This window comes from Collinsella aerofaciens (assembly GCF_032584215.1).
In the GTDB taxonomy this organism is placed as follows: Bacteria; Actinomycetota; Coriobacteriia; order Coriobacteriales; family Coriobacteriaceae; genus Collinsella.
Window position 1 is genome coordinate 1 of record NZ_JAWHPN010000022.1, and the last position, 40,734, is coordinate 40,734.

Genomic DNA, 40,734 nt, shown 5'->3' on the forward strand with positions numbered 1-40,734 from the left:
ATTCTTGACGGCCTGAACAATCGTCAATATCGGTCGGAGGGGTGGCTTTGTAAAGCCGTTTGTCTCCACCCGCGTAGCGGGTGGTTTAAAGCTGGCCGCTGCGCGGCCAGCAGACTAAAGTCTTGAAAAAAGCGGTCGGCGCGCAGTGCGCCGACCGCCGATATATGGGGTCTGATATTTTTTACCAGCTAGGGCCTCTTACTCGTCTAGGAGATCTTCTGGCATGTCGTTGCCGTCGCCTAGATCGACAGGGGTTTCTTCGGGGGCGGAGCCGTTTTCTGCGGCTTCGCCTTCGGGCTTCTCCTTGGCGGCTGTCATGCGGGCTACGGCGCAGATGCGGTCGTTGTCGTCGACGGTCATCATCTTGACGCCCTGGGTGGCGCGGCCAGTCTGGCTGATCTCGTCGGTCTTGACGCGAATGACCGTCGCGCCCTCCGTCACGATGAACAGCTCGTGCTGCGGGCCCACCGTCTTCATGGCCGCAAGGTTACCCTTACGCTCGGTCATCTGGATGGTGTAGACACCCTGGCCGCCGCGATTCTGCTCCGGGTAGTCCGCAACCGGCGTGCGCTTGCCATAGCCACGCTCGGTAATGACGAACAGATCGCCGTTGCCGTTAGTGACTTCCATGCCCAGAACGCTCACGCCGTCCTTCATGCCGATACCACGAACGCCGCTGGTATCGCGGCCGGTGGCGCGCACCTGCTCCTCGGAGAACATGATCGCCTTGCCCGCGGTGGTGGCCAGGATAATCTTGTCGCCCTCGCGCACGCGGCGCACGTTCAGCAGCGCGTCATCGTCACGCAGGTTGATAGCGATCAGGCCATCGCGACGGCTGCGGTCATATGCGCTCATCACGGTCTTCTTGACCATGCCACTCTTAGTGGCAAACATCAGGTACTCGTCGGCCGGGAACTCGCGGCAGCTGATGACGCTCGCGATCTTCTCGCCCTCCTCGAAGGGCAGCAGGTTGACGATCGCGGTACCGCGCGCCTGGCGCGTACCCACCGGCAGCTCGTGCACCTTCAGGCGATAGACCTTGCCCTTGCTCGAGAAGAACAGCACATACTCGTGCGTGGACGCGATGAACATCTCGTCGATAACGTCGTCCTCTTTGAGGTTGACGCCCGACACGCCCTTGCCACCGCGCTTCTGGGCACGGTAGGCAGCCACCGGGATGCGCTTGACATAGCCGGTGTGGGTGATGGTCACGACCATGTCCTCGTCGGCGATGAGGTCCTCGACATCCAGGTCCTTCTCAACCTGGCTGATCTCGGTGCGGCGCTTGTCGCCAAACTTCTTGGAAATCTCGCGCATCTCTTCCTTGATGACGCCCAGGATCTTCTCCTCATGCGCCAGCAGGTCCTCGTAGTAGGCGATGGCGCGGCGCAGGCCGTCCAACTCTTCTTGGATCTTGTCGCGCTCCAGACCGGTCAGGCGGCGCAGCTTCATCTCGAGGATGGCCGTGGTCTGCTCGGGCGTAAAGCCAAAGCGCTCGATCAGGCGGCTGCTGGCCTCGGAGTCGGTCTGCGAGGAGCGGATGATGCTAATGACCTCGTCGATATGGTCAAGGGCCATCAGGTAGCCCTCGAGGATATGGGCACGCGCCTGGGCCTTCTTAAGGTCGAAGCGGGTGCGGCGGGTGACGACGTCGACCTGGTGATCGATGTAGTGCTGCAGCATCTCGCGCAGGCTCAGGCATTTGGGAACGCCGTTGACGAGCGCCAGGTTGTTGGCGCCAAAGGTCGTCTGCAGCGAGGTGTACTTATACAGGTTGTTGAGCACGACCTGCGGAATGACGCCCTTCTTGAGCTCGATGACCAGACGGATACCCTTCTGGTTGGACTCATCGCGCATATCCGAGATGCCCTCGATGCGTTTGTCGTTGACGAGCTGGGCGATCTTCTCCTGCAGGGTGCCCTTGTTGACCATGTAGGGAATCTCGGTAAAGACCAGGCGGCTGCGGCCGGTCTTGGTGGACTCCACATGTTCCTTGGCACGCACGGTAATGGAGCCGCGGCCGGTCTCGTAGCTCTGCTTAATGCCGGCGCTGCCCATGATGATGGCGCCGGTGGGGAAGTCCGGACCGGGCATGATCTGCATGAGCTCGTCGACGGTGGCGTCGGGGTTGTCGATCAGGTAGCAAGTGGCCTCGATCGCCTCGGTGAGGTTATGCGGAGCGATGTTGGTGGCCATGCCGACGGCGATGCCCTGGCTGCCGTTGACCAGCAGGTTGGGGAAGCGCGCAGGCAGCGCCACGGGCTCGGCGAGCGATTCGTCGTAGTTGGGCTGCCAGTCGACGGTATCCTTCTGCAGGTCGCGCAGCAGTTCCATGGCGGGCTTTGCCAGGCGGCTCTCGGTGTAACGCATGGCCGCCGCGCCGTCGCCGTCGATGTTGCCGAAGTTGCCGTGACCGTCGATGAGCGGCGTGCGCATGGAGAACCACTGCGCCAGGCGGACCATGGCCTCATAGACCGCGGAGTCACCGTGCGGGTGGTACTTACCGATAACTTCGCCGACCGTCCAGGCCGACTTCTTGTGCGGTCGGTTGGGGTAGATGCCGCTCTCGTTCATCGCGTACAGGATGCGGCGGTGCACCGGCTTTAAGCCGTCGCGCACGTCCGGCAGGGCGCGCGCCGTGATGACCGACATCGAATACTCGATGAACGACTGCTTCATCTCGCGGCCAAACTCCGAAATCTGGAGCTGGCCGCCGTTGATATCCTCGCCGGCCGAGGCGCCGCGATCGACTTCGCCAAAGCTCTCCTCGAGCTCGGCGTCGTCGTCTTCTTCCTCATCATCATCGGCATCGGGGTTATAGGCGTCCGGATCGCCGTCCTCGCCCTGCTCAGCACGGGCAAGCAGGCGCTTCAGATCATCGGGCATACCGGCATCGCCGGCCTCGTCCATACCCTCGTTATTGTTGATATCGTCTGCCACGTTACCTCCTCTTAAGCGTCAAGGAATCGTGCATCATGTGCATGCTTCTCGATGTACTCGCGGCGATAGCCGACCTCGGAACCCATCAGCTCGCGCACGGCGCGGTCCGCCACCACGGCGTCCTCGATCGACACGCGCTGCAGAATGCGGGTCTTGGGGTCCATCGTCGTCGAGGCAAGCTGCTTGGGGTCCATCTCGCCCAGGCCCTTGTAGCGCTGGACGGTATAGCCCTTGCGCTTTTTGGTAATCTTGCCGTCCTTGGCCTTGCCGTCCTCGTCGTTATCGTCGGGGTTCAGGCCCAGACTCTGGATGGTGTCGCGCAGGATCTCGTCTTCGGGCTGGCGGCCGTTGGGATACACGTAGTGGATCTTGTTGCGCACCTTAATGCCAAAGATGGGCGGGCAGGCAACATAGACGTAGCCGGCATCGATCAGCGGACGCATGTACTTGTAGAAGAACGTCAGCAGCAGGATGCGGATATGCGCACCGTCGACGTCTGCATCGGTCATGATGATGATCTTGTGGTAGCGCGCCTTGGTGATATCGAAGTCGCCGCCGTCGCCGGCACTCGTCGTGACGCCGCAGCCGATCGCGGTAATCAGCGACTGAATGGTGTCACTCGAGAACGCGCGATGGTCACCAACGCGTTCGACGTTCAAAATCTTGCCGCGCAGGGGCAGAATCGCCTGGATGTCTCGGCGGCGGCCGTCCTTGGCCGAACCGCCTGCCGAGTCGCCCTCTACGATGAAGAGCTCGGTCAGCTCGGCATCGCGCACCGAGCAGTCAGCGAGCTTACCGGGCAGGGACGCCGTCTCGAGCAGGCTCTTGCGGCGGGTCGCCTCGCGCGCCTTGCGGGCGGCATTGCGCGCCTTGCAGGCCTGCTGCGCCTTCTTGACGATCTCGCGAGCGGGCTTAGGGTGCTCCTCGAGGTAATCGGCAAGGCCGTCGGTCACGATCTTGAGCGTCAGCGCGCGCATATAGGAGCTGCCGAGCTTGGCCTTGGTCTGGCCCTCAAACTGCGGATCGGGCAGCTTGACCGAGATAACGGCCGAAAGGCCCTCGCGCACATCGTCGCCGGTCAGGTTGGCGTCTTTTTCCTTGAGCAGGTTCTGCTTGCGCGCGTAATCGTTGATCACGCGGGTGAGCGCGGTGCGGAAGCCTTCAAGGTGCATGCCGCCTTCGGGGGTGTAGATGTCGTTGGCAAACGACATGACGTTCTCGCCGTAGCCGCTATTCCACTGCAGGGAAACCTCGACCTCGCCCATCTTGGCCACAGGCGCGTCCGGGTCCGATTTGCCCTCGATGTAGATGGGCTCCTTAAAGGCCTCGGGGACGTCCTTGCCCTCGTTGAGGAACTTGACGAAGTCGATGATGCCGCCCTCGTAGCAAAACTCCTCCACGTGGGGAGTCGCTTCGCGCTCGTCGGTCAGCACGATTTTGAGGTTCTTATTGAGGAACGCCGTCTCCTGCAGACGGTTATGCAGCGTATCGAAATCGTAGATGCAGGTCTCGAAGATCTCATCGTCGGGCCAGAAGGTGACGGTGGTGCCCGTCGAATCCGAGGTGCCCACGACCTCCATCTTCTTGACGGTCTTGCCGCGCGAGAACTCCATCTCGTAGGTGTTGCCATCGCGACGAACCTGAACGACCACGCGCTTGGACAGTGCGTTGACGACGGAGATGCCCACGCCGTGCAGGCCGCCCGAGACCTTATAGGCCGAGTTATCGAACTTACCGCCGGCGTGCAAGATCGTCATGACGACCTCGAGCGTCGGGATCTTTTTAACAGGGTGCTCGTCGACGGGGATGCCGCGCCCGTTGTCGACGACCGTGATGGAGTTGTCGGCGTGGACCGTCACCTGGATCTCGGTGCAGAAACCGGCCATGGCCTCGTCGACGGAGTTGTCAACGATCTCCCACACCAGGTGATGCAGACCGCTGGCGCTCGTCGAGCCGATATACATGCCCGGGCGCTTACGAACGGCCTCGAGACCTTCGAGAATCTTAATCTCGCCGCCATCGTAATCGTTTTCGTTTGCCACACGTCCTCCTTCAGTCAAGAAAATGTGTACAGCCTTACTAGTTTATCGTAAAAAAATACCCTCGGGAACGAGGGTATTTGGCTCTACAAGGCCACCAGATGCGATTTAAGGCTCTTTTTTGCTTTGCACGCCCTTGGCCCACTCGGCACTGGCTCTCATGGCATTCTCGAGGGCCTCGCGCAGTTTTTGGTCTTCGATGGGCGCCACTTGGCGCTCAATCTCGGTGCGCTCGGCCTCACTTAGGTCGGCGTGCGGGGCCGGCGGGCGCTCGGTCGTCGCCGGGCGCAGGCGCTCCTTGGCGGCGGGCGGCGTGTGACCGGGTGCGGTGGTTTTGAACACCAGGCCGTCCACATGCGCACCGGCGCGCTCCATGCGCGCGCGGATGATCTCGCGCAACAGCGTCATTTCCTGCGTCCACGAGGGCGAATCGAGATATACCAGCAGCTCATTGGACTCGGGCAGGTAGCGCAGACCCGTCACATGCCGCCCCTCGCGCGTGCCCGAGCACACCGCGTTCCACGCGCGATAGACCGCGCGCGACTCCTCGGCAGCCTCCATCTGCGCACGGCGCTCAGGCGTCGCCGACGCCAGGATGCGCTGGCGCTCTGCGTTCAAAAACCCACTGAAGGCGACCGTCTCGCTCTCGCGCTCGTAATTAGCACGTCTCACCCATGCTCACCACCTTGGCTCGATCAAGCAGGTCATCGGTAAAATATCCCAGGTTGGTCGTGGTTATGACCGTTTGGATATCATCGCCGATCAGCCGCAGAAAAGCACCGCGGCGCTCGCCGTCGAGCTCGCTCATCACGTCGTCCAGAAGCAACAGCGGAGCAGTACCCAGAACATCGCGAGCCACGGCCACCTCGGCCACCTTCCAGGACAGTACCAACGTTCGCTGCTGTCCTTGGCTGGCAAATGAACGAGCGGAGCGACCCGCCACGGTAAATTCAATCTCGTCGCGATGCGGTCCCACCAACGTCACGCCGCGGCGAATTTCCTCGTCGGCGTGCTCATCAAGGGCGGCCAGCATGCGCTCGTACGCCCAGCCCTTCAGCTCTTCGCGATCCTCGACCTGGGGCAAATCCCCCAGCGTGGACGTATAGGTCACGTTGGCAGCCTCACCGGACGCCACTTGCCCGTAGGCAGTGCGCACATGGCCCGCCAGCCGGTCGAGTAGGGCCAACCGGTGCACGAGCAGGGCCGAGCCCGCGCGGGCAATCGAATCGTTCCACGCGCCGAGCATCTCACGGCAGCACCAGGTCTCCTTGAGCAAGGCGTTACGCTGGGTCACGCAGCGCCCATAGGTGCTCGCAAGATCGGCATAGCGTGCGCTCAGTTGCATGCCAAAGTCATCGAGGGCGGCGCGGCGCACACTGGCGCCTCGCTTAACCATGTCCAGATGGTCGGGGCAAAACAGCACGCTCGGCAGAACCCCGCGCACACCGGCGGCAGAGCATCTCTTGCCGTTGCGGCTAAACGAGCGCTTACCGTCCTCCGCGCTCAATCCCATATCAAGCACGCGGCCGTCGCCCTCGAGCCTCAGCTCGACCTTGCACGAGCCCACGCCATCATGGACGAGCTCGACTGCGGTCGGATGCCTAAACGAGGCGCCGCTCGTCAGCAGCTGCAGCGCCTCTATGAGATTGGTCTTTCCCGCCGCGTTGGGTCCCGCAAGTATCGTCACGCCCTCGTCCAGGGCAAGACGATAGTTATCGAAGCTGCGGTAGTGCGCGACGGAAAGATCGCGGGCGAACATGGTCATGGCGAAGCGCTAGATGCGGACCGGCATGACCAGGTACAGGTAGTTGATCTTGTCGTAGGACTTGAAGATGCCCGCCTGCGAGTAGCTCTTGAGCTCCAGCGTGATCTCCTTCTCCTTGGACAGGGCATTGAGGCAGCCGAAGATGTAGTGGTAGTTGAAGGCGATGGTACCCGACTCGCCCTCGGCCTCGACATCGATCGTCTCCTGTGCAAGGTCCTGGTCATTGGAAATGGAGGACAGGCCCATCTGCCCGTTCTCGACATCGATCTCGAACTTGACGGCGGGGTTGGCGCTCGCGATAACGGCCACGCGCTTGAGGGCGGCGTTAAAGGCGGCGACGTCGATCTTGACGCTCGTCACGCACGAATCGGGGATGAGCTGCTTGTAGTTGGGGTACACGCCCTCGATGCGGCGCGACACGTAGGTGGTATTGCCGGCCTCGAAGACGACCTGGGTGTCGGTAGCCCCGATCATGATGGTCGCCTGGCTGGCCATGATGTTCAGCGCGTCGTTAAAGGCGTCGGCCGGAACGTTGAGCTCAAAGGAACCCTCGAGGGTCGAGGTCTCAACCTGCGTATCGCACACGGCCAAGCGGAAGGAATCGGTCGCCACCAGGCGCACGGTGTTGTTCTCGACCTTCATGTGCACGCCGCCCAGGATGGGGCGGGCCTTGTCGGTCGAGGTGACGCGCCATACACGCCCGACCATCTCGGACAAGATATCGGTCGGCAGCTCCACGGCACTCTCGATGGCATAGGCCGGAAACTCGGGGAAGTCATTGGCATCGAGCGTGTTCAGGCGGAACGAGCTCTTCTCGCAACCAATCAGCACCTGGCGCTCGGACAGCTCAAAGGTGACCGGGGCATCGGGGAGGGTCTTGGTGATATTGGAGAGCATCTTACAGGGGATAACCATCTCGCCCTCTTCTTCGACATGCGCCGCGATGCGATGACGGATCGAGATGGTGTAGTTAGAGGTCTGGAATTCCAAGATGCCGTCTTGCGCCTTAACGAGCACGCCCGACAGGATGGGGAGGGTGGATGCCGAAGCGACACCCTTCATAACGACGCCGATGGCTTGTGTAAGCGAGCTCTGGCTGACGGTGAACTTCATCTTTTAATACCTTTCTATAGATATAAATATCTTAATAATAGTAATAGCACTGACGAAACTGTTGATTACTCCCAAAGACGCAGGTCAGACCCAGAAAGAGAATCGACAGCAACCTGTGTGCAACGGGGGTGGTTTTCCACGTTCAAAACCTGCGCAAAACTTTTCATCGCCGCGGGTTGGGTTTTAGACACCTTATGCCCGTGGTTTCGACAAGTTTTCAACAGGTGTCTCTATTTCCCTACGAGCGCAGTGTAATTTTATCGCGCAGCGACTTGAGGTCTTCGGTGACGGTGCGGTCTTCCTGGATCATCTTCTGGACTTTTTTGTAACTCGTGCTGACGGTCGAGTGGTTGCGGTTGCCAAATTCGGCGCCCACCGCCGTGGTCGTCATCTCGCACATTTCGATGGCCAGATAGATGGCAATGTGGCGTGCTTTGGCGATATTGGCGTTGCGACGCGGACCGATGAGCTCCTCGTGCGTTACGCCGTACTGCTCTTCGATGACGGACTGAACCGTTTGCACGTTGATCTTTTTGGCCGATGTGTCGAAGTACTGGCTGGCGATGGCGTCGATATCGTCAAAGGTGAGCTCCCCGCCCTCGCGTTCGCGGTCGCCCGCCTCGCCGGCGCAGCGCTCGCAGAAGCTCTCGAGTTCGCGGATGTTGGTGCCCGACACCTCTGCCATGTGCTTAAAGTGCTCATCGGTCAGGTGCCCGCCGTCGCCCCCGTAGGCCGCCAGCAGTGAGTCGTCGCCCGCCTCGGGAGCGGCGACGATGGTGTTCTCATAATAGCGCTGCAAGATCTTGTATTTCATCTCGTAGCTGGGCTCTGCGACCAGGCAGAGCATGCCGGCGTTGAAGCGGCTGGTCAGACGCTCGTCCATGCTCAGGTCCTTGGGGGCGCGGTCTGCCGCGATGACGACCTTCTTGTTGTTGCGGATGAACTCGTCCATGAGCTGGAAAAAGTAGTCCACGCTCGCGCGCTTGCCGATGATGTTTTGGATGTCATCGATGATGAGCACGTCCACGCCGTGGTACGCCTGCATGATGGGGGCGTTGCTCTTCTTTTGACGGTCGAACTCGGTCATCAGGTCGTCCAGATATGCCTGGGAGTTGGCATACTTGACCTTGATCTCGGGCGACTTCTCGGCGAGCTCGTTTTTGATGGCAAGCAGCAGGTGCGTCTTGCCCAGGCCCGATTTGCCGTAGATGAACAGTGATGTGCATGTGCCGCGCTCGTCCGCGAGGGCGGCAAACTTGAGTGCCGAGCGATAGGCGTGGCTGTTCTCGGGGCCGTAGACAAAGTTCTCAAAGGTAAATTTTGAGTTCGCGGCGAGTGGGGCTCCATCCGTATTCTGCTCGGCCAGCACGGTCGGTGCTGGCATGGGTGAAGCGGGGGTCGCAGCTTGCGTGGATTTAGTCGGCGCTCCGCCCTTCATCTGGTTCATCATGCGGCGAAAATCGTCGGCCGAGAGCGTGTTCTTGATTGCAATGCCCGAATCCGCGCCCGCCGCTGCGTCGTGAGCGATGGGCATGTGCGTGACGGGCGCGTTCGTTGGCGTCGCCGCCGCGGTCGGCAACGGTGCCATGGTTTCACGGGAAACATCGCTGTGCTGGTGCTCGATTGTCGGCACGTCGACTGCGGAGGCCGGTGCCGCCGGGGAAGCGGCGGGAGCCGTGGCGGGCACCATCGCGGCAGCAGATTCCGTCGCGGCGCCTTGCGGTGCCACGATGTCGAGCGCAATCGGTGCAAAGGCGATTTCTTCCAGATAGGCCTCAATAGTTGGCTGATGCTTTTTGAGCTGCGCGATGGCAAAGCGCGAGGGGGCCTCGATCGTGAGCGTATCTTCGGTCAGGCTTATGGCGCGCGATTGCCCCAGCATGTTGATGAGGCGTGCATCTTGGCCGTCGCGCTGGCAAAAGGCGATGGCATCCCCCAGGATGATGCTTGCTTCCTCGTCCACTGTCTCTCCCGTTCTTTAGCTCTGAGCTCGCACGCGAGCGGCGCCGAGTTCGGTCAGATGGTATTTCTGGCCATGCTTGATGACCAAGCCGGCCTGCGCCAAGTCATTGAGCGTGCGTGACCAAGTGGGGGCCGAGTTTCCAAACGCCCTCGCCAGATCGGTTGCACCGCACGCTTGATTTTGCGCTAGATAGCCCAGCGCGGCGTTGCCGCGATCGCTTACGAACACGTCCGGTTGTGGCTGCGCATACTGATTTGCTGCATTAGGATACATCATTTGAGCTGCTGGTTGTTGAGAACTCTGCATCGACCGCATTTGCTGTTGAAAACTTTGAGGCCACTGTTGGTAAGGCTGCGGAGGCATCTGCTGGGCCCAGGGGTTGTACTGCTGCTGCGGCATCTGCTGGTACGGCTGCTGATATCCCTGCTGGTACTGCTGCGGGAACTGCTGCCCGTACCCCAGTGGCGGCATCTGCTGATATGGATATCCCTGTTGGTACGGCTGATAGCCTATTTGCTGGCCACCCGGTGCCCCCGTCGCCTGCTGCATTGCTGCTGCATCCTGATCCGCCAGCGGCATGGCCTCTGGCATGTTTGGCGGCATCGACATCGATGTCGCCTGGGGCTCTTGTGTAGGAAGCATTCCGGGCTGCTGTATCTGCCCCACGGGAGGCTGCATCTGCTGCGTTGCCATGGGCTGCTGCGCAAAAGCTCCCGGCAGGGGATATGTGGGCTGCTCCGTCTCGGGCCGCACGGCAGCACCGCGTCCACCGGCACGCTCGATTTCCTGCACGCGTTTAGGGTTCAGGCTTACCGTAACCACGGTGCCGTTGCCCATGTTGTCCTCGATGGATACGGCACCGCCGGCGTTTTCCAAATACTCTTGCACCATGGGAAACCCTGCTCCGGTTCCACGGATATAGCGCTTCATCTTGCTATTTGCGCTGGTAACGCCAAAGTCGAAAGCGCGCTCCTTGTCGTCGATGCCGGGTCCTTGATCAGCAAAGCGGATGGTGTCTCCGCCGTCCAGAATCGAGATGATGGGCTCGGCAAAGTGTGCGTGGATAAAGTTTTCGACAATCTCGCGGATGACCATGAGCGAGATATGGCCACCTTGTTCTTTCATGCACTGGTAGACGGTGTTGGTCGTCTCTTCCAAATACGTGCGGACATCTTGCGGATCAATGACGATCACACGCGGTGTCGACAGCATGTCGTCATAGACGGCGATGCGCGCGGCGTACATGGTTTTTGGCGCCTGCGTGGTCGTCTGCTCGCCTTCCGCACGCTCTTCGCGCACGCCGGTGATGTGCTCGTTGTCGGGTGCCGGGTCTCCGGAATCGACCATGGTGTAAAAGTCGTCAGACATGCCGCTCGCAATCTTTCAAAAGGTTTCGGACAAATAGTAGCTCACCGTGCAATGTTTCTCATCTTTCGACAACTTTTCAAAACCTGTTGAAAACTTTGGAAAACGGGCGAAAAGTTCTTAACATTGCCAACATAACCTGTTGAAAACTCGATGAAATATCGTGAAAAGTTACCATGTACCGCTAAATCGAGCTTGGCTTATGGGGGAACCGTGTGAACTGCGCAACCTTTTACCTTTGATTCCTTGACATTTGAACATTGATTTCCCTACAATCTTCAAGCTCACGTGTCTATATCTGCGTCCGCGTCCCCGCGGACACTCGAAATGCAGCAGGAGGAACTTAAGATGAAGCGTACGTATCAGCCTAATAAGCGTAAGCGTGCCAAGACCCATGGCTTCCGTGCCCGTATGGCCACTAAGGGTGGTCGTGCCGTGCTCGCCCGTCGTCGCGCCAAGGGCCGCAAGCGTCTCACTGTCTAGCAGCGATACACACATCTCGCATGAAGACTATTAAGTCTCGGCAAGATTTCGAGCATGTGTTCAGTCAGGGGCGTCGTTTCAATCACCCTCTGATTCGAATGACCATATGTGAATCGGTTGGCGAAGGCGACTCCGGAAGGGTCGCCTTCGTTGGTGCTAAACGGCTCGGTTGTGCTGTCGTGCGCAACCGTTCTAAGCGTGTGATGCGCGAGGCCGCCCGCAGCTGTGGATTTCCCGTTGCGGGCTTTGACATCATCTTGTTCGCAACTCCCAAGACGAGGGTCTCCTCGCCGCAGGAGATGGACAAGGCATTGCGTTCGCTTGTGAAACGCGCCGGCGTTGCCGGGGAGGAGCGATGAGCAATCACGTTTTGCGACGTGTTGCCATCGCTCCTATTCGCATATATCAACAGGTTATTTCGCCCTTATTGCCTGACGCCTGCATTTATTACCCAACGTGCTCGCAATACGCCGTCCAGGCGATTGAGAAGTACGGTGTTTTGAGAGGCTGCTGGCTTGCCGTGAGGCGCATCGCTCGCTGCAATCCCCTGCACGTCGGCGGTTATGACCCTGTGCCCTAGCGGGCACTCGCTATCGGAGGAAAACTTACATGTGGGATTGGATCGTTAACATCCTTTTCGAGCTGCTCAAGCTCATCCAGACCTTTGCGGTCGACTGGGGCCTGTCCATCGTCATCCTGGTGGTCATCATCCGTCTGCTGCTGACGCCGCTTATGCTCAAGTCGACCAAGTCGACGGCTCGCATGCAGGTGCTGCAGCCCAAGATGCTCGAGATTCAGGAGCGCTATGCCGACGATCCTCAGCGCCAGGCCGAGGAGATGCAGAAGTTCTACAGCGAGAACAAGTTCAACCCGATGGCTGGTTGTTTGCCGCTGTTGATCCAGATGCCTGTCCTGTTTGCTCTGTTTACGTTGCTGCGCAACCTGCCGCAGTACTTTAACGACGGCACGTTCTCGTTCTTCAACATCCTGCCCGACCTGACCACCACGCCGAGCGCTTCCTTTGCCGATGGCTTTATGGTTGTGCTGCCTGCGCTGGTCTGCCTGATTCTGTTCGCCGTCCTGACCCTGATTCCGCAGCTCTATATGTCGCGCAACCAGACCGGCCAGCAGGCTCAGAGCATGCGTATGATGGCTGTTGTCATGACGGTCATGATGCTTTGGATGGGCTGGAGCCTTCCCGTTGGTGTTCTGCTGTACTACGACGTCTCGTCTGCTTGGCAGGTTATCCAGCAGATTTTTGTGACGCAGAAGGTCATCGACAAGGCGAAGGCTGATGAGGAGGAGCGTCTTAAGAACGCGCCGCTGCAGGTTGAGGTCACTCGTCGAGAGAAGAAGCCGCGCCCGCACAAGAAGAAGTAGTGGGATATCAATCTTATTTAGGTACCTAACTTTTGGAGTACGTTATGTCTGAAGAGATCATCGAGGATATGCTTGAGGAGGTTGCCCCGCAGGTCGCGGGCGATTATCCCGAGATTGCACAGCGCTACAAGGCTGGTGAAGAGCTGACCGATGAGGAGCTCGACACCATTGCCGATGTTGCGATTTCCATCCTGCGTTCCATCCTTTCGCACTTCGATGCCGCCAACTCTCCTATCGATGAGTATGAGGGCGACGAGGGTGAGCTGATTTTGGATGTAACGGCTCCCGACCTTGCTGTTCTCATTGGCCGTCATGGTCGCACCCTTGATGCCCTTCAGGTTATGTTCTCTTTGCTGGTGAGCCGCAAACTTGGATTTAGGTATCCGGTTGTAGTGGACGTAGAGGGATACAAGAGTCGCCGTCAGGACAAGGTTGCTTCCATGACTCAGTCTGCTGCCGAGCGTGCCATCCGCACTCATAAGAGTGTTTCGCTTCCGCCCATGAATGCCTACGAGCGTCGACTGGTTCACATTGCACTTCGTGGCAATGATGCCGTCGATACTCATTCTGAGGGTTCTGACCCTGATCGTCATGTGGTGATTGTTGCTCGATAATCTTCTCGAGCTTATGCTAAGGGGACGTGGTTTCCACGTCCCTTTTTTTGTCAAAAGTTCTCGGTACGCTGATTTTTGTCAGAAAGGAGCTTTCGTTGTTAGTACTTACTGATCATCAGGCTGACGAGATGTTGAGTCGCCTAACTTCCTATTGCAAAGAATATTCCTTGAGCGTAACTGATGTTGAGCTGAGGAAATGTATCCAGCATTTGGATTTGGTTCTAGAAAAAAATAAGACAACCAATCTCACCCGTATTCTTAACGTAGAAGATGCTGCCGTACTTCATATCCTCGACTCACTTGTTTTGCTCCCCTATATCAATAAGGCTCCTGAGGGAGCTTTGCTCGATATGGGAACAGGTGCGGGCTTCCCTGGTATTCCATTAACCATAACCACGCATCGTAAAGCTACTTATATTGACTCTGTTGGCAAGAAGGTTGATGCGGTTAATTCCTTTGTCCATGCTCTTGGATTGAAACATGCTCATGCGGTTCATGATCGTCTTGAAGAATATGCTCGAAGCCATAAGAAGCAGTTCTCCGTTGTAACCGCCCGCGCACTGGCCCCTCTACCGATTCTTGTTGAGTATGCGGCTCCGTACCTGAAGGATGGAGGGCTATTTGTTATCACCAAGGGCAATCCTTCGGATGAGGAGCTTGCTTCCGGCATGTCAGCAGCTAAGATTTGCGGCTTCACTTTGCTTCTGAATGACGCAATTGATTTGCCTGAAGGCTTGGGTCACAGGGAGTTCATTGTTCTTAAGAAGAGTCATTCAGCATCCGTTTCATTGCCTCGTGCAAATGGCATGGCAAAGAAGAATCCGCTTGCCTAGATGTTTCACGTGAAACATAATGGATACTAACAACTTGCAGTGTTTCACGTGAAACATGGCGGTTGCTATCGATTCGGAATGTTTCACGTGAAACATCCTCCGTTTGACAGCTTTAATACACACCAGGAGGGACCGTGGGATTTCGCGACGTTAAGCGTTCTAAGAGCGCAAAAGACACGCGTATCATTGCAATCATCAATCAAAAAGGCGGCGTCGGTAAGTCAACGACGGCTGTAAACCTTGCAGCAGCACTGGGTGAGCAGGGTCGTAAGACACTGATTGTCGATTTTGATCCGCAGGGAAACAGCACCAGTGGATTCGGAATTGAAAAAGAAGACCTTGATCACTGCATCTATGATGCATTGTTGAATGATGTGCCGGCAGAATCGCTTGTTCTTGATACAAATTGCAAAAAGGTATTCGTAATTCCGGCTACAATTCAGCTTGCAGGCGCGGAAATTGAACTCGTAAGCGCAATTGCTCGTGAAACACGTCTCAAAGATTTGCTTGAGCCGATTCAGGACGAGTTCGATTTTATTTTCATTGACTGCCCTCCTTCGCTCGGCCTGCTTACTATCAACGCTTTGACCGCAGCAGACAGCGTTTTGATTCCGATTCAGTGCGAGTATTACGCACTCGAGGGCGTTACGAAGCTGCTTGAGTCAATGAAGATGGTCAAATCTCGTCTGAACAAGGGCTTAGACACCTACGGTGTGCTTATGACCATGTATGACTCGCGTACTTCTCTATCGAATCAGGTTGTTGAGGAGGTTCAATCGTACTTTGGTGATAAGGCGTTTAAGACGTTGATCCCCCGTACGGTTAAAATCTCTGAAGCTCCGTCTTTTGGAGAACCGGTAATTACCTATGCACCTCAAAATAAGGGTGCAAAAGCGTATATGAACCTTGCAAAAGAGGTGATCAAACGTGCCTAGTGTAAAGAAACGTGGCGGATTAGGACGTGGACTCAATGCTTTGGTCTCAGAGGCCGAGTATGAGACCGGTGGTTCGGCTACATCGGCTGCAAATACCGCATCTGAAGCAAAACTACCTATTGAGGATATCGTTCCCAACCCTAATCAGCCACGAATTCATTTTAACGAAACTGAACTTCGCGAGTTAAGCGAGTCAATCCAAGAACACGGCGTTTTGCAGCCGCTTTTGGTTCGCAAGCATGGAAACGGCTATGAGATCATTGCTGGTGAGCGTCGTTACCAAGCTTCAAAGCTTGCTGGTCTTGAGGAACTGCCTGTCATCATTAAAGATGTTAACGATGAAGAGATGCTGGCTCTTGCTCTTATCGAAAACCTTCAACGTTCTGATCTGAATCCCGTCGAAGAGGCTAAGGGCTATCGACAGCTCATCGATGCCAGCGGTATGACCCAGGAGGCATTGTCGAGGGCGGTAAGCAAGTCACGCTCTGCAATTACAAACTCGCTGCGCCTTCTCGATCTCCCTGAAGTTGTTCAGCAGATGATTTTTGAGGGCAAACTTACTGCTGGTCATGCGCGTGCTATTCTTGCAGTTCCCTATGAGGACGCTCGAATTCGACTTGCAGAGAAGGTTGTTGCAGAGGGCCTTTCCGTAAGAGCGACAGAAAATCTTGCTCCATTGTTTTCTGCCGGAGAGACACCTAAGACTCCGAGGCCTGCAACACCTCAGTCTTTTAAAAAGGCTGCCCGCGTGCTTCGTCAGGTTTTTAATACCAACGTGCGTGTGAAGAGCTCACGAGGAAAGAATAAGATTGAGATTGAGTTTAAAGACGAGGAAGAGCTCTCTCGTATTCTTGGCGAAATGATTCAGTTTGATCAAGGAGGCCAAGATGAGGAATAGGATTTTAACTGCGATTGCATTGGCGACGACTGTCGCGGTTGGTGCCTTTGCTGGCTATAAGATCGCGACAGACGATGAACTTCGAGGTCGTTTGCTTCGTAGCGCGCAAGATATTGTCGATACATCCAAGAAGAAAATGGATGTTATGACAGAAGATGTTGCCATGCGCACTGCTCAGGTAACGAAGAATCCCAAGATTAATCAAGGTTGGGTTAGCAAACAATGGGAAAATGTAGGCTATTAGGTACCTAACAATTACTTAGCATATTTTGAGGGGTTCTTGTCTGATTCACGAGGCAAGGACCCCTTATTTTGGCCGTAAAAAATGGGACAGGTAGCAGCTGATTCAAAATTAAGGTCAATAAATGAAACGGACCCGGTTGCATATCTTGCAACCGGGTCCGTTCGATGTTTCACATGAAACGTTTTGGGGTGCGACTCCCCTATGCGTTCTTCTGAACTTTGAAGCGCTGCTTCAGCTGTCCGCAAGCGGCGTCAATATCGTTACCACGGGAGTTACGAATCGTGGTCTCGATGCCACGGGACTCAAGACGACGCTGAAGATCCTCAACCTTATGAATCGGCGACGGCTTGAGCGGGCTACCCTCAATGTCGTTAAGCTGAATAAGGTTAACGTGGCACAGCGTTCCCTCACAGAAGTCGCAGAGCGCCTGCATCTCGGGATTCGTATCGTTGACGCCTTCGATCATGGCATACTCATAGGTCGGGCGGCGGCCAGTCTTCTCGGTGTAGAGCTGAAGCGCCTCGTGAAGGCGAAGCAGTGTGTACTTCTTAACACCGGGCATGAGCTTGTTGCGCGTCGACTGGATGGCGGAATGCAGGGAAACGGCAAGCGTGAACTGCTCGGGGATATCGGCAAATTTGCGAATACCGGGAATAACGCCGCTGGTAGAGACGGTGAGGTGACGAGCGCCGATACCGATGCCATCGGGGTCGTTGAGGATTCGCAGCGCCTTGAGAACCTCGTCGTAGTTGGCAAACGGCTCGCCCTGGCCCATGAAGACGACGCTCGTGGCACGCTCGCCAAAGTCGTTGGATACATGAAGTACCTGGTCGACGATCTCTTGAGCGGTCAGAGAGCGCTTGAGGCCGTTGAGACCGGTAGCGCAAAAGGCGCAGCCCATGCCACAGCCAGCCTGGGTGGAAACGCAGACGGAAAGCTTGTTACGACGGGGCATACCGACAGTCTCGACGGAAACGCCGTCGTGGTACTCGAGCAGATACTTACGAGAGCCATCTTTGGAAACCTGCTTGGTTAGTTCAGTCGGCGTGTCAAAGGCAAAAGCCTCTTTAAGCTGCTCGCGGAAAGCCTTGGGAAGGTTGGTCATATCGTCAAACGAACAAACGTTCTTCTCAAAGACCCATTCGATGAGCTGCTTCGCGCGGAAGGCGGGCTGGCCAAGTTCGGCCACGAGCTCGCGAATATCGTTTTGGCTCAAGTCGCGAATGTCCTGAGATTTAGTCCTGGGATTCATGGAAGCCTTTCGATTTTGGGGAAACGTAGAGGGTATCGCTACAATATGGTATCAGCTGCAGAAATTATAGAGGAGGAGTCTGCCCATGCCGGGTAAAAGCCTAGAGAACATGCACGTAGCGGTCTTGGCGGGCGGTCATTCCGCTGAGCGCGAGATCTCGCTCAATTCGGGAAAGAACGTCGTGGTTGCCTTGAAGGAGGCCGGCTACACTTCGGTGGAGCTGCTCGACACGGCCGCCGATGATTTTATGGTAACCATGGCGACCGGCGGCTTTGACGTGGCGTTTATCGCCATGCACGGTGCCGGCGGCGAGGATGGCGCCATGCAGGGCGCCATGGAGACCCTGGGTATCCCCTACACGGCCTCGGGCGTGCTTGCCAGCGCCTGCGGTGCCGACAAGGAGGTCTCTAAGCTCCTGTACGCCAAGGCGGGCATTCCTGTTGCCCCCGGCCTTGCGCTCGAGGTGGGCGATGAAGTCGATATCGATCATGTCGTCGAGGTTTGTGGCGAGCGCTGCTTTGTGAAGCCGGCCGTCAACGGTTCCAGCTATGGCATTTCCCTGGTCCATGAGCCCTCCGAGCTGCCCGCGGCAATCGCCAAGGCGTTTGAGTACGGCGACAAAGTGCTGGTCGAGAAGTGTATCGAGGGTACCGAGATCACCGTCGGCGTATACGGCGAGGACGACGTGCGCGCTCTGCCGATTGTCGAGATTCGTAAGCCCAAGGACTGCGAGTTCTACGATCTGGACGTGAAGTATGTCGACCCTACAGACATCCATCGCATTCCGGCGCAGATTTCGCCCGAGAATTACGCTCGTGCTCAGGAGCTTGCCTGTGCCGCTCACAAGGCTCTCGGTTGCCTGGGTATCTCGCGCAGCGACTTTATCGTGAGTGAGGACGGCCCCGTCATCCTCGAGACCAATACCATTCCCGGCATGACCGATACGTCGCTGTATCCGGATGAGATCCGCCACACCGACGACATGACGTTCCCGCAGGTCTGTGACAGCCTAATCCGTATGGGCCTTCGTCGAGCGGGCATTGCATGCTAATCGAGGACGCGGTTTCGTCAGGAACGCCGCAGTTTGTCATCGACTCCTATGCCACGCTAGCCGAACGCGCCAAAACGCAGTCCTTTGGCCTTATCGAGGAAGATGTGATTGTCCTCGATACCGAGACCACAGGTCTTTCGGTGCAGGACAATGAGCTGATTGAGATCTCGGCGGCCCGTCTTTCGGGCCGCGAGATCGTCGACCGTTTCGATACCTTCGTGCATCCCAAGCAGCTGATTCCCGCCGAGATTACCGAGCTCACGAGCATTACAAATGCCGACGTGGCAGATGCCCCGTCGGCCGTTGAGGCCGTCGCCGCTCTCGCCGATTTTGTCGGTGGTTGCCCGGTGATCGCACATAACGCCACGTTCGACCGCTCGTTTATCGAGTCGGTCAAAGGCGGCGTCAACGTGAGCGATATTTGGATCGATTCGCTGGCGCTGTCGCGCATCGCGCTTCCGCGCCTGGCCTCGCACAAGCTGTCTTTTATGGCCGATCTGTTTGGCTGTGACTCGGTATCACACCGTGCCAATGCCGACGTCGACGCCCTGTGTGGCGTATGGCGCGTGTTGCTCGTGGCGCTCACCGACTTGCCCCAGGGCCTCATGGCGCGCCTAGCCGACATGCATCCGGATGTGCCTTGGTCCTATCGCCCTATCTTCTCATTCTTGGCAGGGCAGAACCCTGGTTCTATCTTCTCTCTCAGCGCCGCTCGTGCTGACGTTCTCAAGGCCGATCGCGCCGACGATCGGGTGGACGCCGACGAACTGCCGGTCCTCAAGATGCCGAGTCGTGAGGAGATTGAGGCAGACTATGCGCCAGGTGGCCTGGTCAATCGCATGTATCCCACTTACGAGCCGCGTGATGAGCAGATCGCGATGGCGCTCGAGGTCCGCGATGCGCTGGTCACGGGCACTCATCGTGTAATTGAGGCGGGCACAGGCGTCGGCAAATCGATGGCCTATCTGGTGCCTTTTGCCGAGGCGGCACGCCGTAACAACATCACGGTTGGTATTGCGACCAAATCGAACAATCTTGCAGACCAGCTCATGTACCATGAGCTGCCAAAACTTGCCGAGCAACTGGACGGTGGTCTGTCATTTTGCGCTCTCAAGGGGTATGACCACTATCCGTGCCTGCGCAAGCTTGAGCGCATGAGCCGCGGCCAGGTCGAGATTACCACCAAGCGCGATCCGGCGGACACGCTCACGGCGGTCGCGGTCATTATGGCGTACGTCTGCCAATCAGCCGATGGCGACCTCGACTCGCTTGGCATTCGGTGGCGCAGCGTCAACCGCCCCGACTTTACGACGGCCTCGCGCGAGTGTGCTCGTCGCCTCTGCCCGTTTTTCCCTGATAAATGTTTGGTCCACGGCGCTCGTCGTCGTGCGGCGCATGCCGATGTGGTGGTCACCAACCATTCCCTGCTGTTCCGCAATGTCGCGGCCGAGGGCAGGATTTTGCCTCCGATTCGTCATTGGGTAATCGACGAGGCCCATTCCATCGAGCGCGAGGCACGCCGTCAGTGGGCGCGCGTGGTATCGGCGGACGAATCACGCGTTCTGTTTGAGCGTCTGGGTGGCTCGAGCACCGGCGCGCTAAGCCAGGTTTCCCGTGATTTGGCAACCTCCGAGGGCTCTACGCTCTATCTGGGCCTTACTGCCAAGGCGACGTCGACGGTTGCGCGCGCGAGCATGGCAATCGCCGACGTGTTCGATGGCGTTCGCGAGCTCGGCCGCCGTGCCCGTGGGGGTTATGACAATGCCAATCTATGGATTGGCCCCGAACTGCGCGAATCTGACGACTGGCATGATTTCTTACAGTCGGCCTACGTTGCCATCGACGCGTTGGAACAGGCTGACAAGAGCGTCGACGCGCTGGTGCAAGCCGTCGCCGCCGACAAGCCCGAGGTTGTTGTCGACCTGGGTGATATTTCGCGCCGCCTGCACGAGCTGGCCGAGAACCTCAAACTCATCATCGACGGCACCGATGAACACTACGTGTATTCGCTGCAGGTCAATCGCAGGTTGCGTGCCGGCGGAGAGTCAATGACCGCAGAGCGCATCGACATTGGCGAGGCCTTGGCAACCGAGTGGCTGCCCGAGGTTCACACGGCTATCTTTGCCTCGGCGACCATGACGGTGTCCAAAAGCTTTGAACACTTTAACCACGCGGTCGGCCTCGATCGCATCGGTGCTTCAACATCCTCATCGCTGCACTTGGACTCGAGCTACGACTTTGATTCGAACATGGCTGTAGTCGTTGCGGGCGATATACCCGATCCGCGCGATCGTGAGAGCTATCTTACGGCGCTCGAGCGCGTGCTGGTCGACGCCCATCTTGCCATGGGCGGATCGGTGCTCACGCTGTTCACCAATCGGCGCGACATGGAAGACCTGTACACCCGCGTTGAGCCCAAGATGGCCCGTGCGGGTCTGGAACTCAACTGCCAGCAGCGCAACTCATCTCCTCGTCGCCTGCGCGACCGGTTTATCAACGAGCCGACCTCGTCGCTTTTTGCGCTTAAGGCCTTCTGGGAGGGATTCGACGCCAGCGGCGAGACGCTGCGCTGCGTCATCATTCCCAAGCTGCCGTTCTCGAGCCCCACGGACCCGCTCTCGTGCGAGCGCAACTTGCGCGAAGACCGCGCTTGGGCGCGCTATTCGCTGCCCGAGGCGGTGCTCGAGGTCAAGCAGGCGGCCGGCCGCCTTATCCGCTCGTCGACCGATTGCGGCGTGCTGATTCTGGCCGACCCGCGCCTGGTGACGAAGGGCTACGGAAAGAAGTTCTTAACGTCGCTGCCCACGAGCTCCTACCAGCGCATCGAATCGGCGCAGATCGGGCACTATCTGCAACTGTGGCGCGCACGCCACGAGCGGCGGCGCTAAAGCGGACAGACGAGGGTTTTTGCCATATCGCACAGACGCTTTGACAGGGCGGGGTCATCCAAGATGCGGATGGCTCCGCCCGCTGCGATTATCTGGCTCAGTAGCCAACGCTCGGAGCCGTAATGCACGGTTACCGTTGCCGTGTCTGTCCCGCTGCGCTCGATTAGGGTGATGCCGGCCCAGTCCAGATGCTCCGCCATATCGAATGGCATCAAAAGCTTTGCGCTATGCTGCGTCCGGGCAAGGGAATCGTGGAGGGATGCGACGTCCGGTGCGTGAGGCACGACGGAGTCTTCCGTCAAGGCGAGTCCCTCGATTTTATCCATGCGATAGGTGCGCTGCTCATCGACTGTGATGTCCCAGGCAATCAGGTATGTTTGGTCGCCGTTTGCCGTAATGCGCAAGGGGTCGACCAGACGCTCGCGTGGCCGTGCATCGTCCATCGAGCGATACGAGATGCGACAGCGAACGCCGTCCTGAATGGCGCAGCTCAGCTGCTGCCAGTGCGACCCGTGGTTGACGGTGTCAAGGACGCGCTGGTTATAGCCGAGCTCTTCGGGTAGAAGGGCATGTCGAATCCGAGCTGCCGTCTGCGGCTCGATCCCCAACGATTCAAGTTCATGGTTGAGCACAGCGCCCTCGGCGGCACTCAGGCGCAGCGGTAGCACACGCCCGGCGTCACCGGTGAGGACCACACGCTCGCCGCGGCATTCGCAGATGATACGCGCGCCCGATTCTCGGTCCGCGAGCGTCGAGACGATCTCGAGAATCTCGTCGAGCGACACCCCCGTGATGCCAAAGCGACTGCAAATCTCGGTTCGTGTCATGCCGCTCTCGCCGGCGGCGTAGAGGGCCTCCATGATGTCGATGGCGCGCGAGAGTCTCTGCTCGCTGGTGAGTTTACGCACGGGCATACTCGTGCACCGTCCTTTCGATGAGGTGGTTCCACGCCTGCTTGAGCGATTTGGGGGCCATGGGCCTCATGCCGTCCATGGCGTGGGCCATGCAAAATGAGGCGGCGGCTTCAAGGTCGCGCACGTCAACGGTCCAGGTCCATCCTGCATCGGTGTGTGCGAGCTCACCTCGCCCACGCGTGAGGCCGTTGATCATATCGATCTGCGTCTGAGGGGCGAACGAGAACGTAGCTGCAACGGGCGGTCGGTCGGCAAAATCGAATTCAAAGAACAGGTAGTCGCTGAGGTTGAAGTTCGCGGGGATGACGTAGGCCTTCGAAGGACGCCAAGCGCGAACGATACGGTCGCAGCGGAATGTCCTGATGTCGTCGGTGACGTTGTCGAGGCCGCAGAAGTAAGCCACGCCCTCGCGCTCGAACATGCCGTAGACGCAGACGGTACGTTCTCTCTGCTCGCCGCGTCCGTTCTGATATAAAAATCGCAGCGCGCATCGCTCGGCAAAGGCGCTCCAAACCGCATCGACGGTGGGAGAGCGGCTGATCGGCGCCTCGTCTACCGTCGTCCTGCCGGTGAGATAGGCAATCTTGGAGCGAATATCGGCAAGCGGTGCGGCAAAAGTGGATGAGCCGGCCGCTAGTGTCTGGTCGATGGCGTTGAGCAGGATATCGGCGTCGTCTGCGGTAATGAGGCCGCCTGCCGCAAACGTGTGCTCGCGGTCGATTGTCCACGAGCTTTCCTCGGTCTCCTGCGCGCCGGTGGGGCGAACCTCCTTGATTAAGATGCCGCGTTCGAGCAGCTTGTCACGATCGCGTCGAAACTTGCGCTTATCCGAGTCGATATTGCCCGAGCCATATCCCAGGTCAGAATCCAAGACGATCTGCTCGGTCGTCAGCGGTTCGGGGGAGCTATTGAGCACAAAGAAAAGATTGAGGATGCGCTGAGCCGTTTTATCGAAACTGGGCTCCGAATTCCCCTTTTTAATTGTCGCGGTCGCGTCGCTTGCCGTCATAGAGTCCTCGCATGAGAAGGTGGTTTGCTGCCATGATTTTAGTCCGATATGGAGATTAGGCTATATCCTTGTCCGCTCGGGGCGTTAAGATGGACCGAATTCGGTCGTTTGCGCTCGCTCGGGGTATACTTTCGACTATATACGGTTCTAATGTGCATGCATTGGGCCTATTTGTCGGATTATGGATGTGGAGCGCACATGGCGAACACCCAGAACTATATTAACCACCTGCTGCAGAACACCGGCATTACGCCGGCATGCAGCGAAGAAGAGCGCTTGGCTGCCGAGGATATCGCTCAGATCTTCCGCAACCACGGCTTTGATCCCGAGGTTCAGGAGTTCAATGCCCCGGCGCCCAGTAGATTGGCGTTTGCCGTTACCGGTATTCTTGCGTTTGCCGGCGCCCTGCTGATGGGTATCGGCGGCGGTATCGGCTTGGTCGGCACCTTGCTGGCCATTGTCGGTGCCGTTCTTTACGTGCTCGAGCGCACGGGCCACCCCGTGGTTTCGCGTCTGGGCAAGACGGGCGTGAGCCAAAATGTCATCGCCTACCACAAGGCCTCGGGCCCGCTCGCGTCTCCGCGCAACCGCCCGGTGGTCATTGTCGCACACTACGACTCTCCCCGTGCTGAGCTGCTCGCCCGCGAGCCCTATGCTTCGTATCGTGCGCTCATTGCCAAGCTGTTGCCCGTTGCCACGGTTGCCCCTGCTGCCGTTGCCATCCTGCGTATCCTGCCGCTCCCCGGCGCGCTCAAGGTTCTGCTGTGGATTGTCGCGATCCTCGCTTCCCTCGTTGCACTTGCCAACGCGGCAAACATCATCTCTAACCGCCACATTCTTCCCTATACGTCCGGCGCGGTGTGCAACAAATCTTCTGTCGCCGCTATGCTCGGCGTTATGGACAACGTTGCTCCCTTCCAGGGTGAAAACGAGTTTCCCGACGATGTTCCGTTCGATACCTATTTTGGGGAGCAGAAGCGTCGTGCCGAGGAAATGGCGCGCGCAGCGGCGGAATATGCCGCGGCCCAGCAGCAAAACGACTACGGCAACACCATCGAGTATGAAGAGCCTACCTACGCCGAGGACGAATTCGGTCAGCCGATTGCTCCCGACGCTCAGACCGAGCCCGAACAGGGTGAGGCTTTCGACGAGCAAATCGAGGGCTTTGAGGGTGCGTCTGCCGACGAGACGCTGATCGGCGCTATCGTGCCTGAGGATCAGAATCAGGCTGCCCAGGCTGAAGAGTTCAATGACGAGGTTTCCGCTGCCGAGTCGGCGGAGGAGCCTGTCGCGGCCGAGCCCGAGCCCAAGCTCTATCGCAATGCCGCCGGCAACATCCGCTTTGGTTCGGATGCCATCCGTGCGCTCGGAATGCTCCCCGAGTCCTGCACGCTCGATTACGAGGAGGGCGAGGAGCCGACGTTTGAGCCCGAGCCTGCCCCCGTCGTGACTGCGCCTGCGCCCGCTGTCACCGTGGATGATGAGTCTGCCGCGGTTGCCGTTGCCGTTGCCGAGCCCGAGGCGGTGTCCGCGATCGATCCCGCGGCAGGACTGGACATTTTGGCTCCCGCCGCGCCGGCGCAAGACGTTGCGGACGAGTCTGACGACGATTACGTTGAACAGCCGAGGCGCGTGTCTTACGAGAGCGATACTGATTTCTCGGCCGAGATTCCCGCGGCAACGCCCCATGCCGACATTGCATCCGCGTTCTCGTCGATTGGCGCCAGCGCTTCCAACTTCTTTAAGGGTGCGCTTGCAAAGGGCAAGAAATTTGTCGACGATTTCGAGGAGAAGCGCGCTGCCGCACGCGAGACTGCCGAGCAGGAGGCTATCGCTCAGCAGCAGGCAGCCGAGGCGGCACGTGAGCACGCGGCGCAAGAGTTCGAGCAGAACGAGGCTATGCAGTCCGCGCCCGTCGACGCCGCCGAAGCTACAACGTCCTTTGAGTCCCAGCAACCGGCGTCCGCGGATGTTGTTGAGGCGACGACGTCTTTCGAGGCTCAGGAGCACGTCGATAGCACCATGTCGTTTGATGCCGCGCAGTTCGATTCCACGATAACGTTTGAAAAGCAGGGCACCGCGATTGCCGAGCCCCTTCCTGTTTCCGATGAGCAGGGCGACGCGGCAGACGATGACGAGCCTATTGATGCTGCCGAAATCCAAGATGTCGCCGAGGACGAGTCCGTTGAGGCCAGCTCTGACGAAGAGCAATACGCGGCAGCCGATCAAGGTGATTCGACCGAGGTCGAGCAGGAGGAAGTGCCTGCGGTTTCCGAGACTCCCGAGACGGATGAGTCGAGGCCTTACTCCACGCAGATTTTCACCATGCCGACCCCGAGTGGTTCCGGTGCCACGGTTGCCAATGTCGCTCCCACTCAGGACGAAACGGTCGATTCCCTTATGGCCCAGATTTCCTCCCAGGCATCGCCGCGTCCGCAGATGAATGTTCCCGATCCGGCGTCGGCACCGTCGCCTGCACCTTCCTCGTCTCCGCTGGCTTCGGTCCCCGATCCGTCGCTGCCGTCCATGAAGCAGGCAAACGTTGCGTCTCGCACGTCGCTGTTCGACCTTCCCGACCCCTCCGCACAGGTCAACGATCCCTTTGCTACTGCCCAGGGTCCCGAACCCACATCGGCACCCGTTGCGCCTCCTATGCCCGTTGCGTCGGGCGCGCAGCCGATCGAGACCATTTCGGCTCCCGCCCCGGCGGCACCCAAGTCTCGTAAGCGCGGCCTGGGTGGCCTGTTCGGTCGTAAAAAGAAAAACGAGCAGGACAGCATGAGTGACTGGCTGGGCGTCGAAGACGATTACGATGCCAAGAAGTCCGGTCGCGGTATCGGTTCGTGGGATAACTTCGAGGACGATAACGATGGCTGGAAGGGTGGCGCTACGTCTTCCGATGGCGCTTCTTCCGAAGATATGCTCTCGGCTGTCGCCTCTATGGGCGATGATGAGCTGCTCGGTCACGATATCTGGTTTGTGGCAACGGGCGCCTCGGATTGTGATGGCGCCGGCATGAAGGCCTTCTTGGCTTCGCATCGCGATAAGCTCCGCGGCGTATTCTTTATCAATCTTGAATCCGTCGGTGCCGGTAGGCTTTCGGTTGTGACGGTCGAGGGCGAACAACAGTTGCTCAAGGGCGATCGCCGCATCATGAACCTGGTCAGCAAGGTCTGCAAGTCGTTCCATGTCGATTGTGGCGCGCTCGAGATGCCCTATGCCAAGACCGATGCCTACGCCGCGCTCGAGGCGAGCCGCCGAGCCCTCACCATCGCCGGTGTGGACGGCACACGTCTGGCTTGCGCTCGTACCGAGGACGACCTGCCCCACAATGTTAACCCGACGAACATTGCCACGGTATCCGAGGTCGTTACCGAGGTTATCCGCCGTTCGTAGGCGGAGCTCTAAGGAGTCAACGTGTTTTCGTATATTAAGCGCCATTGGCCTGTCTACGTGATTTTGACCTTGATTGCCATTGCGTTAGGATTTGGGGCCGCCTACATCGTGGGTGCGAAGGGCTCGACCCCCGCCTCCGCAATCAGCGAAGAGGTGGAGCAAGAACAGAGCACGGGTGCCGATGGGATTCCTGAGTCCGAGCAAGCAATCGTTGATGGTGGATCTTCGTCTGCAGAGTAGATACGGCGATTTACATGATTGAAAGCGGGCGAGCCAGGGGACTGGCTCGCCCGCTTTTTCATCGCGCTAGCGCTTCTTTGGGATCGACCTAAGGCGAGCGAACCATAGGGCTGCGGCACCCGAGGTCAGGAGCGCGGTGATGTAAGCGGCGATGGGAACTGATCCTGTTGCCGGTAGGTCCTGCGGTAGGGTACAGCGTTGAATGACGCTGTCCTCGTCATGTGACTCAAGTTTATCGCCGCCACCGTTGCGGCAAAGATCGACGCGCGCGCTGTTGGTGAGTGCGGTTTGGGGCGTATAAGCCGACGTTGCCTGCATATGTACGACTGCGCCCCGAGCGTCTGTGCCAAGGATTGCTTTGGCATCGTCAAGGTCGTCGTGCTCATCTTTGAGATCATCGCGGGTCCAAGAATCCGCATCGCTTCGAGTCGTAAAGTCGGCGGCTACCGCACCGTATTCAATTCGAATGCCTGTTACGACGGTATTGGATGCAAGGTCGAGCTCTTCCGCCTCGAGTGTGGTGGATTCCGTGGTCGAGACATCCGCCTTCCAGAGGCGCCAGCCGTCGTAATCGACGAGGCGACAGTCCTCACCAAGGCTCTCTTTTACTTCGTCGGACTCAAGCCAAGGATTTTCGTGCCCATCGTCAAGTGTCGCGTTTGCCGGCTCATCGACGTCTGTCGAGTCCAACGGCGTCGTGCGGTACCATACGTCGCACAGACCGTTGAGGTCGCCGATGGCGACGGGGGTTTCGATTGAGATGAATCTCGCTGTGCCGTCTTTGGCGCACTCAAGATCATCGGTAATCGTAAACTCATCAACCCAAGTAGCGGAATCGTTTCGAGCATCGATGGTATAGGAGAAAAGCCCATCACTATTGGTTTGCGTCGTGGCGCGGTTTTTACCATCGCCGTTAGCCAACAGGCCCTTTTCGATAGGTTGGACAAGTTCCTGACGCTTGTCGACCTGTCCCTTGATCTCGATGGGCGCATCCTTCATCGCGACGGTTTGGACTTCTCCCGTATCCTTTATTTCAAACGTTATCTCCTCAGCAAGGTCATAGGTCCGCGGAGACATCATTTCGCGCAACGAGTAGGTGCCGGGTGCAAGATGTTCGACGCGATGCGGCTTGTCGGATGAGGTCCAGGAGTCTATTTCGGTTTTATCGGGACCATATAAGGTGAGCTGTGCGCCTTCCACTTCTTGCTCACCGCTTGCATCGACCTTGGAGATATCAACCTTGGTGTAATCGTCGGATACGTTAAGCCGTGCTTCTACAACGGGTGTTTTCTGGTCGGCATAAGTAAGGGCAACAATATGGGTTGTCTGATCGAGCAAGAAGCCTGCCGGCGCTTGAGTCTCGACAACCTCGTAGCGTGCGGTGCCAGATCCCAGTGGGAGGTTGTCCGCGCGTGCTTCTCCAGTTTCATCCGTCGTGACGGTCGTGACAGTCTCACCGTCGAACGCGGCAATGCTACCGTCGGGGCGCACGATATCACCCGAGGCGCGGATCTCAAAGACGGCGCCCGCGAGGCTGCTGCCGTCTATGGCATCGGTTTTAACGATCCTGATGTTTCCGGTCGCGGCGTGGTCATAATACGAGGCGACTGCAACGGGCGTTAGGTTCATGTCGGCGGGTATGTTTACCTCGATCTCTTCGCCGACAAGATAGGGCTCTTTGGCCGAGGTTTCGCGTACATAATAGGTGCCCGGCACGAGCGATTCGGGCAGTGTGACGGTCCCGGTCGCGTCAGTCGTAAAGGTGTCCATTACGTTATGTGCTGGATACCAGCAAGTTTGTGAGACAGGTTCGTGATTGCTGTCTAGGAGTTGGAAGGTGAATCCGGCTAGTGGAACAGAAGCGCCTGTTTGGGCATCGCGTTTTACAATCTGGAGATGCGTCGACAGCGCGTGGTTGTCCACGATATATTGAAGCTCGGCGCCGTTGGAAATCTGATTGGCCCCGACGGTCCATTCCCCTGCACGTTTAAAACCCTCGGGGACGGTTTCCGGAACCTCGCGAATCGTGTAGCCGGCACGGTCGTATGGGACAGCTCCGTGGACACCGGCGGGTCGCTTGCCTGTGCCGAACCATGCTTCGGGCTGATCTTTGGTGGAGGCAAAGCCATAGATGTTTGTGGTCAGTGTGCCAACAACCTGCTGAGAACTGTTGCTGACAACCTCAAAGACAACACCACCCGCCGGTTGCTCCAGGCCGGATTGGTCGCTATTGCCGTAATCCTTGAATTTGGAAATCTCAAGGTCAAACGCAATGGGGATATCGGAAATGCGAGATTCGATCTCGACCACGCCTGAATCGCCGAGCTGGTCGGCTCCAACGGTATAGGTCCAGCTGTCGTTGGATGGCAGGTAGCCCTCGGGGGCTTTTGATTCGTAGATGGTAAAGGTTCCTAAGGGGACATCGGCGAGGGTGGCCTGACCGCTTTCGTCGGTCGTGAGGATTTGCGCCCATCCAGGGGTTGATTGTGACACACATGTGAACTCTGCTCCTGCGAGTGAAGATCCCGCCTGGGGGCCGGCATTCGTCGCGGCATCGAGTTTTACGATATGCAGGTTGATGATGCCGGGCTGTTCATCAATGGCGACCTGTCCACCGTCATTCCCCGTGGTAAAGGCGATGCGATCACGACGGGGGACATAGCCGGCCGGCGCCTTCGTTTCAACTAGGTAGTATGCAGTGTTGGGCAGAAGAGTTGCTTGCGCCCGACCGTTGCTGTCCATCTGGATGGTGCCGACACGCGCGCCGCTGGCGCTCTCAAAAATATCGAATGTTGCCCCGTCAAACTGATAAGTATTGTTTCCGCTGGTAATGGCAGCGTTTGCAGACTGCTTTTGGAAGGAAACAGAGACCGCCGGCAGTACATAGAGCATGTCCTGACGTTTGATGCCGCCCGATACGGCTCCTAGATAGCGTCGCGCGCGGTGCGGAGCGGCTTTGATGTTTCCTGATTTTGCGCTGTCGTGGAGCCACCGCGCCGCCGCCACGACTTCATTGTCAGCGGTAAAGTGCCCACTCTTGGTTTTGCCCTGAGCGGTCGTGTAGGAGTAGGTGCCGTCGACATGGGTAGTGCCGTTGAGCATCCATACGGCAAGCTGGGTGGCGGCGCGGGCGCGATCGGGTGAAAGATGGTAACCGCCAAACGACGTGGTGGTGGGATATCCGTGACAAACGATTGCCGCGAACTCGTCGTCGAGCCACACCCAGCCTTGATCAAAGTTGAGCCATGGGCCGCCCGGTTTGGTGGGGCCGGGGCGCTCCTGGTTCATGCAGTAGGCAATCGAGGTGTCTTGAGCTTCATACTTGCCGATGAAGAAGGGCCCACAATCATCGCTAATAGTGCGGAAGCCGAGCTGGTCGTAGCCATCGACGGCAAATGCGGCTCCCGGTGCCAGGCAGCCGAAAAGCAGGAAGAGGAGCAGGAGCAGCGGACCTGTTGCGATTGCGCTGTGGACAGAGTGCGTGGGTGCGTTGGACATGGCTGCTCCTTATCCCTCGTGCGTCGCACGGGGAGGCTGCGACGCGTAGGATGAGGCTACCCCCGAGGTTCATGCGGGTAAGTACCGGAGCCTGACCAAAAGCTTGCCCAATTCCTGACAAATTGAGCTCAAATACAACAATCAAGCAAAAGTGCAGGTAGAAGATAGGGAGAACAGGAGGCCAAAGGTCCTCATCTCCACAATTGACGCGATTTTCAAACGAATCTCCACAGCTAAAACAAGCATCGCCACCCTTGTATCGAACAAGACAACCGCGTTATACTATCCCCCACATATGCGGGCATCGCCAAGTGGTAAGGCATCAGCTTCCCAAGCTGACACTCGCGGGTTCGAGTCCCGTTGCCCGCTCCAGCTAGAAGCACAAGCACGGCACCATTACGGTGCCGTGCTTTTTTCAATAAAGCGCCGGGACTCGAACCCGACAGGGTGCGAGCGTAAAGCAAACGCGAAGCGTTTGTAGCGAGCAGGCGAAGGCGCCGACAGGCGCCTGAAGCCGGTGCGGATTTGCGAAGCAAATAACGCAGACGTCCCGTTGCTCGCTCCAATTCCAAAATGTTAGGTTAATGCCTGCTGCCCATACTTGCACCTGCGCACGGTACAATGGTTGGGTTACGACCAACGTGCCAATAACCAAAAAGGAGCCGCTATGATCGATCGCTATACCCGCCCGGAGATGGGACACATCTTCTCCCTCGAGAACAAGTACGCCATTTGGCAGGAGATCGAGGTTCTGGCCTGCGAGGCCCAGGCGGAGCTCGGCAAGATCGGTATTTCCAAAGACGAGGCCCAGTGGATCCGCGACCATGCCAACTTTGAGAAGGCGAAGGTCGATGAGATCGAGGAAGTCACGCGCCACGACGTCATTGCCTTCCTGACCAACATGAAGGAATACATCGATGCCGATGTTCCCGAGGGCGACCCCAAGCCCAGCCGCTGGGTTCACTATGGCATGACCAGCTCGGATCTGGGCGACACGGCCCTGTGCTACCAGCTCACCCAGGCCTGCGACCTGATCATCGAGGACGTCAAGAAGCTCGGCGAGATTTGCAAGCGTCGCGCCTTTGAGGAGCGCAACACGCTCTGTGCCGGCCGCACTCATGGCATCCACGCCGAGCCGATGACCTTCGGTATGAAGTTTGGCTCTTGGGCCTGGGAGCTCAAGCGCGATCTGGATCGTCTTGAGGACGCCCGCAAGAATGTTGCCTTCGGTGCTATCTCGGGCGCTGTCGGCACGTACAGCTCCATCGAGCCGTTCGTCGAGGAGTACGTCTGCGAGCACCTGGGCCTGGTCCACGATCCTCTGTCCACGCAGGTCATCAGCCGCGATCACCATGCCTACCTTGCCGGCGTGCTTGCCACTACAGCGGCCACCTGTGAGCGCATCGCTACCGAGGTTCGCAATCTACAGAAGACCGATACGCTCGAGGCCGAGGAGCCGTTCCGTAAGGGCCAAAAGGGCAGCTCAGCCATGCCGCACAAGCGCAACCCCATCACCATGGAGAAAGTCTGCGGTCTGTCGCGCGTCGTGAAGTCCAACGCCCAGGTTGCCTTCGATAACGTCGCCCTGTGGCACGAGCGTGACATTTCGCACTCCTCTGCCGAGCGCGTCGCCCAGGCCGATAGCTTCATCGCCCTCGACCACATGTTCCAGTGCCTCATCCGCGTTATCGACGGCCTGCAGCTGTATCCCGCCCGCATGATGGCCAACCTCAATAAGACCCGCGGCCTCATCTTCTCTTCCAAGGTACTGCTCGCCCTCGTCGACACGGGCATCACCCGCGAGGACGCGTACGCCATTGTGCAGGAGAACGCTATGGCAACCTGGCACGAGGTACAGGATTGTGTCTCCGGCCCCACCTTTAAGGAGCGTCTCGAGGCCGACCCGCGCTGCACCGTCAGTCAGGAGAAGCTCGACGAGATCTTTGATCCGTGGGACTTCCTCACCCGTATCGACACGGTCTTTGATCGTCTGGAGCAGCTGAGCTTCGAGTAGGTTCGGGCATAACGTTAGCTTTTTAGGGCGCTTTGCTGGTAATGTGTGTTGCCGGCAAAGCGCCTCGTTGCATTTAGGGAAAGACGGGGATAATAGTCGTTTCGAATAACATTCTGAGAGGGGATCGCATGATTTCGTTTGATTACAAGCCTCAGGGCGTGTGTGCTCGCAATATTCACCTTGACCTTTCCGATGACGGCAACAAGGTGATGGGCGTTGAGTTTACCGGCGGCTGCGACGGCAATCTCAAGGCTATCTCCAAGCTGGTCGAGGGCGCTCCTGCCGATCGCGTAATCGAGGTTCTCGCCGGTAATACCTGCGGTATGAAAAAGACCTCCTGCGCCGACCAGCTTACACGCGCTATCGAGGCCGCTCGCGCCGAGATCGCCTAATGGGTATCGCCGATCACATCAAGAACGGAATATCGCGTCGCGGCTTCGTGCTCGGTGGGGCTGCCGCGGGCGCTGCCACGGTGCTTGCCGGATGCTCGAAAAAAACGGGCACCAGCGATGATGCCGCCGGCGAGCCGCAGGTTATCAAGGACGATTCCAAAATCATCTCGATTACGGATGAGTACGAGGCAGTCGACATCGATCTTGAGCCGGCGGCGTCATGGACGCTGCCTCTGGGTACGTTGCTGTACTACTGCGATGGCGATTATGCCGCGGCGATGATGGCGCCCGCATCGGCACTGCACGCCAACACACTCGGTGTGCTCAACCTGGGCGATGGCTCGCTTACCACATTAATCGAGGATCCTGTCGAGGGCACGGGATATGCATTCTACGATGTCCGTGCCGGCGACAGCGTATTCGCGTGGGTTGAGATGAACTTTGCCAATTCATCGTGGAAGCTCTACGGTCAAAATCTGTCGGGCGCTTCGCTCTCTGGCGACGTGGTTGAGCTCGATCGAGGTGGCAAGGACTATGATCCGCCGCTGTTTACGGCGTTCGGGTCATCAGTCATCTGGTATAAAATGCCCTCGGCAGGTGGCAATAAAACGAGTAGCGATTCGTTTTGCTATCGTCGCTCGCTTGATGAATCCAAGGCCGAGACAATTTGGAAATCGACGGGTCGCTTTGCATCGGCCCCGCGCGCGAGCGACGGCATTTTGACCATCTCGCCGCGTGTCCGCAACGACGAGGGCGTCTACTACGGCATAACGGCAATCGATTTGACCGACGGCAACAACACCAAACGTGCCCAGCTAGTCCTTCCCTCGTCAGTCTCGCCTTTCGAGGCCGTATATATGGGCGATACCTTCGTGTTTTCTATCGAGGCGGCCTATAGTGGCGTGGGCAGCCTGGGCAACATGGGCACGTATATCGGTAATGAGGGAGGGCCGTATCTCTTCCTGTCCCGTGAGCCGCTCGCATGTGCGGCTGGCAAGAAGAATAAATACCTTGTTAAGGTACAGGCGTCGCATTTCCTGATCGACACCTCTGCCAAGACCTATGGCTCGCTGCTGTCGCCCGACCGCGCTTTGGAGTATGGCGATTATCCAGCTACGGCGGGAAAATCGGACTCATTCCTTACGTACGCCACGGTGCGCAACAGCCAGGGTATACCAGAGACAGTCACTGCACGCCTATTCTCTCTTTAAGCTTAGAGGGGTTAAAAAGGCGCCAACAGGGGAATAAACGCGTTGTAATTGTGAGTACCGCCCGCCGAGCTGCCGCGTCATAGCGGCATCTGGCGGGCTCAGGTGCGTTAAAATGGGCTTGTTCTTAGCTAATTGAGACAGGGGGGCCGTGTTATGGCTTCAGATGCAAAAAAGATTCTGCTGGTCGAGGATGAGAAGGCAATCCGTGACGCCGTCGCTGCCTATCTCGAGCGCGAAGGCTACTGGGTTGTGGGCGTCGGCGACGGCCAGTCCGCGATCGAGGAGTTCGAGAAGCATCAGTTCGACCTGGTCGTGCTCGACCTTATGCTCCCCAAGATCCCCGGCGAGCGCGTTTGCCGCACCATTCGCGATACCTCGGATGTCCCCATCATCATGCTGACGGCTAAGGGCGAGATCGAGGACCGTATTATCGGTCTTGAGCTCGGCGCCGACGACTATCTGATTAAGCCGTTCTCGCCGCGCGAGCTCGTCGCCCGCGTTCGCGCTCTGTTCCGCCGTGCCCATCAGGCCGACGAGCCCGCCGTCGAGGTACTCGACTTCGGCGATCTGGTCATCGATATCTCGGGCCACAAGATCTTGGTCGAGGGCAAGGAAGTCGATCTGACGGCTTCCGAGTTCAAGCTGCTCACCACGCTTGCCCGCCATCCCGGCCGTGTGTATAACCGCATGGAGCTGGTCGAGAAAGTGCTCGGGTATGACTTTGAGGGCTATGAGCGCACTATCGATAGCCACGTGAAGAATCTTCGCGCCAAGCTGGGCGATGATCCCAAGAAGCCCAAGTGGCTCTACACCGTCCATGGTGTCGGCTATCGCTTCGAGGCTCCGGCCAAGACCGATAAGTCGGACGAGAAATAGGGAAATCACATATGACACCTGCGCGCTTTGAAATCGGACAAAAGCACAAGCAGGAGAGCGAGGCGGGTTCCAGGGCTAGTTGGAACACGCCTCGCTCCGATTCACGGCCAACGATGAGCTATCCCTCGCGCATGGCACTTGCTTTTGCTCTGACATCGCTCATGACAGTATTGGTGCTGGTGGGCGTTGTCTCTGTTGTGTGGGGCACGGTCTTTTCGGATTACACACGCTCCAATATCGTCGAAATCGCAAATTCCGCTGCCGAGAAGTTGGCAACCTCATATGAGGAAAACGGCTCTTGGACCGCGGGAGAACTGCGCACGGTCGCAACGTCGAGTTTGGTTTCCGCCGATCTGGGCATGCAGGTCGTCAATAAAAAGGGCGTGATCGTTTATGACGATTCCTGGCCCTCGGCAAGCGCCACCGCCGATGTACGCGAAAACCAGGCTACGACCGACGACACGAGCGGCAAGAGGGCATCGCATAGCCCGGTCTCGTCTGCTCCAACCGACTCCGATAGCGTTGCTAACGTCGAGATTGTAACGTCTTCCGGCGAGCATGTCGGACAGGTAAAGCTGTGGGCCATCGGCTCCGACGCTCTGCTCACCAAGGCGGACTCTGCGTTTAGGGAGAAGACCTTTAACGCCATGGCCCTCGCCGCGGTTGTTGCAATCTGCATTTCGGTCGTTATCGGATCGCTCGTGTCGCGCATGCTCACCAAGCCGATTCATCGCATCACCAGTACCGCAAAGCAAATCCGTGACGGCGACCTGTCGGCTCGCACGGGACTGCGCGGTGATGACGAGATCGATCAGCTGGGTGAGACCTTCGATGAGATGGCCACTTCGCTCGAGAAGGATATGAAACACGAGAAGCGCCTGACCTCAGACGTTGCACACGAGCTTCGCACGCCGCTTATGGCCATGCTCGCAACGGTCGAGGCCATGCAGGATGGCGTGTATCCCACCGACGATGAGCATTTGGAAACCGTTGCTTCCGAGACGCGTCGCCTGGCTCGTCTGGTGCAGCAGATGCTCGACCTGTCGCGCATGGAAAACAGCACGGCTCCGCTCAACCTTGAGCCGGTGGACATGGTTCCTTTCGTGCGTTCCATCGTTAATGCCCAGGAGCGCCTGTTTGTCGACCGCGATCTGCGCCTGCGTTTTGCGGACGAGACCCAGGGTCACGACGATGTCGTCGAGGCCGATCCCGACATGATCACGCAATGTGTTATCAACCTCATGAGCAACGCCATGCGCTACACCCCCGAGGGCGGTTGGGTCGTGGTGTCGGTGCTCAGTGACCGCAAGCACGTCAGCATTGCCGTTTCTGATACCGGCATCGGTATTGCCAAGGACGATTTGTCGCGCATCTTCGGGCGGTTTTGGCGCGCCGATGCCAGCCGCGCCCGCGAAGCTGGCGGCCTGGGCGTTGGCCTCGCCGTGACCAAGCAGATCGTCGAGCGTCACCATGGCTACATATCCGTGGAGTCGGAGCTTGGAAAGGGTACGACTTTTACAATTCATCTGCCCCGCGAGCACACGGCAGACGCGGCATCTACTACAATGGAGCACTAGCTTTTCGTTATTCGGTGAAGGAGGGGCCGCGTCCCTGCCGCTCCGAGTTTGCGAAAACATGCGGGAAAGAACCCGCATTTCTGTCGTATTTAGGTAAGGAGTGACTCACGTGACAACGATGGAGCGTCGTCCGGATTCCCGTGGCAAGGTTCGTGATATTTACGATGCCGGTGAAAACCTGCTGATGGTCGCCACCGACCGCATTTCTGCGTTTGACTTCATTCTTCCCGACGAGATTCCGTTTAAGGGAGAGGTACTCAATCGCATCTCGGCATTCTGGTTCGATAAGTTTGCCGACATCGTCCCCAACCATCTCGTTTCCATCGACCCGGCGGATTTCCCCGAGGAGTTTGCTGAGTATCGTGACTACCTCGCTGGCCGCGCCATGCTGGTTAAGAAGGCCCAGACGATTCCTATCGAGTGCATCGTCCGCGGCTATCTGACCGGTTCGGGCAAGAAGACCTACGACGAGAACGGCACCGTCTGCGGCATCCAGCTGCCTGAGGGCCTGACCGAGGCTTCCAAGCTTCCCGAGCCGCTGTTCACGCCGTCCACGAAGGCCGAGATCGGTGACCACGACGAGAACATCTCGTTCGAGCGTTGCTGCGAGATCGTGGGCGAGGACATCGCCACGCAGATTCGTGACCTTTCCCTCAAGATCTACAAGGCCGCTGCCGAGTACGCCGCGACCCGTGGCATCATCATTGCCGACACCAAGTTCGAGTTTGGTGTCATTGATGGCAAGGTCACGCTGATCGACGAGTGCCTCACGCCCGACTCCAGCCGTTTCTGGCCTGCTGCCAGTTACGAGGAGGGCAAGATCCAGCCTAGCTACGACAAGCAATTCGTCCGCAATTGGCTCAAGGCCAACTGGGATATGACGGGGGAGACCCCGCACCTGCCCGCCGAGGTCATCGATGGCACGTCCGAGCGCTATCGCGAGGCCTTCCAGATCATCACGGGCTCCCAGTTCACAAGCATGAAGGAGAACGCATAAGTGAGTACCCGTAGCGCCACGAACAAGCGCACGCAATCCCACGAAGTTACCGGGGTCGCGCGCAAGTCTGCCGCATCTGCTAAGCCCGCCCGCCAAGCAGCGAGCTCCGTTCGCGTCGTGCCGGCTTCGTCTAAGGCACGCCGCAAAGAGCTCGAGAAGGGCGAGAACCTCGAGGGCCTTTCTAAAGAGGAGAAGCGCGCCCGCAAGGCTAAGCAGCGCGCCAAGGAGGACCGCATCTATACGGTGTCGAATATCCTCCTCAAGCAGGACAAGGACTACACCAAGCGCCGTCGCATCTGGTGGATTGTGCTCGCCATTGGCATGGTGCTCGTCGTGGCAATTGGGGCCTCGCTGTACTTCGCTCCCGCTGGCATGGTGTCCAGCCCTGTCCAGATGGTCGGCATTGTTTTGTCCTACGTCATCATTTTGGGCGACTTTATCTATGACTTCGCTCGTATTCGTCCCTTGCGCAACATGTACCGCGCGCAGGCCGAGGGCATGTCCGAGAACAAGCTCAATGCTCTTATTGAGCGCGCGGCTGCCGAGGAGGACAAGAAGGACTCCAAGAAGAAGTAGCGTTTGCATACATACTTATCGCTAAGATATAAGGCGCGTCGTTTTTGCGGCGCGTCTTTTTACTGTTCTATAGATAGATGGAGTGGCACATGATTCGAGCTGCCCTGACGGTCGAAGAGGCTCTGGAGGGCATGAAGGCCCTGGAGCCCAAGATTAAAAACTACGCGCGCCTGGTCGTCCGCAAGGGCGTAAACGTCAAGCCCGGCCAGGAGGTCGTCGTTCAGTCTCCGGTCGAGTGCGCGCCGTTTGCGCGCGTGGTGGTCGCGGAGGCCTATGCTGCCGGCGCCGGCCACGTGACGGTCATTTGGGCCGATGATGCCGTGACGAGGCTCACGTACGAGCATGTCGAGAAAAGCTATTTTGAGCAGACGCCTGAGTGGAAGCGCATGCAGCTGGATTCCTTGGCCCAGGATGGTGCCTGCTTTGTCTTTATCGAGGGTGCGGATCCTGCAGCCCTCAAGGGCATCGATCCAGCCAAGCCGGCCGCGGCATCCAAGGCGAGGAATACGCAGTGCAAAGTTTTCCGCCGTGGACTGGATTACAACATCAATCCGTGGTGCATCGCCGGCGCTCCGGTCGTGGCATGGGCGCACGAGGTGTTCCCGGGAGACGCCGATGAGGTTGCAATCTATAAGCTGTGGAATGCGATTCTGCACACCGCGCGCGCCGATGGTCAGGACCCGGAGAGCGACTGGGAACTCCATGACGCCGCATTCGAAAAGAACCTGCGCTTCCTGAACGACAATCGTTTCGACTACCTGCATTACACCGCGGCAAATGGAACCGATCTGACGATTGGCATGACGAAAGGTCACGAGTGGGCCGGCGGCAAGGGCAAGACGCCCGATGGGCACCCCTTCTTCCCCAACATTCCCACCGAGGAAGTCTTCACTTCGCCCGATCGCATGCGCGCCGACGGTATCGTGTATTCGGCCATGCCGCTCATCCACCACGGCAATAAGGTCGACGATTTTTGGATTAAGTTTGAGGGAGGCCGCGTGGTGGACTACGACGCCCGTGTGGGCAAGGCAACGCTCGCGAGCATCATTGACACCGACGAAGGTGCCGCTCATCTGGGCGAGGTCGCGCTCATCTCCAAGAACACGCCGATCCGCGAAAGTGGTGTTCTGTTCTACGATACGCTCTATGACGAGAACGCTAGCTGCCATCTCGCGCTAGGTGTAGGTTTTCCCGAATGCATCGAGGGTGGGTATGACATGTCCAAGGAGGAGCTCCTGGAGCATGGCGTTAACGTCTCGAGCACGCACGTCGATTTTATGATCGGCACGGACGACATCGATATTACGGGCATTACGCCTGATGGACGTGAAGTTGTGATTTTCCAGAACGGCCAATGGAGTTGGGAATAGTCCCAGACCGTGGTACAATGCCACCCGCGGGCCGTTAGCTCAGCTGGCAGAGCAGGGGACTTTTAATCCCAAGGTCCAGGGTTCGAACCCCTGACGGCCCACCCAAAGATTGTTGAGACGGTCAACTTCGGTTGGCCGTCTTTTTTGTCGCCCTTTCATGGGTTCGGACCCGTCGGGGCGCGGAGCTGAGTAAACGCGTGAGCGTTTGCCAGCGCAGCGCGCAAGGCGCGAAAGCGCCGCAGCGGCCGCCTGCGAAGCAGGCTGAACCCCTGACGGCCCACCATGGAATAGAAAGCGATCAACTCCGGTTGGTCGCTTTTTTGTTGCCGGTGCACGGGTTCGAACCCGTATCTAGCTATATATAAGAACGCTTGGCGAACAAAACCCGCCTTTTACCGATGGGAAACAAATAACTGATGCCTTTGGAGTAAAGTAGCGCTCCAGAGATGACCGATGTCTCAATACACATAAAACAGCTGGTCATCGCCAATATCAGAAGCCAATGCTTCAGTTTTAACCTCAGTGATGCGACTGAGGGACCTATTCATTTGTGAACAAAATATGGAGTACGCGATTCCCGCCCACGGGGCCCCTCCGGTCTGGCAATATATCTCCTTGCCGCGCGGCCCGGTGGAACCGGGAACCAGCGCAGGCGTGCACCTTGAGAACCGGATACTGCGAGGATGGACACTTCAAGTGTCGCATCCGGGCAGACATCGAACCATTTGAAATGGTCTAACTTGGATTTGTTTTTCGCAAGGCCGCCGAGAGGCAGCCCCGAGAAATTCCTTTTCCTATACTAGAACCATATGAATCGAACGGAACCGATCAGCTAATAGTTGTGAGGACCGGACGGGCTCGAAGCCCAGATATTTTGGACGGAGAGTTCGATCCTGGCTCA

32 protein-coding genes and 2 tRNA genes are annotated in these 40,734 nt (G+C 58.1%); 23 read left to right on the forward strand and 11 right to left on the reverse strand.

Annotated elements, in window-relative coordinates:
- Nucleotides 1–198 precede the first annotated feature (198 nt).
- The 7 genes from gyrA to RX395_RS07235 all read right to left on the reverse strand — a co-directional run bounded on the left by gyrA (nucleotide 199) and on the right by RX395_RS07235 (nucleotide 11,188).
- Entirely contained in the window at nucleotides 199–2,910 is a 2,712-nt protein-coding gene (gene gyrA / locus RX395_RS07205; protein WP_316366579.1) for a DNA gyrase subunit A, read from the reverse strand.
- A 41-nt stretch (nucleotides 2,911–2,951) separates the two neighbouring features.
- Nucleotides 2,952–4,982 carry a DNA topoisomerase (ATP-hydrolyzing) subunit B gene (gyrB, locus tag RX395_RS07210; RefSeq protein WP_117769723.1) on the reverse strand — a complete coding sequence of 677 codons (2,031 nt, stop codon included), beginning with the start codon at nucleotides 4,980–4,982 and terminating at the stop codon, nucleotides 2,952–2,954.
- A gap of 105 nt (nucleotides 4,983–5,087) precedes the next feature.
- Nucleotides 5,088–5,651 (reverse strand): DciA family protein, encoded by a 564-nt coding sequence (locus tag RX395_RS07215; protein WP_271734049.1) that lies wholly within the window; start codon nucleotides 5,649–5,651, stop codon nucleotides 5,088–5,090.
- Nucleotides 5,638–6,744, reverse strand: coding sequence for a DNA replication/repair protein RecF (recF, locus tag RX395_RS07220; RefSeq protein ID WP_316366535.1), 1,107 nt, complete (start codon nucleotides 6,742–6,744; stop codon nucleotides 5,638–5,640). Before recF ends, RX395_RS07215 begins: the two co-directional genes overlap by 14 nt.
- Nucleotides 6,745–6,753: 9 nt before the next feature.
- The gene (dnaN, locus tag RX395_RS07225; RefSeq protein ID WP_022094338.1) at nucleotides 6,754–7,857 is read right to left on the reverse strand and encodes a DNA polymerase III subunit beta; all 1,104 of its coding nucleotides are present in this window, start codon (nucleotides 7,855–7,857) and stop codon (nucleotides 6,754–6,756) included.
- Nucleotides 7,858–8,095: 238 nt separating this feature from the next.
- Complete coding sequence (locus RX395_RS07230) at nucleotides 8,096–9,820, reverse strand: DnaA ATPase domain-containing protein (RefSeq protein WP_316366539.1); 1,725 nt, start codon at nucleotides 9,818–9,820, stop codon at nucleotides 8,096–8,098.
- A 15-nt stretch (nucleotides 9,821–9,835) separates the two neighbouring features.
- A complete protein-coding gene (locus RX395_RS07235; protein WP_316366541.1) occupies nucleotides 9,836–11,188 on the reverse strand; it encodes an ATP-binding protein in 1,353 nt (450 codons plus the stop codon).
- 345 nt (nucleotides 11,189–11,533) lie between these two features.
- Between RX395_RS07235 and rpmH the strand changes: the two genes are divergently transcribed.
- The 9 genes from rpmH (at nucleotide 11,534) to RX395_RS07280 (ending at nucleotide 16,572) form a co-directional block, all read left to right on the forward strand.
- On the forward strand, nucleotides 11,534–11,668 hold the full coding sequence (gene rpmH, locus RX395_RS07240) for a 50S ribosomal protein L34 (RefSeq protein ID WP_019127408.1): 135 nt from the start codon (nucleotides 11,534–11,536) through the stop codon (nucleotides 11,666–11,668).
- 20 nt (nucleotides 11,669–11,688) lie between these two features.
- Entirely contained in the window at nucleotides 11,689–12,027 is a 339-nt protein-coding gene (gene rnpA / locus RX395_RS07245; RefSeq protein ID WP_316366546.1) for a ribonuclease P protein component, read from the forward strand.
- On the forward strand, nucleotides 12,024–12,248 hold the full coding sequence (gene yidD / locus RX395_RS07250) for a membrane protein insertion efficiency factor YidD (RefSeq protein WP_022093804.1): 225 nt from the start codon (nucleotides 12,024–12,026) through the stop codon (nucleotides 12,246–12,248). Before rnpA ends, yidD begins: the two co-directional genes overlap by 4 nt.
- Nucleotides 12,249–12,277: 29 nt before the next feature.
- The gene (locus RX395_RS07255) at nucleotides 12,278–13,048 is read left to right on the forward strand and encodes a YidC/Oxa1 family membrane protein insertase (RefSeq protein WP_316366548.1); all 771 of its coding nucleotides are present in this window, start codon (nucleotides 12,278–12,280) and stop codon (nucleotides 13,046–13,048) included.
- Nucleotides 13,049–13,092: 44 nt separating this feature from the next.
- On the forward strand, nucleotides 13,093–13,662 hold the full coding sequence (locus tag RX395_RS07260; RefSeq protein ID WP_316366550.1) for a Jag family protein: 570 nt from the start codon (nucleotides 13,093–13,095) through the stop codon (nucleotides 13,660–13,662).
- 167 nt (nucleotides 13,663–13,829) lie between these two features.
- Nucleotides 13,830–14,495 (forward strand): 16S rRNA (guanine(527)-N(7))-methyltransferase RsmG, encoded by a 666-nt coding sequence (gene rsmG / locus RX395_RS07265; protein WP_316366552.1) that lies wholly within the window; start codon nucleotides 13,830–13,832, stop codon nucleotides 14,493–14,495.
- A gap of 134 nt (nucleotides 14,496–14,629) precedes the next feature.
- Complete coding sequence (locus RX395_RS07270) at nucleotides 14,630–15,430, forward strand: ParA family protein (protein WP_022093800.1); 801 nt, start codon at nucleotides 14,630–14,632, stop codon at nucleotides 15,428–15,430.
- The gene (locus tag RX395_RS07275; RefSeq protein ID WP_316366554.1) at nucleotides 15,423–16,328 is read left to right on the forward strand and encodes a ParB/RepB/Spo0J family partition protein; all 906 of its coding nucleotides are present in this window, start codon (nucleotides 15,423–15,425) and stop codon (nucleotides 16,326–16,328) included. The genes RX395_RS07270 and RX395_RS07275 overlap by 8 nt, the downstream gene beginning before the upstream one ends.
- On the forward strand, nucleotides 16,318–16,572 hold the full coding sequence (locus RX395_RS07280; RefSeq protein ID WP_316366556.1) for a hypothetical protein: 255 nt from the start codon (nucleotides 16,318–16,320) through the stop codon (nucleotides 16,570–16,572). The genes RX395_RS07275 and RX395_RS07280 overlap by 11 nt, the downstream gene beginning before the upstream one ends.
- A gap of 199 nt (nucleotides 16,573–16,771) precedes the next feature.
- Here the strand turns inward: RX395_RS07280 and rlmN are convergent, their stop codons facing one another.
- Nucleotides 16,772–17,824 (reverse strand): 23S rRNA (adenine(2503)-C(2))-methyltransferase RlmN, encoded by a 1,053-nt coding sequence (gene rlmN / locus RX395_RS07285; RefSeq protein ID WP_055287295.1) that lies wholly within the window; start codon nucleotides 17,822–17,824, stop codon nucleotides 16,772–16,774.
- Between the two features lie 85 nt (nucleotides 17,825–17,909).
- Here rlmN and RX395_RS07290 point away from each other — a divergent pair, with 85 nt between their 5' ends.
- Both RX395_RS07290 and RX395_RS07295 read left to right on the forward strand, forming a co-directional pair.
- Nucleotides 17,910–18,875 carry a D-alanine--D-alanine ligase family protein gene (locus tag RX395_RS07290; protein ID WP_316366559.1) on the forward strand — a complete coding sequence of 322 codons (966 nt, stop codon included), beginning with the start codon at nucleotides 17,910–17,912 and terminating at the stop codon, nucleotides 18,873–18,875.
- On the forward strand, nucleotides 18,869–21,763 hold the full coding sequence (locus RX395_RS07295) for a helicase C-terminal domain-containing protein (RefSeq protein WP_260699574.1): 2,895 nt from the start codon (nucleotides 18,869–18,871) through the stop codon (nucleotides 21,761–21,763). The genes RX395_RS07290 and RX395_RS07295 overlap by 7 nt, the downstream gene beginning before the upstream one ends.
- Here RX395_RS07295 and RX395_RS07300 read toward each other — a convergent pair.
- Both RX395_RS07300 and RX395_RS07305 read right to left on the reverse strand, forming a co-directional pair.
- Nucleotides 21,760–22,677: a helix-turn-helix transcriptional regulator gene (locus tag RX395_RS07300; RefSeq protein WP_316366562.1), complete on the reverse strand. Its 918-nt coding sequence runs from the start codon at nucleotides 22,675–22,677 to the stop codon at nucleotides 21,760–21,762. The genes RX395_RS07295 and RX395_RS07300 overlap by 4 nt on opposite strands.
- Nucleotides 22,664–23,686, reverse strand: coding sequence for a helix-turn-helix transcriptional regulator (locus RX395_RS07305; RefSeq protein ID WP_316366563.1), 1,023 nt, complete (start codon nucleotides 23,684–23,686; stop codon nucleotides 22,664–22,666). The genes RX395_RS07300 and RX395_RS07305 overlap by 14 nt, the downstream gene beginning before the upstream one ends.
- A 198-nt stretch (nucleotides 23,687–23,884) precedes the next feature.
- On the opposite strand from RX395_RS07305, the gene RX395_RS07310 reads away from it, so the two are divergent.
- Together RX395_RS07310 and RX395_RS07315 are read left to right on the forward strand one after the other, a co-directional pair.
- Nucleotides 23,885–27,082: a hypothetical protein gene (locus tag RX395_RS07310; protein ID WP_316366565.1), complete on the forward strand. Its 3,198-nt coding sequence runs from the start codon at nucleotides 23,885–23,887 to the stop codon at nucleotides 27,080–27,082.
- Between the two features lie 21 nt (nucleotides 27,083–27,103).
- Nucleotides 27,104–27,322 carry a hypothetical protein gene (locus tag RX395_RS07315; protein WP_022094153.1) on the forward strand — a complete coding sequence of 73 codons (219 nt, stop codon included), beginning with the start codon at nucleotides 27,104–27,106 and terminating at the stop codon, nucleotides 27,320–27,322.
- A 66-nt stretch (nucleotides 27,323–27,388) separates the two neighbouring features.
- On the opposite strand, the gene RX395_RS07320 is transcribed toward RX395_RS07315, so the two are convergent.
- Nucleotides 27,389–30,820: a SpaA isopeptide-forming pilin-related protein gene (locus RX395_RS07320; protein ID WP_316366567.1), complete on the reverse strand. Its 3,432-nt coding sequence runs from the start codon at nucleotides 30,818–30,820 to the stop codon at nucleotides 27,389–27,391.
- A gap of 297 nt (nucleotides 30,821–31,117) precedes the next feature.
- Between RX395_RS07320 and RX395_RS07325 the strand changes: the two genes are divergently transcribed.
- The 10 genes from RX395_RS07325 (at nucleotide 31,118) to RX395_RS07370 (ending at nucleotide 39,934) form a co-directional block, all read left to right on the forward strand.
- Nucleotides 31,118–31,192: transfer RNA gene (locus RX395_RS07325), tRNA-Gly, on the forward strand.
- A gap of 295 nt (nucleotides 31,193–31,487) precedes the next feature.
- Complete coding sequence (purB, locus tag RX395_RS07330; RefSeq protein WP_055251306.1) at nucleotides 31,488–32,834, forward strand: adenylosuccinate lyase; 1,347 nt, start codon at nucleotides 31,488–31,490, stop codon at nucleotides 32,832–32,834.
- Nucleotides 32,835–32,962: 128 nt separating this feature from the next.
- On the forward strand, nucleotides 32,963–33,226 hold the full coding sequence (locus tag RX395_RS07335) for a TIGR03905 family TSCPD domain-containing protein (protein WP_117848466.1): 264 nt from the start codon (nucleotides 32,963–32,965) through the stop codon (nucleotides 33,224–33,226).
- Complete coding sequence (locus tag RX395_RS07340) at nucleotides 33,226–34,437, forward strand: twin-arginine translocation signal domain-containing protein (protein ID WP_316366570.1); 1,212 nt, start codon at nucleotides 33,226–33,228, stop codon at nucleotides 34,435–34,437. The genes RX395_RS07335 and RX395_RS07340 overlap by 1 nt, the downstream gene beginning before the upstream one ends.
- A gap of 153 nt (nucleotides 34,438–34,590) precedes the next feature.
- Nucleotides 34,591–35,313: a response regulator transcription factor gene (locus RX395_RS07345; RefSeq protein ID WP_006236208.1), complete on the forward strand. Its 723-nt coding sequence runs from the start codon at nucleotides 34,591–34,593 to the stop codon at nucleotides 35,311–35,313.
- Between the two features lie 131 nt (nucleotides 35,314–35,444).
- Nucleotides 35,445–36,890, forward strand: a complete 1,446-nt coding sequence (locus RX395_RS07350) for an ATP-binding protein (protein ID WP_457921682.1) — start codon at nucleotides 35,445–35,447, stop codon at nucleotides 36,888–36,890.
- Nucleotides 36,891–37,008: 118 nt separating this feature from the next.
- Nucleotides 37,009–37,887 (forward strand): phosphoribosylaminoimidazolesuccinocarboxamide synthase, encoded by an 879-nt coding sequence (locus RX395_RS07355; RefSeq protein WP_035136481.1) that lies wholly within the window; start codon nucleotides 37,009–37,011, stop codon nucleotides 37,885–37,887.
- Nucleotides 37,888–38,463, forward strand: a complete 576-nt coding sequence (locus RX395_RS07360; RefSeq protein WP_316366575.1) for a hypothetical protein — start codon at nucleotides 37,888–37,890, stop codon at nucleotides 38,461–38,463.
- Nucleotides 38,464–38,552: 89 nt separating this feature from the next.
- Nucleotides 38,553–39,833, forward strand: coding sequence for an aminopeptidase (locus RX395_RS07365; protein ID WP_316366577.1), 1,281 nt, complete (start codon nucleotides 38,553–38,555; stop codon nucleotides 39,831–39,833).
- A 28-nt stretch (nucleotides 39,834–39,861) separates the two neighbouring features.
- Nucleotides 39,862–39,934 (forward strand) — tRNA-Lys (locus RX395_RS07370).
- The last annotated feature ends 800 nt before the right edge of the window (nucleotides 39,935–40,734 follow it).

What these genes read in the sequence shown, in the direction of transcription:
- RX395_RS07305 (WP_316366563.1), bottom strand. Translation starts at nt 23,686, where the DNA reads ATGACGGCAAGCGACGCGACCGCGACAATTAAAAAGGGGAATTCGGAG.
- rnpA (WP_316366546.1), top strand. Translation starts at nt 11,689, where the DNA reads ATGAAGACTATTAAGTCTCGGCAAGATTTCGAGCATGTGTTCAGTCAG.
- RX395_RS07260 (WP_316366550.1), top strand. Translation starts at nt 13,093, where the DNA reads ATGTCTGAAGAGATCATCGAGGATATGCTTGAGGAGGTTGCCCCGCAG.
- yidD (WP_022093804.1), top strand. Translation starts at nt 12,024, where the DNA reads ATGAGCAATCACGTTTTGCGACGTGTTGCCATCGCTCCTATTCGCATA.
- RX395_RS07300 (WP_316366562.1), bottom strand. Translation starts at nt 22,677, where the DNA reads ATGCCCGTGCGTAAACTCACCAGCGAGCAGAGACTCTCGCGCGCCATC.
- RX395_RS07320 (WP_316366567.1), bottom strand. Translation starts at nt 30,820, where the DNA reads ATGTCCAACGCACCCACGCACTCTGTCCACAGCGCAATCGCAACAGGT.
- RX395_RS07295 (WP_260699574.1), top strand. Translation starts at nt 18,869, where the DNA reads ATGCTAATCGAGGACGCGGTTTCGTCAGGAACGCCGCAGTTTGTCATC.
- recF (WP_316366535.1), bottom strand. Translation starts at nt 6,744, where the DNA reads ATGACCATGTTCGCCCGCGATCTTTCCGTCGCGCACTACCGCAGCTTC.
- purB (WP_055251306.1), top strand. Translation starts at nt 31,488, where the DNA reads ATGATCGATCGCTATACCCGCCCGGAGATGGGACACATCTTCTCCCTC.
- dnaN (WP_022094338.1), bottom strand. Translation starts at nt 7,857, where the DNA reads ATGAAGTTCACCGTCAGCCAGAGCTCGCTTACACAAGCCATCGGCGTC.
- RX395_RS07235 (WP_316366541.1), bottom strand. Translation starts at nt 11,188, where the DNA reads ATGTCTGACGACTTTTACACCATGGTCGATTCCGGAGACCCGGCACCC.
- RX395_RS07355 (WP_035136481.1), top strand. Translation starts at nt 37,009, where the DNA reads ATGGAGCGTCGTCCGGATTCCCGTGGCAAGGTTCGTGATATTTACGAT.
- RX395_RS07345 (WP_006236208.1), top strand. Translation starts at nt 34,591, where the DNA reads ATGGCTTCAGATGCAAAAAAGATTCTGCTGGTCGAGGATGAGAAGGCA.
- rpmH (WP_019127408.1), top strand. Translation starts at nt 11,534, where the DNA reads ATGAAGCGTACGTATCAGCCTAATAAGCGTAAGCGTGCCAAGACCCAT.
- RX395_RS07365 (WP_316366577.1), top strand. Translation starts at nt 38,553, where the DNA reads ATGATTCGAGCTGCCCTGACGGTCGAAGAGGCTCTGGAGGGCATGAAG.
- RX395_RS07290 (WP_316366559.1), top strand. Translation starts at nt 17,910, where the DNA reads ATGCCGGGTAAAAGCCTAGAGAACATGCACGTAGCGGTCTTGGCGGGC.
- RX395_RS07335 (WP_117848466.1), top strand. Translation starts at nt 32,963, where the DNA reads ATGATTTCGTTTGATTACAAGCCTCAGGGCGTGTGTGCTCGCAATATT.
- gyrA (WP_316366579.1), bottom strand. Translation starts at nt 2,910, where the DNA reads ATGGACGAGGCCGGCGATGCCGGTATGCCCGATGATCTGAAGCGCCTG.
- RX395_RS07340 (WP_316366570.1), top strand. Translation starts at nt 33,226, where the DNA reads ATGGGTATCGCCGATCACATCAAGAACGGAATATCGCGTCGCGGCTTC.
- RX395_RS07350 (WP_457921682.1), top strand. Translation starts at nt 35,445, where the DNA reads ATGGCACTTGCTTTTGCTCTGACATCGCTCATGACAGTATTGGTGCTG.
- RX395_RS07255 (WP_316366548.1), top strand. Translation starts at nt 12,278, where the DNA reads ATGTGGGATTGGATCGTTAACATCCTTTTCGAGCTGCTCAAGCTCATC.
- RX395_RS07310 (WP_316366565.1), top strand. Translation starts at nt 23,885, where the DNA reads ATGGCGAACACCCAGAACTATATTAACCACCTGCTGCAGAACACCGGC.
- rlmN (WP_055287295.1), bottom strand. Translation starts at nt 17,824, where the DNA reads ATGAATCCCAGGACTAAATCTCAGGACATTCGCGACTTGAGCCAAAAC.
- RX395_RS07280 (WP_316366556.1), top strand. Translation starts at nt 16,318, where the DNA reads ATGAGGAATAGGATTTTAACTGCGATTGCATTGGCGACGACTGTCGCG.